Raw genomic sequence first — 56,467 nt, 5'->3', positions numbered from 1 at the left:
AAGGTGTCCTGCATCGAACGCGCAGGATGGTTCGGCGGGTTGTTGAGCGAGGTGAAGCTGTGCCAGTCGCTCTCGATCTCGGGGCCGTCGGCCACGTCGAAGCCCATGCTCGAGAAGATCTCCTCGATGCGTTCCAAGGTGCGGCTCACGGGGTGCAAGCCACCGGAGACGTGGCGGCGACCGGGCAGGCTCACGTCGAGGGCTTCAGCGCGCAGTTGCAGCGAAAGCTCTTCGTCGGCCAGCTGCTGGCGGCGCTCGGTGAGTGCGGACTCGATGGCCTGCTTGGCCACGTTGATCGCAGCGCCGCGGGACTTCTTCTCTTCGACACTCAGCGCGGCCATGCCCTTCATCAGCTCCGTGATGCGGCCCGACTTGCCGAGGAACTGGGCCTTGGCGTTTTCAAGCTCGGCGGGCGTTTTCGCCTCAGCGAAGGCGGCGCGTGCGGTGTCGACAAGGGAGTCCAACTCGTTCATAGCAACAAAAATCTTCGAGGGGGAAATAAAAAAGAGCTGGAGCCTTTTCAAGCGCCAGCCCTTGAGCCGTGGGCGCAGGAAGCTGCCCGAAGGCAGCACCCCTGCTGTGCAAAATCAAGCAGCCAGCTTGGCCTTGACCTGCTCCACGATGCCGGCAAAAGCTGCCTTGTCGTGCACGGCGATGTCCGCAAGCATCTTGCGGTCGATCTCGATACCGGCCTTGCGGATACCGTTGGCGAACTGGCTGTAGGTCAGGCCCAGTTCACGCGAGGCGGCGTTGATACGCGCGATCCACAACTGACGGAACACGCGCTTCTTGGTACGGCGGTCACGGTAGGCGTATTGGCCTGCCTTCATCACCGCCTGTTTGGCGACGCGGAAGACATTGCCGCGGCGACCGCGGAAACCCTTGGCGAGTGCGAGAACTTTCTTGTGGCGGGCGCGAGCCGTTACACCACGTTTGACGCGAGGCATGTGTGTACTCCTTGTTCGTCTGAGTTAAATGCCACGGCCGGGCAGCATGGCGGCGACAGAAACCATGTTGGTTTCATGCACTGCGACTGCACCACGGAGGTGACGCTTGTTCTTGGTGGTCTTCTTCGTCAAGATGTGACGCTTGAAGGCTTGACCGCGCTTGACGGTGCCACCGGGACGAACGCGGAAACGTTTTTTCGCGCTGCTCTTGGTCTTCATTTTGGGCATGTAAATGCTCCTATCGTTTGTGCTCGTGAGGCGCCGCGAATACTTCACGGACTTGTTGGCCCCGAGACACTTCTTTATCTCGCCCCTGCCTGCGCTTCTTTCAAAGCGCCGGCAACGGCGAAATCCCTTCAAAACCTCGTCTACTGCAAACGCCTCAGGCGGTTGCCGCGGGTGCCGTTGCCGGCGCAGCTTCTGCTGCCGGCTTTGGAGCACCACCACCGACCTTCTTGCGGCCTGGCGCGATCATCATGATCATTTGCCGACCTTCCAGCTTCGGGAACTGCTCGACCATGATCAGGTCGCCCAGTTCGTCGCGGATGCGCTGCAAGAGTGCCAAGCCGAGTTCCTGGTGCGTGATCTCGCGGCCGCGGAAGCGCAGCGTGATCTTGCATTTATCACCCTCTTCAAGAAAGCGCTTGATATTGCGCATCTTGATGTTGTAGTCGCCATCGTCGGTACCAGGCCGGAACTTGATTTCCTTGACCTCGATGACCTTCTGCTTCGACTTCGCCTCGGCTGCCTTCTTCTGCTCGTGGTACTTGAACTTGCCGTACTCGATCAGGCGGCATACCGGCGGGTTGGCCGCCGCGACGACCTCCACCAGATCCACATCGGCCTCGCCAGCAAGGCGCAAGGCCTCCGAGAGACTCATAACACCCATTGGCTCGTTTTCCGGGCCTACAAGGCGGACTTCCGGGGCCATGATTTCCCGGTTCAGGCGGTGTTGGCGTTCCTCGCGGTGGCGGCGGTCGCGAAATGCAGTAGCGATGGTCAGAATCCTTCAAAATTTGCTACAAAATCTGTAGCGAACGCCGGTCAGTCCTCGCGGACAAGCAGCACGATTTGGCAGGGAAACATATGGGGGTGTTTCAGAGACAAATCAACGCTTGTCAGCAATATCCTGGACGAGCCGTTGCACGAACGATTCGAGGGACATTGCACCGAGGTCTTGATTGCCTCGGGCGCGCACTGCGACGGCACCTGCTTCCTTCTCTTTGTCACCTACGACAAGGATGTAAGGGAGCTTTTGCAACGAATGCTTCCGTATTTTATACGTAATCTTTTCGTTGTGCAGGTCAAGCTGAACCCTAAGCCCTTGATTTTGCAGCGTTTTCGCAACTTGCGCAGCGTAATCGGCCTGTCCTTCGCTGATGTTGAGCACCGCAACCTGCACCGGAGCGAGCCACGCGGGCATGGCGCCGGAGTGGTGTTCGATCAGCATTCCGATGAAGCGCTCCAGGCTGCCGACGATGGCGCGATGCAGCATGACGGGGTGGGCCCGGCCGCTCGATTCCGTGACGTACTCGCCGCCCAGGCGCTCTGCCGTGTTGAAGTCGACCTGCATCGTGCCGCACTGCCACTGGCGTCCGATGGCGTCGCGCAGCGTGTACTCGATCTTGGGGCCGTAGAAGGCGCCGTCGCCGGGCGAGATGATGAAGTCGACGCCCGAGCGGCGCAGCGACTCCATCACCGCGTGCTCAGCCTTGTCCCACAGCTCGTCGGAGCCCACGCGGTTCTCCGGCCGCGTGGCGACCTTGTAGAGGATGTCCGTGAAGCCGAAGTCGGCGTAGACCTTCTGCAGCTGCTCCGTGTAGGCGATGCATTCGTCGAGGATCTGGTCTTCCGTGCAGAAGATGTGCCCATCGTCCTGCGTGAAGCCGCGCACGCGCATGATCCCGTGCAGCGCACCGCTGGGCTCATTGCGATGGCACTGACCGAACTCGCCGTAGCGCAGTGGCAGGTCGCGGTAGCTGCGCAGGTCCGACTTGAAGATCAGCACATGACCCGGGCAGTTCATCGGTTTGAGCGCGTACTCGCGCTTTTCCGATTCCGTCGTGAACATGTTGTCGCGGTAGTTCTGCCAGTGGCCCGTTTTCTCCCAGAGGCTCTTGTCGAGAATCTGCGGACCCTTCACTTCCCAGTAGCCCGTGTCGCGGTAGATGCCGCGCATGTACTGCTCGACCTGCTGCCAGATCGCCCAGCCCTTCGGATGCCAGAACACCACGCCAGGCGCCACTTCATCGATGTGGAACAGGTCGAGTTCCTTGCCCAGCTTTCGGTGGTCGCGCTTCTCGGCTTCCTCGATGCGCTGGATGTACTGGTCGAGCTGCTTCTTGTCGGCCCAGGCCGTGCCGTAGATGCGCTGCAACTGCTCGTTCTTGGCGTCGCCGCGCCAGTAGGCGCCGGCCAGCTTCGTGAGCTTGAAGACCTTCAGGAAACGCGTGTTCGGCACGTGAGGGCCGCGGCACATATCGACGTATTCCTGGTGGTAGTACAGGCCCATGGCCTGCTCGTCGGGCATGTCCTCGACCAGGCGCAGCTTGTAGTCTTCGCCGCGCGACTTGAACACCTCGATCACCTCGGCACGCGGCGTCATCTTCTTGACGACGTCGTAGTCCTGCGCGATCAGCTCGCGCATGCGCGCTTCGATGGCGGCCATGTCCTCGGGCGTGAAGGGGCGTTCGTACGAGATGTCGTAGTAGAAGCCTTCATCGATCACCGGGCCGATCACCATCTTGGCCGTCGGATAGAGCTGCTTCACCGCATGACCGACCAAGTGGGCCGTCGAGTGGCGAATGATCTCCAGGCCCTCGTCGTCCTTGGGCGTGATGATCTGCAGCTTGGCGTCGTGGTCGATGACGTCGCTGGCATCGACGAGCCGGCCGTCGACCTTGCCGGCCACCGTCATCTTGGCGAGCCCGGGTCCGATGGACTGGGCAACCTGAGCCACTGAAACCGGGCCTGGGAACTCGCGGCGGGAGTTGTCGGGAAGCGTGATCTGGATCATGTGAAAACCTCGGGAGAAAAACAAAAAAGCGCGGTGATCGACCGCGCTTTGCTTGGTTTGAAGCTGGAAGAAACCAGCGTGCGCGGGCTACCGGCCTTTTCCTTCGAAGAAGAAAAAGCCGCTGAATCCTTGCGGTGTAGTTCGCGGTGTCATAACCAAGGTGCCTTTCTCGCTCTTGTTGAGTGCAGAGTCCGCAATTCTAGCCGCGGAACGATCAGGACGTGGGCGCGACATTCTTGAGCCCCAGCACCTCGATGGGCTCGATCGAGGGCGGACTGGCGAACTGGGCTGCGGCGTGCGTGAAGTGTGCCTCGAAGGCTGATCGGCTGCGCATTCATTCGCCCATAAAAAAGCCCGACACACGGCCGGGCTTGAAAGTGACAGCGAAAAGATCCGTGTCAGCAGATCAGTGGAACTGCTCTTCTTCGGTCGAACCGGTCAGCGCCGTGACGCTGGACTTGCCGCCCTGGATCACGGTGGTCACGTCGTCGAAGTAACCGGTGCCCACTTCCTGCTGGTGCGACACGAAGGTGTAGCCACGGTCGCGCGCTGCGAATTCGGGCTCCTGCACCTTCTCGACATAAGCCGACATGCCGCGGGCCACATAGTCTTGCGCCAGGTCGAACATGTTGAACCACATCGAGTGGATGCCGGCCAGCGTGATGAACTGGTACTTGTAGCCCATGGCGCCCAGCTCCTTCTGGAACTTGGCAATGGTCGCATCGTCGAGGTTCTTCTTCCAGTTGAACGACGGCGAGCAGTTGTAGGCCAGCATCTTGCCGGGGTGCACCTTGTGAACCGCGTCGGCGAACTTCTTGGCGAACTCCAGGTCGGGCGTGCCGGTTTCGCACCACACCAGATCGGCGTAGTGAGCATAGGCAATGGCGCGGCTGATGGCCTGGTCAATGCCCTTCTTCGTGCGATAGAAGCCTTCGGCGGTGCGTTCACCGGTGATGAAGGGCTTGTCGTTCTCGTCGTAGTCGCTGGTGATCAGGTCGGCCGCTTCCGCATCTGTGCGGGCAATCACGAGCGTCGGCGTGCCGCAGACGTCGGCTGCCATGCGCGCTGCAATCAGCTTTTGCACCGCCTCGGTGGTGGGCACAAGCACCTTGCCACCCATGTGACCGCACTTCTTGACCGAAGCGAGCTGGTCTTCAAAGTGCACGCCACCGGCGCCGGCCTTGATCATGGCCTTCATCAGCTCGAAACCGTTCAGCACGCCGCCGAAACCGGCTTCGGCATCGGCAACGATGGGCGCGAAGTAGTCGGTGTAGCCCTTGTCGCCAGGATTCACGTTCTTCGACCACTGAATCTCATCAGCGCGACGGAAGGTGTTGTTGATGCGCTCGACCACGGTCGGGACCGAGTCCACCGGGTACAGCGACTGGTCGGGGTACATCGAGGCGTAGCTGTTGTTGTCGGCGGCAACTTGCCAGCCCGACAGGTAGATCGCCTTCACGCCGGCCTTGACCTGTTGCATCGCCTGGCCGCCGGTGAGCGCGCCGAGGCAGTTGACGTAGGGCTCGTTGTTCACCAGGTCCCAGAGCTTTTCGGCACCGCGACGAGCCAGCGTGTGCTCGATCGGGAAGGAGCCGCGAAGGCGCACAACGTCGGCGGCGCTGTAGCCGCGCTTGATGCCCTTCCAGCGCGGATTGGTGGCCCAGTCTTTTTCGAGGGCTGCAATCTGCTGTTCGCGGCTCAGTTGTTCTGTGAGGGTCTGGGGCATGGTCACTCCGTGAGGTTGATTGAAGGTTGGGCGCTGCGGCCGTGGAGTTACTGTAATTCGATCGCACACTCTTATGTCTTATAGAAGACATATTTTTCAATCAACAAAATCAACAAGTTACAGAGATATTTCTCAATGCAAAATTATTTTTCTCATATTGAGAAAAAATATTGCGGCGCAGCAGCAGTGAATTTCGCAATGCGCAATCAATCTTTCGGTGGTGAAAACGGCGCCTCGACAGCAGCCGCATGCGCGATCCAGTCGCCGCTTTCGATCACACGGCTACCCGCGATCCGTGTCGGGTGTATCTCGTAGACGAGACAGTCGACCCATTGCGCGTCGAGCGCCACGCGCACCTGGCGTCTGATGTATTCCCCCGAGTCGTCCTCGGCCACTTCTTCGAGACGATCGAGTGCCGCCTCGACTTCGGGCTCGATGCGATAGATCTCCCCCATCACCCGCCCTGCCCCACCCAGCACGACACCCGGGTACGCACCGAGGTCGTACAGCGTGCCGGCGATGCGCCCCTGGCCGACGAACTCAGGCGTCGGCCTGAAGCGAGCGATGTCGTTGCGCCCCTGCCGACGCAGCGTGCCGTAAACAAAAACGTGGGGCATCATCGAATCCGCTCTGTGCAACAACAAAACTCCAGTCTATTGAACTCCGCTGCCCCCGCATCCGGTCGCCTCGTGGCCTATGGCTGCCTGGCCTTGAGCATGTCGCTCGTCGGCGGCTACGTCGCCCTCTCCAAGCCTCTCGTCGCCGCTTTTCCTGTGCTGCTCCTCGCGTGGCTGCGCTTCGGCATCGCGGCAATGGCCATGCCGCATTGGCTCAAGCGCGCACCCGACGAACCGCCGATGACGAGGCACACGCGCTGGCTGGTGTTCCTCGAGTCCTTCCTGGGCAACTTCCTGTTCTCGATCTGCATGCTGTTCGGCGTGAGCATGACGAGCGCGGTATCGGCGGGCGTGATCATGGCGTCGATCCCCGCCGCAGTGGCTGTGGCGAGCTGGCTCTTCCTGCGCGAACGCATCACCGTGCGTATCGGCATGGCCATCGGATGCGCCGCACTCGGCATCGGCCTGCTTGCGCTATCCCCCACACACGCACCCGCATCGCCCGACGCGACGAAGTCGTCGATGCCCTGGCTCGGCAACCTGCTGGTGTTCTGCGCGGTGCTCTGCGAGACCGCCTATGCGGTGATCGGCAAGTCGCTCACCGGGCGGCTCGGCCCCAAGCGCATCGCGTCGCTCATCAACCTCTGGGGCTTCGTGCTCTCCATGCCCTTCGGCATCTGGTTCGCCCTGCAGTTCGACTTCACTGCAGTGCGCTTCGGCACATGGACCCTGCTCGTGGCCTACGCACTGGCCGCAAGCATCTGGACGGTGTGGCTCTGGATGACCGGACTGCGCCATGTACCGGCTGCACAAGCGGGTGTTTTCGCTGTGCTGCTGCCCATCAGCGCGGCCCTTGTCGGCGTGCTGGTGCTGGGCGAAAGCCTCTCCTCGCCACAGCTGCTTGCGTTCGTCATCGCACTCGTGGGCGTGGTGCTCGCGACATGGCCCGGTCGCCGAACGTGAAAAACGGGGCTTCTCCCCTCTGAAAAAACAACAACTCCCAATGAAAAAAGCGCTTTTTCCCTTGGAAACGCGTTTTTTCTCCTTTAGCATCCGCATTGCCACTGGAGACGCAAGTTTTTCATTGGTGAGTGTTCAACCAAAAAAGGAAATCAACCATGGCAACTGCAAAGAAGGCTCCGGCCAAGAAAGCTCCGGCAAAGAAGGCTGCTGCTCCCGCAAAGAAGGCTGCTGCTCCTGCGAAGAAGGCTGCTGCTCCCGCGAAGAAGGCTGCTGCTCCTGCAAAGAAGGCTGCTGCTCCCGCGAAGAAGGCTGCTGCTCCTGCAAAGAAGGCCGCACCCGCAAAGAAGGCTGCTCCCGCCAAGAAGCGCACGCCCAACGCCGCGTTCATGAAGGCCCTGACCCCCAGCCCGGCCCTGGCCGCTGTGGTCGGCTCGACGCCGCTGCCGCGTACCGCTGTCGTGAGCAAGCTGTGGGACTACATCAAGAAGAACAACCTTCAAGACAAGGCCAACAAGCGCAACATCAACGCCGACGCCAAGCTGAAGGAAATCTTCGGCAAGGCCCAAGTCTCGATGTTCGAGCTGGCCGCGCTGATTGGCAAGCACGTCAAGTAAGCACTCAGGGGCCTCGCGCCCTTGAATCAAAAAGCCGGCTCACACCGGCTTTTTTTTCGCCTGCAGCAGGGCCACGCCCTCCTCGAAGAAGCGCGCTGGCGTGCAGCCGAAATGCTTGCGGAAGGTTTCAATGAAGGCACTTACCGAGCTGTAGCCCACCGTCAACGCAACGGTCGTCACCGACTCACCAAGGCTCAGCAACTCCACCGCCTTCAGCAAACGCGCCTGCTGGCGCCATTGCGCAAAGCTCAGCCCGGTCTCCGTTGCGAAGCGACGTGTCAGCGTCCTGCGCGCCATGCCGATGCGATCGGCCCACCGGTCGATGGTGTCGGCCGTGGCCGGATCGTTCGCCAGCGCCGAGGCCATCGTGGCAAGGCGCTTGTCCTGCGGCATCGGCAGGTGAAGCGATGGTCTCTCGCTCGCCGCAAGTTCGTCGATCAGCACCGCGACAAGGCGGGCACGGCGCGCTGCAAAGACGACCGATGACGCATCGAGCGATGTCATCCGGTCCACCAGCCCCTGCACCAGCGGCGTGACCGCAAACACATGAGGCCCGGCCGGCAAGGCGGCCGCCATGGCCGCATCGATGTGCAGGCTCCAGCCCGCAGTGGCACCGAAGCTGTGCGCTGCATGCGCACAGCGTGGCGCGATCCAGCCGATCCAGCCCGGCGGCTGCACCCAGCGTCCCGAAGGCGTCTCGATGACCTGCAGCCCCTCGCGCAAGGCGAACAACTGGCCGTCCTCATGGGCGTGGTAGCCGGTGACGCGCGGCGCCTCGTAGGCGTTGATCCAGAGCTTGACCGGCGTTTCAGCAGCCATGTGCCCCGCCCTTTGGCGACATGGCCCGCACGCGGTATCGATTGGCCCGGCCCCGCAAGACCTGGGCGGCTCTGCTGCCTAGCATCGAGTTCATCTTCACAACGCCTTCAAAGGAACGCTCATGCAAGCCCAGGATGTATTGCCCGACGGACAGGACTTCGTCGTCAGGAATGGCCTCACATTGCGCAAAGGGTCGGTCGGCGCCTTCCTCGTCAACGCGCAGTTGCTGCAAGACCCGAACGCCACGCCCGAAACGCGGCAGGCGGCCGAGCGCGACTTGATCTCGCTGCTGCCAGCCCTCGAAGCATTGGGCCTGTTCGACGTGTTCGATCTGCGCTCGCCGGCCTTGCGAGACGAGGTGGCCCGTCATCGCGCGGCGCTCAACCCTGCGCCTGCGACTGCTTCGCCGCGCGCGTGATCGACGCCAGCGTGCCGCGCGTGGTGATCACCTCGGGGTCGAGCGGAATCTCGATCAGCGTGCCGGTGTCGGCGGCCAGCGCACGCAGCAACGCAGCCTCGAACTGCGACGTCTCCGTCACCCGCTCGGCCGCATAGCCATAAGCACGCGCGAGCCCGCAGAAATCGGGGTTGCGCAGCGCGGTGCCGCTGGTGCGTTCGGGGTACTCGCGCTCCTGGTGCATGCGGATCGTGCCGAACATGCCGTTGTTCAGCAGCACGATGATGCTTTTGCCGCCGTGCTGCGAAGCTGTTGCCAGCTCCTGTCCGGTCATCAAAAAATCGCCGTCACCCGCAATGGTGAAGGCCACGCGCCCGGTTGCCAGGTTGGCCGCGATGCCCGCGGGCACGCCGTAGCCCATGGCGCCGCTGGTCGGCGCCAGTTGCGTCTTGCACCCCTTCGTCAGCCCGTGGCAACGGAAGTAGCGATGCACCCAGCTCGCGAAGTTGCCGGCGCCATTGGTGATCGCCGCGTCCGGCGGCAGGTGCTTTTGCAGCAGCGCGATCACGGCCGCCATGTCGACTGCGCCGCGCGGTGCTTCTGCCGGCATGCCGGCCAGCGCCTGCGGCACGCAGTTGGCCTCGTAGTCGGCATGTGCCTGCGCGGTCCACTCTTCCCACGGCAACGTGTTGGGCGCGCTCAGCACTTCGAGGCTGCGCGCGGCGGCGCTCATGCCGGCGTTGATCGCCAGGTCGGCCTGATAGACGCGGTTCAGCTCCTCGGCACTCGCATGAATGTGCACCAGCGTCTGCTTCGCCTTGGGCGCTTCGAGCAGCGTGTAGCCGCCGGTCGTCATCTCACCGAGGCGCGGGCCGATGGCAAGGATCAGGTCGGCATCCTTCACGCGTTGCGCGAGCTTCGGGTTGATGGCGATGCCGACGTCACCCGCGTACAGCGGATGATGGTTGTCGAAGGTGTCCTGATAGCGGAAGGCGTTGGTCACCGGCAGGCGCCAGTTCTCGGCAAAGCGCTGCAGCGCCTGCGCGGCCTGCGTCGTCCAGCCGCCACCGCCGGCAATCACCAGCGGGCGCTGCGACTTCAGCAGCAGTTCGCGCAAGGTGCGCAGCGCACCGGGGTCGCTCCATGGCTGCACCGCCTCCACGCGCGGCAAGGGCCTCGAGGCGGTCTCGGTGCGCAGCATGTCTTCGGGTAGCACCAGTACCACCGGCCCCGGCCGCCCATTCATCGCCGTGGCGAAAGCACGCGCCACGTACTCCGGAATGCGGTTCGCGTCGTCGATGCGCTCCACGCGCTTGGCAAAGCCCTTGGTGCTCGGGCCGAAGAAGCTGCCGTAGTCGACCTCCTGGAAAGCCTCGCGGTCGCGAAAGTCGCTGCCGACATCGCCCACGAGCAACACCATCGGCGTCGAATCCTGAAAAGCGTTGTGCACGCCGATCGACGCATTGGTCGCGCCCGGCCCGCGCGTCACGAAGCACACGCCCGGCCGCCCGGTGAGCTTGCCGTGCGCGTCGGCCATGAAGGCCGCGCCGCCCTCCTGCCGATTGACGATGAAGCGTGCGCGATCGCGGTACGCATGAAAGCCGTCGAGCACCGCCAGAAAGCTTTCGCCCGGCACGCCGAATGCGATCTCCATGCCCTGCGCGATCAGGCACTCGACGATCAGGTGGCCTGCGGGTTGTGATGTACTCATGAGAAGTCGAACCTCAGCTGCGAATGTCTCCGGCAATTATGTGCGCCCGCCCTTCACGTCTTGCGTTAATTCCCCAATTGGTTAAATTCGCGCCATGAAGGCCTCCAAGGATTCCACCGCCGAAACGATTGAGCCGCGCTCGCGCGACGCCGACCGTTCGCAACTCGCCATCCTCGCGTCAGCGCGCGACGAGTTCTCCGCCCGCGGGCTGGCCGGTGCGCGCATGGACAGCATCGCGGAACGCGCGGGCCTGAACAAGCGCCTCATCTACTACTACTTCGGCAGCAAGGACGACCTGTTCCTCGCAGTGCTGGAGCGCACCTACGCCGACATCCGCGAGGCCGAGCAGCGACTGCACCTCGACGAGATCGAGCCGGTCGAGGCGATCCGCCAGCTGGTCTCGTTCACCTGGCACTACTACCTGGAGCACCCCGAGTTCATCACGCTGCTCAACAGCGAGAACCTGCATTGCGCCGCGCACCTGAAGCGCTCCGACCGCATCCAGGAAATGAACTCGCCGCTGGTGCAACTGCTCGACACCGTGCTGGAGCGCGGCAAGAAGGACAACCTGTTCCGCGCAGGCGTCGATCCGGTGCAGCTGTACATCTCGATCGCGTCGCTCTGCTACTTCTACCTCTCGAACAACCACACGCTCTCGGCCATCTTCGGCCGCGACCTGCGTGCGCCCAAGGCGATGGCGCAACGCCTCTCGCACATGACCGACCTGGTCCTGGGCTACGTCCTTCACTGAGCCGGCAGGCTTCTCCGGCACCTCGGGTATCTACTAGGCAGCGGCGGTTGACGCTGTGAGGCGGGCCTTTCTAAAATCGTTAATTCACTTAATGGTGAATTGATCGACCCAAGAAAGCGGCCCGACCGCGCGGAGACAACCTTGAAGCAACTTGCACGCACCACCGCCGTGACCGCACTCGCGGCGCTGGCCAGTCTGGCCGCCCTGCTGCCGGGCGTGGCCTTCGCGCAGAACGGCTACCCCACGAAGCCGATCCGCGTGATCGTTCCCTTCGCGGCAGGCAGCACCACCGACATCATTGCCCGCGCCATCGCCGACAAGATGGGCACCAGCATGGGCCAGGTGCTGGTGATCGACAACCGCGGCGGCGCCAGCGGCACCATCGGCCAACAGGCGGTGGCCACGGCCGCGCCCGACGGCTACACGATCATGATTCACTCGTCCTCGCACACGGTGAGCCCGTCGACCTTCGCCAAGCTGCCCTTCGACACGGTGCACGACTTCGCGGGCATCACGCCGATCTCGTCGCTCCCCAACGCGCTGGTCATCTCGCCCTCGAAGAACATCAAGACGCTGCCGCAGTTGCTGGCCGCGGCCCGCGCCAAGCCGGGCAGCATGAACTTCGCTTCGGCCGGCCAGGGCAGCGCCACGCACCTGAACGCCGAGAAGTTCAAGATGGCCGCGAAGATCGACGCGACCAACATCCCCTTCAAGGGATCGGGCGAGGCCGTGACCGAAGTGCTGTCGGGCCGCGTCGACTACTACTTCTCGCCCATCGCCCCGGTGATCGGCCAGATCAAGGAAGGCCAGTTGCTGGCGCTGGCCGTCGGCTCGCCCAAGCGCGCCGCCGCCCTGCCCGACGTGCCCACCACCACCGAGGCTGGCGTGCCCGGCTCCGAGTTCAACTTCTGGATCGGAATGATGGCGCCCGCCAAGACGCCGCGCGACGTGGTCGATCGCCTGCACGCCGAGGTCACCAAGGCCCTGGCCACGCCCGAGGTGAAAGAGCGCTTTCTCAAGCTCGGCGCCGACGCCTGGACGCTCAAGCCCGCGCAGTTCGATGCCTACATCAAGGACGAGATCGCAAGCAACGCCGAACTCGTGAAGGCCGCCGGCCTTTCCGTTCAACAGTAACCCAGCACGCAAGAAAGCCCCGGCCGTCGCCATGCTCCGCAAGCTCCTGCGCTTCCCCGCCCTGCGCCCTTTCATCCTGATCCTGTTGCTGCTGGTGCTGTGGGACCTGGCGATTCGCCTGTTCAAGATTCCGGCCTACCTCGTGCCGCCGCCGTGGGAGGTCGTGAAACAGTTGATCGCCGAATGGCCGCGCCTGCTCAGCGAAAGCTGGAAGACCACGCTGGCCACGCTCGGCGGCTTCGGGCTGACCATCCTCATCGGTATTCCGATGGCGATGGTGATTGCCTACTCGCGCGTCGTCGAGTCGTACGTGTACCCGCTGCTGGTGTTCTCGCAGAGCATCCCGAAGGTGGCGATTGCGCCGCTGTTCGTGGTGTGGTTCGGCTTCGGCATCTTCCCGAAGGTGATCAGCGCCTTCCTGCTGGGCTTCTTCCCGGTGGTGGTGTCAACCGTGATGGGCTTCAAGTCGGTCGAGCCCGACATGCTCGACCTCTCGCGCTCGATGGGCGCAAGCCGCCTGCAGACCTTCTTCAAGATCAGCCTGCCGCAAGCCCTGCCCCAGATCTTCAGCGGCCTGAAGGTGTCCGTCACGCTGGCCGTGGTGGGTGCGGTGGTCGGTGAATTCGTCGGCTCCAACTCGGGCATCGGCTATGTGCTGCAGGTGGCCAACGGCAACTTCGACCTGCCTCTGATGTTTGCCGCGCTGGTGGTGCTGTCGAGCATCGGCGTGATCCTTTTCGTCGCGGTCGATCTGATCGAGCGCGTGATGATTCCGTGGCACGCCTCGCAGCGCCACGCCCACTGAGTTCCTTCGCCACACACCAACAAAGTCCGGAGACAAAGACCATGAAGAAACTGCTTCCCTCGCTGCTCGCCGTCGCGGCGCTCGCCACCTTCGCCATCGCCCCGGCACATGCCCAGGGCGACAAACCGAAGGACAAGGTCACGCTGATGCTCAACTGGTACCTGTACAGCGAGCACGCGCCCTTCTTCCTGGGCAAGGAAAAGGGCTTCTATGCCGACGAAGGCATCGACCTGGACATCCAGGAAGGCCGCGGCTCCGCCGTCACCGCGCAGGCGGTGGCCGCCAAGTCCGCCACCTTCGGCTACATCGACGTGACCACCATGATCAAGGCCGCCGCCAAGGGCGCGCCGCTGAAATCGACCGGCGTGCTGTTCCAGGTGAGCCCGATGTCGGTCATGGGCTTCACCGAGAAGAACATCAAGACCCCGAAGGACATCATCGGCAAGACCGTGGCCGTCACGCCCGGCGACTCGATGTCGCAGATGTGGCCGCTGTTCCTGAAGGTCAACAACATCAAGCCCGACCAGGTGAAGATCGTCTCGGGTGACGGCCAGACCAAGCTCAATGCCGTGACCAGCGGCCAGGCCGACCTGCTGCTGGGCTACGTGATGGACCAGGCCATCAAGCTGCAGGATGCCACCGGCAAGCCCGTGACGCCCATTCGCTTTGCCGATTCGGGCGTCAACCAGATCAGCTCCGGAATCATCACCAACAAGAACCTGTTGACCGAGAACCCCGACCTCGTGAAGCGCTTCATGCGCGCCTCGACCAAGGCGGCCGAAGCTGCCGAGAAGAGCCCGGAAGCGGCCGTCGACGCCATGCTCAAGGCCAACCCGAAAGCCGGTGTGCGCGACACGCTGATCGTTGGCATGAAGCAGAGCGTGGCGCTCTTCCACACGAAGGAAACAGCCAACCAGCGCCCCTACCGCGTGACGATGAAGAATGTCAGCGACTCGCTCGACCTGCTGGTGCAGTACGGCGGCATGGATGCATCGACGCGCGGCAAGCCCGAGGACTACGTGACCCTCGACTTCCTGCCCAACTGATCCCGTCTCGCCACTTTTCCGCGCGCTCGCTGCAGCTTCAACCTTCCACGCACCCATGTCCCAAGTCCCTCTGATCGAAGCGCGCGGCGTCTCGAAGACCTACCCCAGCAAGGACGGCCCGGTCGAGTCGCTCAAGCCGCTCGACTTCGCCATCCACGAAGGCGAGTTCGTCTCGGTCGTCGGCCCCTCAGGCTGCGGCAAGAGCACGCTGCTGAAGATGGTGGCGGGCTTGCTGCCGATCAGCGGCGGTGAACTCACGCTGGCCGGCAAGCCGATCAACGGGCCGCAGAAGGACGTGGGCATCGTGTTCCAGAGCGCAGTGCTGCTGCCCTGGCGCAGCGTGGAAGACAACATCCTGCTGCAGGCCGAGATGCGCCATCTGCCCAAGGCGGCGTCGCAAACCCGCGCACGCGCGCTGATGGAAATGGCTGGCCTCAAGGGCTTCGAGAGCAAGTACCCCTGGCAACTCTCGGGCGGCATGCAGCAACGCGCGTCGATCTGCCGCGCGCTGCTGCACGACCCGTCGGTGCTGCTGATGGACGAGCCCTTCGGCGCCCTCGACGCGATGACGCGCGAGAAGATGAACCTGGAACTGCAGCGCATCTGGATGGCCTCGAAGAAGACGGTGATGCTGATCACCCACAGCATCCCCGAAGCCATCTTCCTGTCGGACCGCGTGATCGTGATGAGCGAGCGGCCCGGCACCATCGCCGCCGTGTACGACATCGATCTGCCGCGCGCCCGCACGCTCGACATGATGGCCTCGGCCGAGTTCGGTGCGTACACGAAGCTGGTGCGCGCGCATTTCTTTTCCCAGGGCATCCTGGACCACTGAAAGCGCCCCCATGGATGCGATCCGCTTTCACGTCGAAGAGATCCGTTTCGCCGAACGCAACGTGGCGCTGCGGCTGCCGTTCCGCTTCGGCGCGGCCACCGTCACCGCCTGCCCGCAGGTCTACGTGAAGGCCCGCATCCGCCTGCCGGACGGCCGCACGGCCGAAGGCTGCGCCGCCGAGATGATGGTGCCCAAGTGGTTCGACAAGAACCCGGCCCTGACCAACGAACAGAACTTCGAGCAGTTGCGCTTTGCCCTGCGCGATGCGCGAGAGGCCTACACCGGCGAGGCCGATGCACAGACCGCGTGGACGCACTTCGCGTCGAACTACGCTACGTTGCAGGCACGCGCGAAAGCCCAGGGCCTGCAACCGCTGGTGGCGAGCTACGGCCCCGCGCTGATCGACCGCGCCCTGCTCGATGCGCTTTGCCTGCACAGCGGTGTGAGCTTTGCGGCCGCGATGAGCAGCAACCTCTGCGGCATCGACATCGCCGGCAGCGGGCTGGCCGACGATCTGGCCGGCTTCGACATGGCTGCCTTCCTTGCGCGACAGGCACCACGCAACCAAATCGCCGCACGCCACACGGTCGGTCTGGCCGATGCCATCGACGACGCCGAGCCCCAGCCCGACGCACCCGCCGACGGCATGCCGACCACGCTCGCAGCCGCCGTGCGCCGCTACGGCCTCACGCACTTCAAGCTCAAGCTGTGCGGCGAAACCGCGCAGGACATCGACCGGCTCCAACGGATCGCCCGCGTGATCGACGGCCCTGCGCAGCTCGTCACGCTGGACGGCAACGAACAGTACGCCGACGCGGACGCCTTCGGCGCCTTCCTCGACCGCATGCTCTCCACGCCTGCGCTGCAACAACTGGTGCACAAGACCGTGTTCGTCGAACAGCCCATTCGCCGGGATGCCGCGCTGCAGCGCGATGTGTCCGCGCTGGGTGCACGCATTCCGCTGCTGATCGATGAATCTGACGCCACGCTCGATGCCTTCGTGCAGGGCCGCGCGCTCGGTTACACCGGCGTGTCGAGCAAAAGCTGCAAGGGCTTCTACAAGTCGGTCGTCAACGCCGCGCGCTGTGCGCACTGGAATGCGGCCTCCGACAAGCCCCGCTACTTTCTCTCGGGCGAAGACCTGACCATGCAGGCCGGCATCGGCGTGCAGCAAGACCTGGCGCTGGTTGCGTGGCTCGGACTCTCGCACGTCGAGCGCAACGGCCACCACTACGTCAACGGACTCGCTGCCGCGCCCGAAGCCGAGCAGCAGGCCTTGCTGAAGCTGCACCCAGGCCTCTACGAACTGAGCGACGGCGCCGTGCGCCTCGCCATCCGCGACGGACAGCTCGACCTGTCGTCGCTCGGCACAGTGCCCGGTTTTTCCACCGGCAAGCCCGGCGCCGGCATCTCCTGGGACGCCATGCGTTCCGTCTACTGAAGCGCCCCTTCTCTCTCTATCTCTCTCTCGCATCTCAAGGAAGAAAACGATGGCCACCCAACGTCTAGGAATCATCATGCACGGCGTCACCGGCCGCATGGGCATGAACCAGCATCTGATCCGCTCGATCTGCGCCATTCGCGCGCAAGGCGGCGTCACGCTGTCGAACGGCGACAAGGTGATGCCCGACCCGATCCTCATCGGCCGCAACGCCGAGAAGATGGAAGCGCTTGCCAAGACCCACAACATCGCGCGCTGGGGCACCGATCTCGACAAGGCACTGGAGAACAAGGACGACACCATCTTCTTCGACGCCGGCACCACGCAGATGCGCCCCACGCTGCTGGCCAAGGCCATCCGCGCCGGCAAGCACGTGTACTGCGAGAAGCCGATCGCCACCAACCTCAATGAAGCCGTCGAAGTTGCGCGCCTGGCCGAAGGCTCCGGCCTGAAGCACGGCGCCGTGCAAGACAAGCTCTTCCTGCCCGGCCTGCGCAAGCTCGACATGCTGCGCCGCGCCGGCTTCTTCGGCCGCATGCTCAGCGTGCGCCTGGAGTTCGGCTATTGGGTGTTCGAGGGCGACCTGCAGCCCATCCAGCGCCCGAGCTGGAACTACCGCAAGGAAGACGGCGGCGGCATGATCCTGGACATGATGTGCCACTGGCGCTACGTGCTGGACAATCTGTTCGGCGAAGTGAAGTCGGTGTCGTGCATCGGCGCGACGCACATCCCCAAGCGCTGGGACGAAGCCGGCAAGCCCTACGAGGCCACCGCCGACGACGCGGCCTACGCCACCTGCGAGCTGACCGGCCACAACGGCGAACCGGTCATCGCACAGATCAACATGAGCTGGGTCACTCGCGTGCGCCGCGACGACCTCGTGACCTTCCACGTCGATGGCACCGATGGCTCCGCAGTGGCGGGCCTGTCGAGCTGCCGCGCCCAGTCGCGCGTGGCCACGCCGCGCCCGGTGTGGAACCCCGATGAAAAGCAGATGATGAATTTCTTCGACCAGTGGCAGGAGATTCCGGACTCGCAGGTCTACGACAACGGCTTCAAGATTCAGTGGGAGCACTTCATTCGCCATGTGGTGGAGAACGAGCCCTACAAGTGGACACTGCCCGAAGGCGCCAAGGGCGTGCAACTGGTCGAGGCCGCGCTCGAATCGTGGAAAGACCGCCGCTGGGTCGACGTGCCCGTGCTGAAGGTCTGAAGAAGAAGCCATGGCACTTTCGCTGACCCTCCCCACCGCGAGCGGATCGCTCGCGCCTTACGCGCTGCGCGGCACCACGCCAGCGAAGCCCGATGCGGGCGTGAAGTTCAACCGCATCGTCTACTCGGCCGCGCACGTCGTGGCCGATCCGCTCGCAGTCATCGACCCGTGGCTGCAATGCGCGGTCGACTGGGACACCACCATCGCCTACCGCCGCCACCTGTTCTCGCTGGGCCTGGGCGTGGCGGAAGCCATGGACACCGCACAGCGCGGCATGGGCCTCGATTGGCCCACCTCGCTCGAACTGATCCGCCGCTCGCTCGATGCCGCAAAGGACGTGCCCGGCGCGCTGGTGGCTTCGGGCTGCGGCACCGATCACTTGAACATCGACGACGTGAAGAGCGTCGACGACGTGATCCGCGGCTACGAAGAGCAGATGGCCGCCATCGAGGCACTGGGCGGCAAGCTGATCGTGATGGCCAGCCGCGCACTGGCTCGCGTCGCGAAAAGCCCCGCCGACTACGAGCGCGTATACGACCGCATCCTGAGCCAGGCGAAACAGCCGGTGGTGCTGCACTGGCTGGGCGACATGTTCGACCCCGCGCTGGCAGGCTACTGGGGCACGAAGGATGTCGACGCGGCCATGGACACGGCGCTCGGCATCATCGCCGCGCACCCCGACAAGGTCGATGGCATCAAGATCTCCCTGCTCGACAAGGACAAGGAAATCGCGATGCGCCGGCGGCTGCCAAGTGGCGTTCGCATGTACACCGGTGACGACTTCAACTATGCCGAGCTGATTGCCGGCGACGGCTTCGGCAGCGAACCGATGCACGGCAAGAGCGACGCCCTGCTGGGCATCTTCGACGCCATCGCGCCGGCAGCGAGCGCCGCATTGGGCGCACTGGCCCAGGGCAACACCGAGAAGTTCCACGCGATCCTCGGCCCCACGGTGCCGCTGTCGCGCCACATCTTCGCGTCGCCCACGCGCTTCTACAAGACCGGCGTGGTGTTCATGGCCTGGCTCAACGGCCACCAGAAGCACTTCACGATGGTGGGCGGCCAGCAGAGCACGCGCTCGCTGCAGCACTTCGCCGAACTGTTCCGGCTGGCCGATGCGGCCAACCTGTTGGAGCAGCCGGAGCTGGCGGTGCAGCGCATGAAGACGATGCTCGCGCTGCACGGCGTGGAAGGTTGATGGCCAGCATGCGCGACTTCTCGCAGAACCACGACTGGCTGTCGATCAACACCGCCACGGTGCGCAAGCAACTGGGCGCCGAGGTGCCGCTGGACCGCATCATCGACCAGTGCGCAGAGCGCGGCATCCGTGCGATCAGCCCCTGGCGCGATCAGGTGGCGGCCGTCGGGCTGGACGAAGTGGCCAGGCAGTTGAAGGCGTATGGCATGGGCCTCTCGGGCTACTGCCGTGGTGGTTTCTTCCCCGCTGCCGACGCAGCAGGCCTGAAGGCCGCGCTGGACGACAACCGCCGCGCCATCGACGAAGCGAAGACGCTCGACGCGCCCTGCCTCGTGCTGGTCGTCGGCGCCCTGCCCGGCGCACTCGAAGGCAAGGCCGCCTACAAGGACATCGCCCGCGCGCGCGGCGAGATACGCGACGGCATTGCCGCATCACTCGAATACGCACGCGAAGTGGGCATGCCGCTCGCCATCGAGCCCCTGCACCCGATGCAGGCGGCCGACCGCGCCTGCATCAACACGCTGGAACACGCGCTCGATATCTGCGACGAACTCGACGCGGGCAAGAGCGGCATGCTGGGAGTGGCGCTCGACATCTATCACGTCTGGTGGGACCCGAAGTTGCAGCAGCAGATTGCCCGCGCGGGGCGCGAGCGTTTGCTGGCGTACCACGTCTGCGACTGGCTCACGCCCACGCGCGACCTGCTGAGCGACCGCGGAATGATGGGCGACGGTGTGGTCGAGCTGAAGAAGATTCGCGGCTGGGTTGAAGAAGCGGGCTTCGCGGGGTTCAGCGAGGTCGAGATCTTTTCGAATCTCGACTGGTGGCAGAGAGCTGGCAGCGAAACGCTCGACGTGTGTATCGAGCGGCACAAACAGGCCGTCTAGTTCCGTTGTCGTTGCATGTGTTGGGGGTGGGTGCATTCAGGGTGCGTGCGAATGACACCGGGTGCTCCCCTCCGCGAATGTCCCCCGCTTCGCTCCTCCTTTATTTCGCTGCGGGGAGCACCCGGCGTCATTCGCACAGGGGCACGCTGCTGGTGATCGCCGATCAACAACCGCTCTGAGCGCTCACGTCGATACGGGGCTCTTTTTCGCTAAATAAAGGAGGAGCGAAGCGGGAGACATTCGCGAAAAAGAGCACCGTGTCGGCGTGAGCGACGCCCTGAACAGCAGCAGCGCCCCAAAACACACAGCGCGACGAACAGAACGACCGCGTCCTAATTAGCACCCGTCGCCAGCGCCTGCAGCCGCGCATAGTCACCCGGACGCGCACCCAATTGCTCCGGCGTCGAGCGCTTGACGATCCGCTCGAGAAAGAGCTGCCGGTTGACCGGCGAAACCGTCATGCCCTTGCCGCGCAGGAACTGCTCATCTTCCAGCTCGCCCGCAATCACGCCGACGTTGGTCCACTTCGCGGTTTCCACCAGCGTCTTTTCCACCATCGCCTGCTGCGGCGGCGTCAGCTTGGCCCACGCGGCCTTGCCGATCACGATGCCCAGCGTGTCGTACACGTGGGCCGTCAGTTGCACGTACTTCTGCACTTCGTAGAGCTTCTTCGCCTTGACCGTGCCCAACGGGTTTTCCTGCGCCTCGACCTCGCCTTTCTTCAGCGCGTTGTAGAGATTCATGAAGGGCAAAGTCACCGGCTTGGCATCCAGCGCGGTGGCGAACAACTGGTAGGCCGACGCATCGGGCACGTACAGGCGCAGGTCGCGAAAGTCCTCGGGGCGCAGCAGCGGCCTGGTCGACGTGACCTGCCGGGCGCCGTAGTACACGGAAGCCACCATCCGGTTGCCGCTCTTCGCGTTGTAGCCCTTCATCAAGTCCGCCAGCAGCGGACTCGCGAGGTACTTGCGCATGTGGTCGAGGTCCTTGAAGGCGAAGGGGTAGCTTCCCAGGCTCAACGGCGGATAGCCCTCGGCCAGCGTGGCCTGGCCGACGTAGGCGATCTGCATCGAGTCGTTCGCCAGCATCAGCGGATAGTCGGCCTCCTGCCCCAACTTGGAGGACGCCACCACCTCGATCTTGATCTTGCCGTCGGACTGCTCCGCGATCTTGCGAGCCGCCAGCTCCGCCTGCTGATGGAAGATGCTGGTCGGCTCGTAGACATGGCCCCACTTCAATTGCAGCACCTGCGCCTGGACGGCCATCGCACTGCCCGCCGCCAGCAACAACAGGATTCCGACTCGGCACCACGGCAAGATGTTTTTCATGGACTCTCCCTCGGGTTGAGAACAGCCCTGCCCCTTGCAAGATCAGCGCCATCGCCGGGGGCGGACACCGGGCGACGACCCCGGCGAGCGAATCGTAAGGATATGCAACAGAGGCTGGAAGCGGGTTTGCCCGACTCGGGTTTGCGCTGCCTGGCGCCTTCCGGACCGGGTTACCTGTGGGCGCGATGCCGGCGAAGGGCGCGAACTGCAATCACCAGCGCCACGAGCAGGAAGCCGCAAGCGGGAAACACCCAGACGAACCCGGCATCGGTGTAGACGACTTGGCTTTCGGCGTCGTAGTGACGACCCAGTTCGTTGAAGTCCCAGCGCAGGTAGCGCGCGTACCAGGCCCAGAAGAAAAAGGCCGATGCGCAAAGGGACAGGGCCAGACCGAGCAAGGGGGCTATGAGTTTTCTTGGCATGGTGACGCCGGATTGTCAGTGGGCTCGCAACGCCGTGGCACCCGACTTGCCCACACCGCGACGACTTCAGGAACAAGCTGGTGCGGCATCATCCTGAGCCATGAAAACCTCGCCTGATTTCTACGACGAGCTCGCACCGCTCTATCACCTGATCTACCCCGACTGGAACGCTAGCATCCGCCAACAAGGAGCCAGCCTCTCGCACCTCATCGAGACCGAATGGCCGGGCCACCGAAAGGTGCTCGATGTCTCGTGCGGCATCGGCACGCAGACCTTGGCGCTGGCGGGGCTCGGCTATCCGGTGACGGCCTCCGACCTGTCGGCCCGGGAAATCGAACGCGCCCGCCACGAGGCACGCCTTCGCGACCTCGATATCGACTTCGCCGTGTGCGACATGCGCCAGGCCCACGCGCAGCACGGCAGCGGCTTCGACATCGTCATGTCCTGCGACAACTCCATGCCGCACCTGCAGACCGACGAAGACCTGCTGCTCGCGTTCCGCCAGATGACCGCGTGCCTGCGCCCTGGCGGCGGCTGCCTGGTCAGCGTGCGCGACTATGCGAAGGAAGAGCGCGGCACCAACCTCGTCAAGCACTATGGCGCGCGGGTCGAGAACGGCATGCGTCATGTGCTGTTCCAGGTCTGGGATTTCGTGGGCGAGCACTATGACCTAGGCTTCTTCTTCATTTCGGAAGATCTCTCGACGCATGAGGTGAGCACGCGCGTGATGCGCTCCAGGTACTACGCGGTGTCGACGGCGCGGCTGTGCGAACTCATGCGCGAGGCGGGGCTGGAAAACGTCAGGCGCATCGATGGCGCGTTCTTCCAGCCTGTGCTGGTGGGCACCCGGCCCGGGCGCTGAGATCCAACACGGCTGCCACACAGGCAGCCCGCCGGTCACCGTGGCGTCACGGGCCAAACCTAGCATCCGCCGGCCTTTGGACCTCTTCAAACAATCGAAAACACCATGACAAAGACCGTTCGCGCGCCCGCGCTCCGACCGCTGCGCGCTGCCGTGCTGGCCCTGGGCGGCAGCCTCGCCATTGCTGCCTGCGGCGGTGGTGGCGGCGGTGCCTCGTTTCCGTTCATTCCGCCCGCCCCCACGCCAACGCCAACGCCCGCGCCTCCTGCGCAACCGGCGCCGCTGGCCACACTCGACGGCTCCATGCCACTGGTCATCGGCCATCGCGGCCTGCCGGGCCTGTTCCCTGAAGAAACCAGGGCCTCCTACGAAGGCGCGGCCGATGCCGGTGCGGATTCGCTCGAAACCGATCTGCACCTCACCAAGGACTGCGTGCTCGTCGCCCGCCACAACCCCTGGCTCAGCGACAACACCAACATCGCGGAGGTTGCCAAGACCAACAACGCTGTCGCAGCCCGCAAGCGCACTGTGCCGCCCGTGCTGGTCAACGTGAAGTACCCGGCGGTCCCCGAGAACGGCCCGGCGCAATACAAGAGCGACCTGACCGACCCCAACGATCCGAAGTCCGTGCTCAAGTCGCTGGTTGTCGATGGCGAGGACCACACCAACGACTGGTCGATCACCGACTTCACGATGGCCGAGCTCAAGCAGTGGATTGCCGGCACCACCTACGACGCCAGGGACCAGCGTCCCACCGACCTCAACGGCAAGCTGCCGATCCTGAGCTTCCAGGAAATCATCGACATCGCCAAGGCCAAGAGCGCCTCCACCGGCCGCACGCTCACCGTGTACCCGGAGACCAAGAACCCGATCTGGAACAACGCACAAGCCATTGCCAACGGCTGCGGCCCGGTGGGCAGTCATCCGCTGGAAGACGCGCTGCTCAAGATCATGAATTTCAACGACCTGAACCGCAAGGACGCGCCGATCTTCGTGCAGAGCTTCGAGCCCGAGAGCCTGAAGTACCTGCGCTCGGCCGGCATGAAGGCGCGCGCTGTGCAACTGGTCGACGGCAACGACGTCGACTACAAGACCGGCGCGATGATCTACGTCACCGCCGACGACTACACCTTTGTCGACGGCCGCCCCTATAGCTGGACGCTGGCCGGCAACCCGAAGTTCTTCGGCGAGATGCTGACGCCCGCCGGCCTGGCCGATGTCAAGACCTATGCCGACGGCATCGGCCCGTGGAAGCCGCAGGTGATGGCACACACCATCGAGCCCTTCGTCGCCGGCAACAAGGGCCTGGCCGACGTGAACACCGTCAAGCCCACGAGCCTGATCGCCGACGCCCACAAGGCCGGCCTGTTCGTGCACAGCTACACCTTCCGCAACGAAGCCAAGTACCTCGCGGGCCTGTACAAGGGCGACCCGACGGCCGAGTACCTCCTGTACTTCCGCGCGGGCATCGACGGCGTGTTCTCGGACTTCGCCAACACCGCCTTCGCGGCGCGCCAGTCCTACCTGAAGGAAACGGGCCGCTGACGCGAAACGCAGCGACGCAGCACACCCCATGTACCGAGGCGAACGACTCAACGGATACAGCCACCTGCTGGGCCTGCTGCTCGCGCTGGCCGCGACCGCGCTGCTGCTCGCGAAGACCGTGCCCACCGGTGACCCCGCGCGCATCGTTGGGGCGCTGGTGTTCTCACTCTCCGCCGTGGTGCTGTATGCGGCGTCCACCCTCTTCCACAGCACGCGCGGCCGTCTCAAGCGCGTGTGGGAGCGGGCCGACCATTGCGCGATCTACCTGCTGATCGCCGGAACCTACACGCCCTTTGCGCTGGTCACGCTGCAAGGCCTGTGGGGCGGGCTGTTGCTTGCCACGATCTGGGGCGCGGCGCTCTTCGGCATCTGGCGCGAGCTGGCGCCGGCGAGGGACAGCGCACCGAAGAAGCCCTCGCTGCCGCTGTACATCGGCATGGGGTGGCTCGGCGTTCTGGCCGCCGTGCCGCTGGCCGCGCGGCTCGAAGGCGCGGGGCTGGCGTGGCTGCTGATCGGCGGCGTGCTCTATACCGCCGGCACCGTCTTCTATCGCAACCGCCAGGGGTTCAGGCACGCGCATGGTGCGTGGCACCTGTTCGTGCTGGCGGGGACGGCGAGCCACTACGTGGCTGTGGGATTGTTCGTGCTGTAGCGCCTGCGCCTTGAAAGGCGTCGACCCCTCGTCGGCGCAGCCGCAGCGCTAGACGTGAAACGCCGCCAGCACGCCCACCGCCAGACCCGCAACCGCCACGCCGAACATGGCCCGCTCCAGCCACTTCTTCTTCGTCAGCAGGGCAATGGCGGCAAGCGCGATCGACACCTGAAGGACAGTGGTGGCCTGGGCCCAGCGATGGTGCTGGTGCATCTGTTCATCCGACTGCGAATCCCACCGGCTCGACTCGCCCTCCAGCTTTCTGGCTGCGGCCTGGATCTCGGTCTTCTCCTGTTCGTAGCGCGCCACCTTGTCCTGCCAGCCCTGCCTGCGCTCGTCGCTCGACGTGTCGCGCGCGAACTCGGCCAGCGCCTGCTTGGTGCTCTTCGACTGGAAGTAATTCCACTGGTTCGACGCTTCGGTCTTCTTGATCGCGGCGTTGTTCTTGTAGATCCCGGCATTCGCCTGCGTGGCGCCGCCCATGTACGAAAAGATCGCGCCGACGGTGGCGATCACCGCGGTGCACACCGCGATCTTGCTTGTCATGCTCATGCCGCCGGCATGTGTCTCCGTTTTGTCGCCGTGGCCGCCGGATGCGGCGTGTTCAAGTTCGTGGTCGTGCGGGCCGTGCACGTGAAAGCCGTGTCCTGACATGGAGTCCTTGTTGAAATCGCGGGGAAGAGCGCGCGCGAGTATGCCCGGTCCGGCAGTCGGCCCTGTGACTGCCGCCGCCAACTTGTCGACCACCGGCTCGCCCCGGCCGAAACGACCTCAGCCCGCCAGCGCCGCGACCACGATGCGCGTGGCTGACGCAACGACGTCGTTGCGCCCCTTCGCGTCCTTCTCCGGGAATGTCAGGTAGACCGCGACCACCAGCGGCGCGGCACCGGCAGGCTGCCACAGCACGCCGATGTCGTTCGTGGTGCCGTAGTCGCCAGACCCGGTCTTGTCGCCCACCTTCCAGCCCGCGGGCACGCCGGCCAGGAAGCGTTCCGTGCTGGTGGTGTTGCCCAACAGCCAGGTCTTGAGCTGCTCGCGCTGCGCTGCACCCAATGCATCGCCCAATGCCAGCCGCTGCACGCTGTCGGCCATGGCCGCCGGCGTGGTGGTGTCGCGCAGGTCACCGGGGATGGCGGTGTTGAGTTCGGTCTCCCAACGATCGAGCCTGAAGGTCAGGTCGCCGATGCTGCGCGCAAACGCCGTCAATGCAGGCGGACCGCCCAGAATCTTCAGCAGCAGATTGGCTGCGGCGTTGTCGCTGTACTGGACAGTGGCAGCACACAGCGCGGCCACCGTCATGCCGGTGGCGAGGTTCTTCTCGGTGATCGGCGAGTAGCTGATGAGGTCGCCCTTGCTGTAGTTCACGCGGCGCGTGAGCAGGCTGTCGTCCTTCGCACTGCGCTCGAGGATGGCGGCGGACAGCATCAACTTGAAGGTGCTGCAGAACGGAAAGCGCTCGTGCGACCGGTGCTGCACGCGCGCACCGCTGGCGGTGTTGAAGGCCACCACGCCGAGGCGACCGCCCGAGGCGCTTTCGAGCGCGGCAAGTTGCGCCTCGGCGGATGACTGCGGGCCGTTCTGCGACCACGCAGTGCAGGCACTCGCGAGGGGCAGCACGGAAGCGGCGAGCAACAGGGTGCGGCGCTGGACGAGGGAGTTCATTCGTTTTTCTTTCTTGGGTCGGATGGATGAAGCGAAGCGCATCGTAGAAGTGCGACCTTCGATGTTCCAGCAACCCGCGGGCGCTGTGCGTCCCGGGTGTATCCCCTGTAACGGCGCGGCTCGCGCCACTGGGCGACAGCACGCACGCAGCTTGTGCGAATGCACCACCCGGGCTCGGCCCGCTCCGTCAACGCATCGCAATCAGCTTGCAATGTCGACACACGCTTGTCAAAACGCTGTCACCTGAGGAACGCAAGATCTGAGGCATTAAAGGTATTTGTGCTTTTTTTTGCAAATAGCTTGCATATGCACAAACACAAATAGATACACAGAGTCTTTCGGCGCAGCCGCATGGGTGCGCATTTCAATTTCTTCGGGAGAAAACATGATCAGAGGAATGACCGCGCGCTGCGGTTTTGCGGGGGGAAGCGTGGCCGTCCTGCTGGCGCTTTCCGCCTGCGGAGGCGGTGGCGGCAACGGCCCTTACTTTCCGCCCGGAGGCGTACCGCCGACGGGTGGCACTGGCAATTCCGCACCCACCGTCAATCAGGGAAAGAGCGGCCCCAAGGCCCTCGTGGTGGAGGTCGATGGACTCACGCACGCAGCACTTCGCGATGCCATCGCGCAGAAGAAGGCGACGGCACTGCAAGCATTCCAGATCGCTCCCGCCTGGACCGGCGGAGCGAACGGCACGATCAGCGAACAGCGCACCAGCGACAACCCGGGATCGGCAACGCTGTTGACGGGCTCCTGGGTCCAGCGCCATGGGGTGCGATGGGACACCAGCGATCAGCGCATCGACGCCAAGGTCGCACCATCGATCTTCGCCATCGCCAAGCAGAACACGGCGGCGGGCTACAAGACAGCGGCCGTCACGGCCAATCCCCGCTATTCCAGCCTTCTGGGCAACGAACCCGGCACCGTCGATGCGGCCGTCGATTGCGCGGGATCGGACGCCTGTGTCACAGAGCGCACGTCGCAGCTCATTGACTCCGGCCAGGACCTGATCGTGGCGCAATACGGCGCGCCGGCCATCGCGGCGACAGCCAGCGGCCTCAAGAGCGACGCGTACCAACGCGCTGTCACCGACACGTCGGCCGCAGTCGGCCAGTTGCTGGCACGCATCGCCCAACGCACAGCCAACGATGCGAAGGAAGACTGGCTCGTGATCGTCACTACGGGGCACGGCCTCGATGCTTTCGGTGGCAGCACCGGCCTGCAGACCATCGACGGCAAGACCATCTTCATCGCGAGCAACAAGACTCTCGCGGGATTGCCGGGCGCAGGCTTGGCGGCGCCGGCCGACAACTCGCTGCTCCAGCTCGCCGCGGCCACGGACATCGCGCCGACCGTGCTGCGCCACCTGGGCGCGCTGCCCGCGGCCGCTGACTACCGTTTCAACGGCCAGGCCCTGCAGGCCGCCACGTCGCTGCGCGGTCTCTCGGCCAAGACGGGCGCGGACAAGGGCAGCATCGAGCTGTCGTGGACGCTCACGGGTGCCACGACCGCACCTGCGCTGGTGTTGCGCGACGGCAAGCTGGTGGCCACGCTGCCGGCCGGCACAGCCGCCCACACCGACCCCATCGTCGCCGCGAGCGACGGGATCTATACCTACCTGTACACGGTCGTCGCCGGCGAAACCAGCGTGGCGCTCACCGCGCAGATCGCCTATGTCAAGCCGCCGGCGCCAGAGTTGCCGGTGCCGCTCGCGGCCACGTTGAAGAACGGGCTGCTCAACTACTACCCACTCGACACACTGCCCGGCGTCGATGCGAAGAACGCATCCACGCTTGCACCGTGGGCGGCCGACGCCAATGGCGGCACGGTGGTCGACGATGGCTTCAAGCCCCCCTACAAGGTCAAGGCGCTGCGCGTCGACAGCACCGTGAAGAACGCCAGCGGCATGGCCGGCTACCGCCTGGTACAGAACAACGACGTCACCACCAACCCCGCCGTCACGACCTTCACCATCGGCTTCTGGATGCGCACCGACAACACCTGCAGCCAGGGCGTGAGCAACGGCGCAACGGTGATCGGCAACAAGAACTACACCTCCGGCGGCAACGCTGGCTTGGCCATCGGCCTGTTCGGCAGCTGCGAGATCCGCTTCAACGTGGGGACGGGCAGTGCGCGCGCCGACAGCAACGGCTACAGCCTGAGCGCGGGCCAGTGGGCCTACGTGGCGGTGGTGATCGACAAGACCGCGCTCACGATGAAGGGCTACGTGCTGGACCCCGTCAACGGCATCCAGGCCAACAGTACCGCCATCACGAGCGCGCTGGTCGACAAGCTCGGCGGCCTGGGCAACGGCCTGGGCCTGAACGAGGACGGCACCGGCCTCTACTACCAACGCGAAACCACCTCGCCGCGCGGTGCCATGGACTTCAACGACTTCGCGATCTGGAACCGCGCACTCACGAACGACGAGCTGACCAGCATCTTCAAGTCGGGCCAGCCGCTGTTGACGCTCCTGTTTCCCTGATCACCCCAGCCCCCAAGACAACGACGACTCCAGAGGATTCAAACCATGCAAATTCGCCCCCTTCTCTGCGTGCGCCTTGCGCCCGCGATCGTTCTGGCCTGCGCCCTGTCCGCCTGCGGCGGCGGAAGTAGTGGCAGTTTCGTCGGCGGCATACCGACGCCCCCTGCCACGCCAGCACCACCCGACACCGGCACGGCCCCCGTGAAGAGCTGCGCACCCTGAGCCCCGCACCATGCCCCACCAGAAGAACCAACCCATGACGAATTCACGTCGCAAGTTCCTCACCGGCACCGCCACGACAGGCGCTGCCGCCCTCGCCCTCTCGGCCTTTCCGCCGAGCATCCGCCGCGCACTCGCCATTCCCGCCAACAACAAGACCGGCACCATCCAGGACGTCGAGCACGTCGTGATCCTGATGCAGGAGAACCGCTCGTTCGACCACTACTTCGGCACGCTGATGGGCGTGCGCGGATTCGGTGACCGCTTCACCATTCCGCTGCCCAAGGGCCTGAACGTTTGGCAACAGAGCGATGTCAACGGCAAGCCGCTGCTGCCCTATCACCTGGACCAGACCAAAGGCAACGCGCAGCGCGTGAGCGGCACGCCGCACAGCTGGGGCGACGCGCAAAACGCCTGGGACGGCGGCCGAATGTACCAATGGCCGCGCTTCAAGAACACCGCGTCGATGGGTTATTTCCAGGAAGCCGAAGTCACCTTCCAATACGCACTGGCCAATGCCTTCACGGTATGCGACGGCTACCACTGCGGCATGCACACAGGCACCAACTCCAACCGCATGTTCCATTGGACCGGCACCAATGGCCCGTCGGGTGAGACGGCCAATGGCCCGGCGGGTGTGGCCTCGATCGACAACACGTGGGAAAGCCTGATCGGCTCATCGGCCGTCGGCCCCGACTGGAAGACCTATCCGGAACGCCTGCAGGAGGCGAATGTCAGCTGGATCGTCTACCAGAACATGCCCGACAACTTCACCGACAACCCGCTCTGCGGCTTTCGCCAGTACCGCGCGGCGAACGAAGCCGCGGGCATCAAGAAGGTGCTGTACGACGGCGACAACCCCGCGCCCAAGGACGTGACGGTGCCCGCCTACGATCCCGCCAGCGACGACGCGAAGAACCCGCTCTACAAGGGCATCGCCAACACCATGCCCGATGGCGGTCTGCTCGATGCATTCCGCAAGGACGTGAAGGGCGGCACGCTGCGGAAGGTATCGTGGATCGTTGCACCCTACGATTACTGCGAGCACCCCAGCGGTTCGAGCCCCGTACAAGGTGGCTGGTACACGCAGCAGGTGCTTGACGCGCTCACTGCATCACCCGACGTGTGGAGCAAGACCGTGCTGATCGTCAATTTCGACGAGAACGACGGCTACTTCGACCACATGCCCTCGCCCTCCGCGCCGTCGCTCAACCCGGACGGAACGCCCGCAGGCAAGACCACGCTGCCCGACAGCGCCATCGCCCTTGAACGGCACACCTATCCGCTGGTGGGTAGCACCACTGCACCCAATGACGGCCGCGTCTACGGCCCCGGCCCGCGCGTGCCGATGTATGTCATATCGCCATGGAGCCGTGGCGGCTGGGTCAACTCCCAGGTGTTCGACCACACCTCGGTGCTGCGTTTTCTTGAAGTCTGCTTCGGAGTCAAGGAGACGAACATCTCGCCATTTCGCCGGGCGGTGTGCGGCGACCTCATGAGCGCATTCAACTTCGCCACGCCCAACAACGATGCCTTGCCCGTTCTGCCGGGAAGGCGCACGCAGGACGATGCCAACGCACTGAAAAAGAGCCAGGAGTTCATGCCGGACGGCACGACGAAAAGACCCCAGATCGTGCCCCCGGCCAACGCCACATTACCTCAGCAGGCCGTCGGCACGCGCCCCTCCCGCGCACTGCCTTACGAGTTGCACGTGAGCTGTCGCAGTGATGCGATCAACGGCCAGATGCGCCTGATCTTCGCGAACACCGGCAAGGCTGCCGCCGTGTTCCATGTCTACGACAAGCTCAACCTCGACCGCCTGCCGCGCCGCTACATGGTCGAGCCGGGCAAGACGCTGGACGACACCTGGAGCGGCACCGCCGACAGCGCGGGCAACTCGTACGACCTGTGGGTGCTCGGGCCCAACGGATTTCACCGCCATTTCAAGGGCAACCTCGACACGCTGCGCGCAAGCAACGCCGCCAACCCCGAAGTGCGTGTGTGCTACGACATCGCCAACGGCAACGTCTACCTCGAAATGCTCAACAGCGGCACCAACGCCTGCACTTTCACGGTACGCGCCAAGGCCTACCGCAACGACGGCCCTTGGGGCGCCACGGTCAACGGCGGGGCGAAGGCCGAGCAGTTGTGGACGCTCGAGAACAGCGGCCACTGGTACGACTTCGAGGTCCGCAGCGACACCGACTCCAGTTTCCGCCGCCGCTTCGCCGGCCGCGTGGAAACCGGCAAGCACTCGGTGAGCGATCCGGCCATGGGCCTCGCTGATCTCTGAGCATCGGCAATCCGACACACCGCCGCGGCGGTGTGTCGGTCGGCACAATGGCGCAAGTCTTGCGCCTTTTTTCTCAAATCAATGCAGACCGGGGCGGCTGTCACACTGACGCCGCCCTGTTCTCTTTCACACGCCAGCATCCTCATGCTCCAAGAAGAACGATTCCTGCGCATCCGCAGCCTGCTCGCCACTTTCTCGCGCCTGAGCGTCGACCGCATCGTGCAAGACCTGGCGGTATCGCGCGAGACCGTGCGGCGCGACCTGCTCGAACTCGAAGGCCTGGGCGAACTGCGCCGTGTGCACGGCGGCGCCATCGCGACCAGCGCGGAGCCTGAACCCCCGCTGGCCGTGCGGCTGGTGGCGCGACAGCGGGAGAAGCGCGCCATCGCCAAGGCAGCCATTGCGCTGCTGCAGCCAGGGCAGACGGTATTCCTCGATGCAGGCAGCACCACGTCGATCCTCGCGGAAGAGATCGCCACGCTCAGTGGCATGACGGTCATCACCAATTCGCTGAGCATCGCGCTCAAGCTCGCGGGCGCCAGCGAGGGGCGCCTGACGGGTAACCGGACCATCCTGCTGGGTGGCGAGATCGACGTGAAGACACAAGCCACGCTCGGCGACATCACGGTCGAAAAAATCCGCCGCTACCGCGCCGACGTGGCCCTGCTGTCGCCGGTGGGCCTGCATGCCAAGTACGGCGCGATGAGCTTCGAGCACCCTGAGGCCGCGGTCGCGCGCGCCATGGCCGAGCAGGCGCAGCAGGTGGTCATCGTGGCCGACCACGCAAAGATCGGCCAGGCCAGCCGCGTGACCTACATGCGCACGGCCGACATCGACGTGGTGGTCACCGACGCCAAGTCGCGCGAGCTGCCCGGCCTGCCGGCGCTGCGCAAGGCGTGCAGCAAGTTGATCATTGCCTGAGGGGCCGGGGCGACACCACGCGCGAGGTCGCTGCCCCACCTGCGGCATGATCCCGGGCATGGACAACAAGTACCCACTTCCGCTCGTCATCGTCAAGCTCGGAGACACCTTCGCGGCCCTTCGCGCAGAACGCGGCGACTTCGAGAACTGGATCGCCGACGGCCTGGACTCGCAGACGCTGCCGATCCTGGTGGTCGATCCGCGCCGGGGCGACGCCCTGCCCGCGCCCGACGCCGTGTCCGGCGCGGTCATCACCGGTTCGCATGCAATGGTGTCGCACCGCGAACCCTGGAGCGAAACAACGGCCGCATGGCTCGCGCAACTCGTGGCGCATGGCACGCCGGTACTCGGTATCTGCTACGGGCATCAGTTGCTCGCGCATGCGCTCGGTGGCGAGGCGGCCAACCACCCGCAGGGTGCGGAGGTCGGCACGGTCACCGTCACGCTGAATGAAGCCGCCGCCACCGATCCGCTGCTGCGCGGCCTGCCGGCGCAGTTCCCGGCCAACGTGGTGCATTGGCAGAGCGCGCTGCGCCTGCCCGAAGGTGCAGTGCAGCTGGCTGGCAGCGACCACGAGCCGGTGCAAGCCTTTCGCATCGGCGAGCGCGCCTGGGGCGTGCAGTTCCATCCCGAGTTCGATGCCGATGCGATGCGCGGCTACATCGACATGCTGGCCACCGACCTGAAGGCCGAGGGCGCCGACCCCGTCGCGCTGCGCGAGCGCGTAGTCGCCACCGACAGCGCCGCGCAACTTCTCGGGCGCTTCGCCCGGATTGCCGAAGCGCGCCAGAGCGTCTGACACCCGCGCTTTCCCGGAATTTCGGTATAGGACCACGACTACAAAATATGCCCGGCGCCTGAGTTAAGGTGCTGGGCATTTCCCGGGCACCGACGCCCAGACGACCCAGATCCCTTCTTATGAACTCTCCCGATTCCGCACCGGTCCGCAAGCATTTCTCGATGATCCGGGGCTTCCACCTCGCCGACGCTTTCACGCTCGGCAACGCGGCCTGCGGCGTGGGTGCCGTGTTCCTCGCCATGGCTTTCATGGCGAGCCACTCGCTGGCGCAGTTCCTCTGGGCGGCCGCCCTGGCGCCGGCCGCCTTCATCTTCGATGTGTTCGACGGCCGCATCGCGCGCTGGCGCCAGACGCATTCGGCACTCGGGCGTGAGCTGGACTCGCTGGCCGACATCATTTCGTTCGGCGTGGCACCCGCCGCCCTGGCCTTCGCGGCCGGCCTCAATGGCGGCTGGGACTGCGTGCTGCTGATCTATTTCGTGGGCTGCGGCGTGAGCCGGCTCGCGCGCTACAACGTCACGGCCGAGGCGCTGTCCGAAGGCGCCGACAAGGTGAAGTATTTCGAAGGCACGCCCATTCCGACCAGCGTGGTGCTGGTGGGCGTGCTCGCGTATGCGGCATGGCAGGGTCGCATCGGCGAAACCGTGTGGGGCGGCGCCTGGGCCATCGGCCCGTGGCAGTTGCATCCGCTGGTGCTGCTGTTCGCGCTCTCGGGCACGCTGATGATCAGCAAGACCCTGCGCATTCCCAAGTTCTGATCCACGTCCACCCACGCTGACGAACAAGAAGGAGACAACGCCATGAAGCTGTATTTCGATCCGCAAAGCCGCTCGCAGGTCGCCAAATGGATGCTCGACGAAGCAGGCGCCGACTATGAGATCGTGCCCACGCTCCTGAAGGACAAGGCGCACAAGAGCCCCGAGTTCCTGAAGATCAACCCGGCCGGCAAGGTGCCGGCGCTGGTCGACGGCAACACGCGCGTCTTCGAGAACGCGGCCATCTGCATGTACGTTGCCGAGAAGTTTCCCCAGAAGCAGCTTGCGCCCTCCATCGGTTCGCCCCATCGCGGCCGCTATCTGTCGCTGATGGTCTATTCGACCTCGCAGCTCGAACCCGCAATGGGCGACAGCCTGCTGAAGATCCGCAGCAACAACAGCGCTCGCGGCTGGACCAACTTCGAGCAGGCCAAGGACGCGGTCGAGCGCGAACTGCGCTACGGCCCCTACCTGTTCGGCACGCAATTCACCGCGGCCGACGTGATGATCGGCTCGATGTTCATCTGGCACCGCGCCTTCGGCGGCCGCTCGAACCGCCCGAAGATCGATGCCTACATCAATCGCCTGCAGGCCCGGCCCAAGGGCATGAAGTTCGGCTGAAAACCGCGCGGCGTGCCGCGCTGGCGACACTGCGCGGTGGCGGGCACGCCTTTTAATCGGCTTCCTGTCTTTTCAACCCATGCCCGCACCATGACATCGAAGAACAACACCTCGCACGCCCGGTTTTCGTTGACGGCCCTGTCCCTGGGCCTGGTCGCCCTGCTCGCCGGCTGCGCCAGCACGCCGCCGCCCGGCACGCGCAGCGTGACCATCGAGCGCACCACCTTCGGCATCGCGCACATCACGGCGCCCGACTACGAAGGCCTGGCCTACGGCACCGCCTACGCGCAGGCGCAAGACAACATCTGCCAGACCGCCGAGCACCTGCTGACGCTGCGCGGCGAGCGTTCGCAGTTCCTCGGCGCACAGAACATGGGCGACCTGGGCCTGGGCCGCATGCCCAACGCGCAGATCGACCTGTTCATCCGCTATCACATGGACGATGCCGCGCTGGCGCGTGCCGGGGCCACCACCAGCCCCGACGTGCAGGCCGCGCTGCGCGGCTACGTGGCGGGCTACAACCGCTACTTGCAGGACGCCGGCCCCAACGGCCTGCCCGCCGAATGCCGCGGCAAACCGTGGGTGCGCCCGATGACCACGGCCGACCTGTCGCGTGCCACCGAGAACTCGATGATCCAGGGCGGCCTGGGTGCGCTGGCCGGCACCGTGCTGGCAGCCGTGCCGCCCGCACCGGGCACGAAGACCGGCGCGGCGCCGGTCGACCTGAAAGAAGCCGTGGCCGAGATCGGGCGCCACAGCTTCAATGCCAACCCCGAAGGCGGTGAACTGGGTTCGAACGGCTGGGCGTTCGGGCGCAACGCCACGCCCGACGGCAAGGGACTGCTGCTGGGCAACCCGCACTTTCCGTGGACCGGCACCAACCGCTTCTGGGAGATGCACCTCACCATTCCCGGCAAGCTCGACGTGATGGGTGCCACCGGCGGCCTGAGCCCGGTGGTGGCGATCGGCTTCAACAAGGACGTGGCCTGGACGCACACCGTGTCGACCGGCAAACGCTTCACGCTGTACGAGCTGAAGCTCGATCCGAACGACCCCACCGTGTACTGGGTCGACGGCCAGCCGAAGAAGATGGTGGCACGCACCGTCGTGCTGCCGGCCGCGGCCACGGGCGGTGGGGCACCGGTACAGCACACCTTCTATTCGACCGACTGGGGTCCCGTCATTTCCCTGCCGCGCGCCGGCCTCGGCTGGACCGCGCAGAAAGCCTACGCAATCCGCGATGCCAACACGCTCAACATGCGCTCGGCCGAAAGCTGGATGAAGATGGCGCTGGCCCGCAACGTGGGTGAACTGCGCACCGCCATGGGCAACCAGGGCATGCCGTGGATCAACACCATCGCGGCCGACCGCGACGGCAATGCGATGTACGCCGACCTGTCGGTGGTGCCGGATGTGTCGGCCGACATGCTCAAGGCCTGCGCGCCCTCGCCCGCCGCGGCGGCGCTGCTCAACGCGGCCGGCCTGCCGGTGCTCGACGGCTCGCGCAGCGCCTGCGCATGGAAGCGCGACAGCACGGCCACCGCGCCCGGCCTCATCGCGCCGGCCCGCATGCCGGTCGTCATCACGCCGGACTACGTGCAGAACAGCAACGACAGCTTCTGGCTCAGCAACCCCGAGACGGCGCCGATGGCGGGCATCTCTCCGCTGGTCGGCCCGGTCGGCGTGCCGCAGCGGCTGCGCACACGCAGCGCGATCATGGAAATCCGGGGGCGCCTGGCGGGCAGCGACGGCCTGCCCGGCAACCGCATGGGCGCGGCCGAGCTGCGCAGCGTGATCTTTCGCGACAAGAACCTCGCCGGCATGCTGGTGATGGACGACCTGCAGGCCGCCTGCAAGGCCGGTGGCAGTGCGCTGAATGCCGATCAGGCCCTGGGCTGCCGCGTGCTGTCGGCCTGGGACCGCACCAGCAATGCCGACTCGAAGGGCGCGGCCCTGTTCCGCGAGTTCTGGCGCAAGACGAAGGATGTGCCGAAGGTCTGGCGCGTGCCCTTCGATCCCGCACAACCTGTGGCAACGCCCGCTGGCCTCGACATGGCCACGCCAGCTACGCGCGACACGGTGTTCAAGGCACTTGGCGATGCGGTCGGCGTGGTCCGCACGGCCGGCTTTGCGGCCGATGTGCCGCTGGGCGTGCCGCAGTCGCGCATGGTGCGCGGCCAGAAGATCGCGCTGCATGGCGGCGACGAGTTCGAGGGCGTGCTCAACAAGCTCGAATCGCAAGGCCAGTCGCTCATCGACCCCAAGGGCTACAACGTCAACTACGGCAGCAGCTACATGCAGGTCGTGACCTTCGACGCGCGCGGCCCGGTGGCGCAAGGCCTGCTGACCTACGGCCAGAGCAGCGATCTTTCATCGCCCCGCGCCTACGACCAGTTGCCGCTGTTCGCAGCCAAGCAGTGGCATCCGCTGCCGTTCCATCCGGCCGATGTGCAGGCACAGCGCGAAGGCACGCCGCTGCAGCTTGCATACTGAAGCCATGTCACCACAGACCACGCCCTCTCACACCGCCGCCGGCGGTCTCGACCAGCTGGTGCAGATCGCGGCGGCGCAGCCGCTGTCGCCGGCCTGCGACCACTTCTACTTCCTGCGCCACGGCCAGACCGGCCGCAATGCACAGCGCATCTTCCAGGACGTGGACGAGCCGCTCAGCGAACTCGGCCTGCAGCAGGCCGCACGTGCCGCGGGCCTGCTGGCGGGCGAGCCGATCCGCACCATCGTCTGCAGCGATGCGCGGCGCGCCCGCGACACCGCGCACACGGTGGGCGCAACGCTCAAGCTCGTGCCGACCCCGCAGGCCGCGCTGCGCGAGCGCAACTTCGGCGCGTTGATCGGCACGTCGTCCGCCAACATCGACTGGGCCTGCGAACCCGAAGGCGGCGAGACGCTGACGCAGTTCGTCGCCCGCAAGCGGGCCGCGCTCGACGCAGCGCTGCAGCAACAGCCCGCACCGGTGCTGGTGGTGGCGCACGGCGGCACGCTCTATGCGCTGGCCGCGCTGCTGGGTGTGCCCATCGATTTCGAGCTGCTCGGCAACGCGCAGCCATTGCGTTTTGAACGCGACGGCTCCGCCTGGGGCGTCACGCCGCTGTTGCGGCATGCCGACGATGAGGGCTCAGCGCTGGCCTAGTCGCGCCGGGGGCGGCGCAGCGTGAAGCGCTCGAAGGGCGAAATCTGTCCGTCCAGCCCCACCACGTCGTAGTAGGTCACCTGGATAGTGGTGAAGTCGCCAGGGTGCTTGCCCGGATCGAGGTCGAAGGCGGCGAAACCATAGGAGCGTGCGGCATTGCGCACGGCCGACCAGGGCGCATCCTCCGTCACATAGATTGGCGCTCGCTTGCCGGTGACGGCACTGCGCTCACCGACGCCGGTAATCACCCGGCAGCACGGCGGATTGAAGAACAGCTGGTTGGAGGGCGCAGACGTGCCGCCGCCACCGATCACCATGTGCACCGTGCCCTGCGTGGTGTCGATGACCTCGGTGCCGGTGGCCATGGGAATGGGCGTCAACGTGGTGTTGGCCTGTCGCCCGCGGATGGGGTGTGAGCGCTCGTAGTGATGTTCGTGCCCGCACACCACCAGGTCGACGCCGTAGGTGTCGAACAGCGGCAGCCATTCCTCGCGAATGCCGAGGTCGGCACCATTGGCCTCGTCGGCGGTGGAAATGGCGACCTGGTGCATGCACACCACCAGCCAGTCGATCGACTTGTCGGCACGGGCCGCCGCCAGCTCCTTCTGCAGCCACGCCTTCTGGGCGCCGCTGGAATAGCCGCGCACGTAGGAGTCGCCGGCGTCCTGGTAGGTGACATCATCATTGGCGATGGCCACCACACGCATCGAACCGACGGTGAAGGAATACCACAGGCCGCGCGTCGCGTCAGTCTGGCCTTCGGCCGGAGGCAGCGAGAAGTACGTCTGATAGGCCTGGTAGCCGATCGGCCCGTTGCCCAACTCATTCTCGTGATTGCCAGGCGACGGCATCCACGGACGGTTGCGGGCGCTGCGCGTGTTGTTGTTCCAGAAGTCCCACCAGGTGCGCACCCGGTCCTGGGCGAGGTTGGCGTAGCACAGGTCGCCATTGAAGAGGTGAAACAGCGGGCGCAGCCGTTCCACGCCCAGCGTGGTGTCGCCGGCCGCGGGCGCGCCGAGGTTGTCGTTGACGTACACGGTGCGCGGCAACGTCACGCCGGCGGGCGGCGTGAAGATCTTGCCGAGGGTGGGCGTGCCCTGATCGCCGAAGCTGGTGAAGCTGAAGGGCCGGCGCCCGCGCGGCGCGGTGCGGAAGGTGCCGAATTGCGGCTCCGCGCCCTCATGCAGCGCGGCGTAGAGGTATGCCGTATCCGCCTTCAGGCCATCGACCTTGGCGTGATGGGCATGCACGGTCTGCCCCGACTTGCCATCGACATAGCTCGCAGGGCTGGCGGCCACCGTTTTCTCCAGCTTGCCGTCGGGCCGACCGATCAGCACGCGCGGCTGCCGCACCGGCTGCAGCGTGTGCCAGGACACCACCATCTGCGCCGAGGCATCGGCGCCGAACTGCAGATGCAGGCCCGTCACCGGCGGTGTGGTGACCGGGTCGGCCGCAGCGGTGCGGGTCGTGGCGGGCGCCCGGGTCTCTTCGGCGCCAGCGCGCAGGGTCGTCAGCAACGCCCCCGTGCCGATTCCCGCGGCGGCCAGGAGCCTGCGGCGGTTGAGGTCGAGGCCGTGTTCGTTGTCTGGTTCTGTCATGTGGGGGTGTTGTTGTGCACAGAAGCACGTCACGCTAGCCGCGCCGCGTGACAGTGGTGTTGCTCCGTGGGAGGTCTCGCGGATCGCTCAGGATGGGCACAAGCCCCTTCGCTCGAGTCAGGACGCGGCAGGCAGCGTCCTTGTATGCTGCCGCTGAGTCCCAAAATGGTCCTGAAACCCCAAGAAACACGGTAACCAACGCTGCACCATGGAATTCAAGGACTACTACAGCGCCCTCGGCATCGAGCGCACCGCGTCGGACGACGAGGTGCGCAAGGCCTACAGAAAACTCGCCCGCAAGTACCACCCCGACGTCAGCAAGGAGCCCGACGCCGAGAAGCGCATGCGTGACATCAACGAGGCCAAGGATGTGCTGGGCGACAAGGAAAAGCGCGCAGCCTACGACGCATTGGCCGACCGCGTCGCGCGCGGCGGTCACCCGGAAGGCGACTTCCAGCCGCCGCCCGGCTGGGACGCGGGTTACGAGTTTCATCGCGGTCCGCGCCAGGGGCCGGCCGACCACGCGGATTTCAGCGAGTTCTTTTCCTCGGTGTTCGGCGAGGCCGAGCGGCGCGGCGCCACGCGGCAGAACTACCGGGCACGCGGCGAAGACCACCATGCGGCCATCGAGATCACGCTCGAAGATGCGCTCAATGGCGCCGAGCGCGAGATCACGCTGCGCGCGCAAACGCTCGACGCGCAGGGTCGTCCGCAATTGGAGAACCGCACGCTCAGTGTGAAGATTCCGCCCGGCGTGCATCCGGGGCAGTTCATTCGCCTCGCGGGCCAGGGCATGCCCGGCCACGGCGGCGAAGCGGCCGGCGACCTGTACCTCGAAGTGCGCCTCACACCGCACAAGCTCTATCGCGTGGAAGAACGCGACCTCTACATGACGCTGCCCGTCACGCCGACCGAAGCCGCGCTGGGCGCGCAGGTGCAAGTGCCGACACCGACCGGCGGCGTGGTCGAGGTGACCGTGCCGCGCAACGCGCGCAATGGCCTGAAGCTGCGGCTCAAGGGCCGTGGCATCGCGGGCAAGACGCCCGGCGACCTGTACCTGCTGCTCGACATCGCGCTGCCGCCCGCCGACGGCGACGAAGCGCGCAAGGCCTACGAGCAACTGGCGCAGGCCACGGCATCGTTCAACCCACGCCAGCATCTGGGAGTCTGAGCATGGCGAATTTCACCGTCACAACCGCCACCGCCATCAGCGCCTCGCAACCGCTCGCACTGAGCGAGCTGGCCCATGCCGTCGGCGCCGACACCGCCTGGGTGGTGCAACTGGTCGAGGTCGGCATCGTGCAGGTCACGACCGCCGACGCACAACCCGAGCACTGGCAGTTCTCCAGCGCCGACCTTCAGCATGCGCTCGAAGCGCGCCGGCTGGAGCGCGACTTCGGCGTGGGCCTCGATGCGGCCGCGCTGATCCTCGATCTGCAGCACGAAGTGCGGCGGCTCAAGAGCATGCTGCAGGCGCGCGGCCTGCGCTAGGGCATGTTCACCCTACGCAAGGGGACGCTTGCGTAGGGTGAACAGGCCCTAGACCACAAGCGCCGCCGCTATTGCATCTGCCGCAGGTTGCCGATGCGCACCAGCATCTCGGTGAACATCTGCATGTCGGCGTCGAGGTCGGGGACTTCCTTGTATTCCTTGGCGTTGTGCGCCGTGTACTTCTTGCCCGGCATCGCGGGACCGAAGTTGATCGCATTGGGCATCAGCTTGGCCGTGGTGCTGCCGGCCGTGGGCACGGGCTTGGCTTCAAGGCCCGTGGTGTCGCCGTAGATGTCGAGCAGCGTCGAGAGCCATGCGCCCTTGGGGTCGCGTGCCATCCAGTTGCCCTGGTCGTGGTTCACCTCGAGCTTCACCTGGTTGGCCACGGCCCAGCCGTTGATCTTTTCAGCCACCTGGGCTTTCAGCTCGTCAGGCGTGCGGCCACGTGGCATGCGCACGTTGACTGTGACTTCGAGCTTGCCGTCGTTGCCCATGCGGATCAGATTGGGCGAGAAGGTCAGCGGGCCCATGAAGTCGTCCTTGTAGCCCAGGCCCATCTTCTCGCCAAGATAGCCGGTGCCGTAGAGCGCATCGATGTACCTCACGGCCTTCAGGTAGTGGTTGGCGGCCAGTGGCACGCCGGACTCCTGCAGGAACAAGGCAAGGCGCGGCAGCGGGTTCACGCCCTCTTCGGGCCGCGAGCCATGGGCCGAGACACCCGTGACCTTCAGCTCGATGCTGTCGGCGCCGCGCGCCATGTCGATGGAGAACTTGCCGCCCTGCCCTTCGTACTTCTGCAAGAAGGCCGGCTTGGCCGCGTCGAGCTTCGCGGCCACGGCCGCGAGGTCACCGCCCTTGAGTGTGGCGGTGGCGGTCTGCGAGATGGCATTGGCCGATGCGGCACCGCTCATCGCCGTGATGGCGGTCGAAGCAGCATCGAAGGTCTCCGCGGGGAACAGCACCTTCAGCGCGCCCGAACCCTTCTCGGCCACGACCGCCGGGTACTTGCTGTCGAGCACGATGTTGTAGGCCGGCAGTTGCGTCTTGGTGCGGTAGTACACCATCGCATCGCCGCCGGTTTCCTCGGTGGTCTCGATCATGAGGCGGACGCTGCGGTCGATGGGCAGGCCGCTGTCCTTCACCGCCTTCATGGCGTAGAGCACGGCGGCAATCGAGCCCTTGTCGTCGATGGTGCCTCGGCCGTAGAGGTAGTCGCCCACGCGGGTCATCTTGAAGGGGTCCAGGCGCGTGCCGTCGTCCAGCACCCATTCGGAGAGCACAGCGGGCACCACGTCGGCGTGCGTGAGGATGCCGAACTCCTCGCTGCCCTTGCCCTTCAGGCTGACCTCGAAGATGCGGTTGTCGACGTTGCGGAAGGCCAATCCGAAATCGCCCGCCATCTTCTCGACCAGCTTGCCGAACGCGATGATCGGCGGGCTTTCATGCGGCGGCACCTGCACGTTGCGCACCGTGGGAATCGCCACCATGGCGCCGATGCTGGCGATCACGGCCTGCTGGTTCTGCAGGCGGTTGTACAGGCCGAGCAGGCGCGCGATGTTGACGAGGTCGTCGCCGGCCAGCGGCGCCTTGCTGCGGTAGGCCGCCACGGCTGGCTGCAACTCGGGACTCGCCTTGGCGGCTTGCGCCAGGAACGCGTTGAAATCGGCAGGCGCCTTGCCGCCCTGCCATGCCGTGGCGAGCTGGTCGAGCGCGGGCTTCTTGAGCGTTTCGGCGAACGCGGGCGCACCAAGGCCGAGCGCGACGCCCAACGAAAGGGCCGACAATGAAAAACGAAATTGCTGCATCAGGGTGACTCCCTCATTCTGAAAACACGCCAACGATAGCCCAGCGAAGAACCGAACCATGAGCACCCAAAGCCCCATCAAGATCCGCTGCGCCTGGGCCCAGACCGACCCGCTGCTGGCCGACTACCACGACGCCGAATGGGGCGTGCCCGAACACGACAGCCGCGCACTCTGGGAAAAGCTGATGCTCGACGGCTTCCAGGCCGGCCTGTCGTGGCTCACCATCCTGCGCAAGCGCGATGCGTTCCGCAAGGCCTTCAAGGGCTTCGTGCCGGAGAAGATCGTCAAGTTCACTGCCGCCGATGTCGACCGGCTGATGCTGGACGCCGGCATCGTGCGCTCGCGCTCGAAGATCGAGGCCACCATCGGCAATGCGCGCGCCTACCTCGCCATGCAGGCGGCGGGCGAAGATTTTTCGGCGTTCGTCTGGGGCATGGCGGGAGGCAAGCCCATCGTCAACCGCACCGGGAGTGTGCCGACGAAGACGCCGCTGTCGGAAGAAATGTCGGCCGCGCTCAAGAAGCGCGGCTTCAAGTTCGTGGGGCCGGTCATCGTCTATGCGTGGATGCAGGCCACGGGCATCGTGGACGACCATGCGGCCGATTGCCATCGGCACGGCGTCAAACGCAAGTAAATACCGTCCCCCAAACGAAAAACCGGACCAAGCTTTCGCCGGGTCCGGTTTTTCTTTGGCTTGCGACCTGAGGCGGCTTGCGCCGCGACAAATTACAGACCGGCTTGACGCGTGAAGGTCAGGCCCTTGGCTTGCGAGGGGATCACGCTGCCAGCGAAGGTTTCAGGGCGCAGGTTCTGGCCCGGTGCGTGTGCAGCGGCAACAGCTTGGCTGCGGATGGTGGCGCGGTCAACCGAAGCGGCCAGCACGGGGGTTGCGGTCGACGCAGCGCCGCCGTTGTCGCCGTACACATTGCCGGCACGGGCGGCTGCCACAGCTTGGGGCGCCACGTCGGCGCGGCTGTAGCCGGAAGTCACGGAATGCACGCCTTCGTAGGTTTCTGCATGGGCGCCAGCGGCGGCGAGCAGGGACAGGGCGGCAGCGGCGAGGATGTTCGAGGTCTTCATTTCATTTCCTTCTTGATTGGGCTTTGAGGTGCCCTGAAGTTTGCACCACGATTCCTAGGGAAAACCCTATTTAATCGAATCGCAGTGTTCATGAAATTGAAACAATGACGGGGAACTTTCTGACGTGGCTAACTCAAGTGCCCTTCAATCGCCAGAAACGCTGCTAGTTTGCATACTTTTTCTCTAGATCGTCAAGCAGAGGCTTGCCGACCAGGCGCTGCCTTTGAGCCAAAGGTGCTATCAGCGCCGGGTCTTCGTCCAGCCGATGGGCATCGCGCGCAGCACAGTCAATGCACATTGCGTGCCAGCGACCGCGCCCTGCAATGCGGCATGGGCGCAGAGCACGAAGCCGTCGCTCGGCGCTTCTTGGGTGGTTCGTTGCTTGCGCTCATCGAGCGCTCAGTCTTCCTTCATGCCCGTGGCCTTGACCACGCCACCGAGCCGTGCCCGCTCTTCCTCGACGAACCTGGTGAAGCTCGCACGCGTACCGCCGATGGGCTCGATGCCCATGCCTTTCAAGCGTTCAACGGTGGCCGGCGCTTTCATTGCGGCGTCGATCGCCGCGGCCATCTTGTCCATGATCGCGTCGGGCGTGCCGCGCGGTGCGTGCACGCCGGCCCAGTGCGCGATGCGGATTTCAGGAAAGCCTTCTTCCGCCGCAGTCGGCAGATCGGGGTAGGCCGAAATGCGCTGCGTCCACGTGCCCGCTAGCGCCTTCAGCTTGCCGCTCTTGACGTACGGCAGCACCACAATGCTGGCTTCCGATGTGGCCTCGACCTGGCTGCCGAGCACCGCAGTGATCGACTCCGAGCCGCTCTTGTAGGGCACCACGTCGAGCTTGCTGCCGTACTTCGTCTCCAGGATGCCTTCGACGAAATGCGGCGTGCTGCCCGTGCCAGCCGTCGCCCAGTGGAAGCCGCTGCCGGCCTTCTTCGATGCGGCGACGAATTCCTTCAAATCTTTGTAGGGCGCGTTGGCCGGCACCACGATCACCGAGGGCGCGAGCGCGATCATGGCCACGGGCACCAGCGCATCGTCCTTGTACGGCATGCTCTTCTTGATCATGCTGTTCGACACCACGCCGGCCGCGCTCACCAGGAAGGTGTAGCCATCGGGCGCGCTCTTGGCGACCACATCGGCACCGAGGATCGCGCCGGCGCCGGGCTTGTTGTCGACGATGACCGGCTGGCCGAGTTGCTTGGACGCCCCCTCGGCTGCCGCGCGTGCCATCAGATCATTGGCGCCGCCTGCGGAAAAAGGAACGACGAGCCGGATCGGCTTGGTGGGCCACGCCTGGGCAGCGGCGCCCTGGGCAAGCATCGAAACTGCAAGCCCGACGGCGAGCGAGGCAAAGCGGATGGGAAACATCTTGTTCTCCTGTGTTTTAGTGGCTGTGAAGAAGCACGGCGAGCCGGCCTTTTCATGATGCCACGGCACTTGTCCAAGGGCGTTCGCAGCGCCAATGCGCGACATCGATCGCTGCGCTTTGCATCATTCGCAATTTCCGCAAGACCTTGCCCATAATGAAGTCCTGATCCAGCAAATGCTTGCGAAGCACTTCCCTCAGGTTTGCGAATTTTGCGAATCAAATTCGAACACAGGATCGAACGATGAAAAAGACCTTCATGGGCGTCCGCCTGCGAAGCCTGCGCGAAGAGCGCGGCCTGAGCCAGCTCGCGCTCGCGCAGCAGCTCGGCCTGTCGCCCAGCTACCTGAACCAGATCGAGCAGAACCAGCGACCGCTCACCGTGCCGGTGCTGCTGCGCCTGCATGCCACGCTGGGCGTCGACATCCAGGCCTTCTCGGAAGACGAAGAAGCGCGCCTCATCGCGAGCCTGCGCGAAGCACTGGCCGACAACCCCGGGGGCGACGCCGTCGCGCTCGCCGAGCTGCGCGAGGTCGCCACGCAGATGCCCGCCGTGGGCCGCGCGCTGGTGGCGCTGCACCAGCGCCATCGCGACGCCATGGAGCAACTCGAGGCCCTGGCCGGAGAACTCGGCGACGGCCGGGGCGACCTCGCCCGTCTGCCGCAGGCACGGCCCATGCCCTTCGAGGAAGTGCGCGACTTCTTCTTCGCACACCAGAACCACATCGCGCCACTCGACGAAGCAGCCGAAGCCTTCGCTGCGCAATGGAAGCTGCGTGAAGGCAACCCCGGCGACCGCCTCGCGCACCGGCTGCTGGAAGCGCACGGCGTGCACGTGGTGCCTGCGGAAGACGGCGACGCGGGCGCACAGCGACGCTTCGACCCCGCCTCGCGCGTGCTGCGCCTGTCCCCTCATCTGGAGCCCGGCCAGCATGCCTTCCAGCTCGCCACGCAGTTGGCCTTCTTCGAGGTCGCAGACATGCTCGACGAGCTGGTGGCGGCCGCGCCACTGTCGAGCGACACGGCCCGTTCGCTGGCTCGCATCGGGCTTGCCAACTACTTTGCCGCCGCGCTGCTGTTGCCTTACGGCGAATTCCTCGAAACCGCCGAGCACCTGCGCTACGACATCGACCAGCTGGCGCGCCGCTTCGGCGTGGGCTTCGAGACCATCTGCCACAGGCTCAGCTCGCTGCAGCGGCCCGAGGCGCGCGGCGTGCCCTTCTTTCTGATTCGCGTCGACCGCGCGGGCAACATCTCGAAACGGCAGTCGGCCACGCACTTCCACTTCTCGAAAACCGGCGGCACCTGCCCGCTGTGGAACGTGTACGAAGCCTTCGCGCAGCCGGGCCGCGTGCTCACGCAGCTCGCGCGCATGCCCGATGGCCGCGCCTACCTGTGGATCGCACGCACCGTATCGCACGGCTATCGCGGCTACGGCTCACCCAACAAGACCTTCTCGATCGGACTGGGCTGCGACATCAGCCACGCCACGCGGCTCGTCTACTCCAAGGGCATGGACCTGCGCGACCCGGAGGTGCCCACGCCCATCGGTGCGGGCTGCAAGGTGTGCGAGCGCGAGACCTGTCCGCAGCGCGCCTTTCCGTTCGTGGGGCGGCCGCTCGACGTGGACGAGAACCAGAGCCGCTTCATGCCCTATGCCGCGGCGCCTGACAAGCACAGCACCGCACGGGCAGCCAGCCTCAAGACCGCGGCCAGGCGCGCAGCATCGTCCGGATCGCCACCGCGCCGCTCGCCTTGACTTCGGCGCGGTAGGTGCCCAGCAGCGCTTCGCGTTCGGCGGCAGCCTGCGGGTCGTTGCGCCAGGCCAGCAGGGCCGCGACGTCTTCGTCGGGCAGCGCGGCGAGCAACACCAGCGTCACCTGTCGTTCGACCTCGCGCGCAACGATCAGCAGGTTGCGCGCATGTGTCGAGGTGATGCCGCGCGACCACAGCGTGTCGAGGGCCGAATCGAGGGTGCTGTTCGGCAACGAGGTGAACTGGCCGCCGTTGCCGCGCGCCAGTTGCTTCACGACCGCAGCCAGCAGCAGCTGATTCGAGAAGTCGACTTCGCGCATCTCGGCCACGGCCATGCGCCCGAGCAGCTCGACGCGCGCGGGATCGGTCAGCCGGACCAGCTGCTGGTTGATGAACTCGGATTTGCCGGCATCGTTCTTCGCGGCGTAGTCGGTGCGCAGTTGTGCAAGGCGGGCCACCGCGGCCAGCACTTGTGGGCTCGGCGCGGCGCCGCCCTTGCCGGCCGTCGCCACTTCCTGCCGGATCGCGCCCACCGATGCGTTGACGTCGAAGGCACGCGTCGCGGCCACATCCAGCGCCTTGAGCGCCTTGTCCGCGATGGCCAGGTCGTCCGGGTCCAACTGCTCGCGCGCACCGCGCACCACGGCACCTGGCCCGTAGAAAGCCTGGTAGCGCGCCGGCACGCCCTCGAATTGGAGCAGGGTTTGCGCGCGGTCCTGCGCCCACCCCATCAAGGGGGTCAGCAGCAACAGAAGCAACAGGGAGAAACGGAACGGAGACAGGCGGTTCGGGGAATGCATGGCGCCATTATTGGCCCGCCCCGCATTCCCCCGGCTTCACGTCAGGCCGACGCCAGTTCCTTGCGCAGCAGCTTCGCGGCCGTGACCATGTTCGACAGCGCGGCTTCGGTCTCGGGCCAGCCACGGGTCTTCAGGCCGCAGTCCGGGTTGATCCAGAGGTTCTCGTGCGGCACCACGCCGGCGGCCTTGCGCATCAGGCGAACAATTTCGTCGACCGATGGCACGCGCGGCGAATGGATGTCGTACACGCCCGGGCCGATCTCGTTCGGGTAGCGAAAGCCGCCCGAGTTGCTCTCGCCACCAAAGCCGCGCAGCAGCTCCATGTCGGAGCGGCTGGTCTCGATGGTGATCACGTCGGCATCCATCGCCGCGATCTCCGGCAGGATGTCGTTGAACTCCGAATAGCACATGTGCGTGTGGATCTGCGTCTCGTCGCGCACGCCCGAGGCGCTGATGCGGAAGGCGCGCGTGGCCGACGCCAGGTACGCGGGCCAGCCGGCGCGGCGCAGCGGCAAACCTTCGCGGATGGCAGGCTCGTCGATCTGGATGATGCCGATGCCGGCGCCTTCGAGGTCCACCACTTCATCGCGGATCGCCCAGGCGATCTGCTCGCAGGTGGTGGCGCGCGGCTGGTCGTCGCGCACAAAGGACCACTGCAGGATGGTGACCGGGCCGGTCAGCATGCCCTTCATCGGCAGCTTGGTCAGGCTCTGCGCGTAGGCCGTCCATTCGACCGTCATCGCCGTGGGGCGCGCGACGTCGCCGAAGATCACCGGCGGCTTGACGCAGCGCGAGCCGTAAGACTGCACCCAGCCGTTGGCGGTGAAAGCAAAGCCGTCGAGCTGTTCGCCGAAGTACTCGACCATGTCGTTGCGCTCGGCTTCGCCGTGCACCAGCACGTCGATGCCCAGTTCTTCCTGCTTGCGCACGGCGAGTGCGATCTCGGCACGCATCTTCTCGCGGTAGCCGGCGGCATCGAGCTCGCCGCGCTTGAAGGCGGCACGCGCGGCGCGGATGTCCGAGGTCTGCGGGAACGAACCGATGGTGGTGGTGGGCAGTGAAGGCAGCGCAAAGCGCGTGCGCTGCACCTGCTGGCGCAGCGGAAAGGCCGACCCGCGGGCGTCGTCACCGGCCACGCTGCGCGCCAGGCGCAGCGCCACTTCGGCACGGTGCACGCGCGGGCTGGCGCGGCGCGCAGCCACCGCCGCGCGGCTCACGGCCAACTCGCCGGCAACCGCGGCTTCATTGCCATCGACCACCGCCCGCAGCACGCGCAGTTCATCGAGCTTTTCGATCGCGAAGGCGAGCCACGACTTCAGCTCGGTGTCGAGCTTCGTTTCGGCCGCAAGGCTGAATGGCACGTGCAGCAGCGAGCACGACGGTGCGATCCAGAGTTCGCCCTTGTGCTTTTCCGCGACGGGCTTGAGCTTGGCCAACGCCGCATCGACGTCGGTGCGCCAGATGTTGCGGCCATCGACCACTCCCACCGACAGCACCTTGTGCGCCGGCAGCCAGTCCGCCACGCCAGTCAGTTCCTGCGGCGAGCGCACCGCGTCCACATGCAGGCCCGCCACCGGCAACTGGCAAGCCAGGCGCAGGTTGTCGGACAACGGCGAGAAGTACGTGGCCAGCAGCAGCTTGGGCGCACTGCGGGCGAGCTGCCAGTAGGCACGCTCGAAGGCATTGCGCCAGGCTTCAGGCAGGTCCAGGCCGAGGATGGGTTCGTCGATCTGCACCCATTCCACGCCTTGCTGCTTCAGCCGTGCGAGCACCTGTTCATAAACGGGCAGCAGCGCATCGAGCAGCGAGAAGCGGTCGAAGCCCGCTTCCTTTTCCTTGCCCAGGTACAGGAAGCTCAGCGGCCCGAGCAGCACGGCCTTGACCGCGTGCCCGGCCTGCTGCGCCTGCGCCACTTCGTCGAACAGACGCGACGACGCGAGCTTGAACTGCGTGTCGGCCTTGAACTCAGGCACGAGGTAGTGGTAATTGGTGTCGAACCACTTGGTCATTTCCAGCGCGAAGGTGCCTTCGGTCCCGTGGTTGCAACTGGCGTCGTGCACATGACCCACCTCGTCTTCCACGCCGCGCGCCATCTTGAAGTAACGCGAAAGTTCGGGTTCGTCACCCTTGAAGTCGAAGCGTGCCGGCTCGCAGCCGAGCAGCTGGATGTGATTGGCGACCTGGTCGTAGCAGGCGAAGTCGCCCACGGTCACGAAGTCGAGCCCCGCGTCGCGTTGGGCCTGCCAATGGCGCGCACGCAGCGTCTCGCCGACGGCTTCGAGTGCGGTGCGGTCGATCTCGCCGCGCCAGTGCTTTTCGAGGGCGAACTTGAGTTCCCGGTTGGCGCCCATGCGCGGAAAGCCGAGGGTGTGGGTACGGGTGGTCATTTGCAGGTAATCCGGTCGCTGATCTTGGGAATCTGCGATGGTCGGCGTTTGAGGCATATGATTCAAACGAAACCTTTTGCCCATTCGCTTGAATCATTTTCATGTTGCAGTCGATCCTTGAAATACGCCACCTGCGCACGCTCATCGCATTGCGCGACACCGGCAGCCTCGTACGCGCCGCGCAGTTGCTGAACCTCACGCAGTCGGCGCTGTCGCACCAGATCAAGCTGCTCGAAGACCGCTATGGCGCGCAGCTCTTCGAGCGCAAGTCGGTGCCGCCGCAGTTCAGCACCACTGGGCTGCGGCTGCTGCAATTGGCCGACACCGCCCTGCCGTTGATCGAGGAAGCCGAGCGCGACGTGGCGCGGCTTGCACTGGGCCGCAGCGGGCAACTGCGCATCGTGGTCGAGTGCCACACCTGTTTCGACTGGCTGATGCCGGCGATGGATGCCTTTCGCCAGCGCTGGCCCGAGATCGAACTCGACATCGTCTCGGGCTTCCACCCCGACCCGATTGCGCTGGTGATGCAGAACCGAGCCGAAGTGGCGATCGTGTCCGAGCAGGACCCCGACGAAACGGTCGACTACCACGCGCTGTTCCGCTTCGAGATCATGGCGCTGCTGGCCAACGACCATCCGCTGACGGCCAAGGCGCACCTCACGGCACGGCACTTCGCCGACCAGACGCTCATCACCTACCCCGTGCCCGACGACATGCTCGACATCGTGCGGCAGGTGCTGGCACCGGCTGGCGTGGAGCCCGCGCACCGGCGAACCACCGAACTCACCGTGGCGATGCTGCAACTGGTGGCCAGCGGGCGCGGCGTGGCGACGCTGCCGCTTTGGGCGGTGCAGAACTACCTGGACCGAGGCTATGTCACGGCGCGCCGCGTGGGAGCCAAGGGGCTGACGGGGCGGCTCTACATGGCCTGCACGCAGGCGACGTCAGGTCAGCCGTGGCTCGCGGACTTCGTGCACGTCACGCGCGAAAGCTGCTTCAAGAGCCTGCCGGGCATCGAGCTGCTGTAGGGCTTCGATTTCGGCTTTGCTCCTTCCCCTTCCGGGGAAGGTTGGGATGGGGGCAGGCCTTGAATGAAGCGCCGCGCTTTTGGAGCGGCCGTCGAGCCCCCACCCTACCCTCCCCCAGTGGGGGGGGGAAACACTAGAACCGCGTGCCGACCGACAGCCGCACCATGTTCTGCGGCGTGAAATTCACCTTCGGGTCGTAGGCCGCGCGAACGAACCAGCGCGGCCAGTCGTAGGTGACGGTCAGGCCGGTGCGGCGGATGAACTGGCCATCCACCGTGCCCTGCTTGGCCAGCAGGTCGACGGTCAGGCGCTGGCGATCGGGCAAGGGCACGCGGTAGACAAGGTGCACGTCCTGCTGGTCGGGGTTCATGCGGTTGTCGCGGATCAGCGAGAGCGACAGCGCCGTACCGTCCGGCCACTTGTAGCCACCATAGACCGTGTACGAGTCGTTGGGGTCGAAGTTGAGGTTGGCGTAGTTGCGAAGGTTCGTGCGCCCCAGCCCCGTGCCGACGAACCAGCTGTCGCCCGTCTCCACCGCCAGGCTGCCTCCCACGAAGCCGCCCGAAGCGGCCTGCAGCGACGGCAGCAGCCGCACCGGCCCCAGCGTGAAGGTGTGGTCCCACCCCACGCGGGGCTGGGCGAAGTCGAGCACCGGCGAGCGGAACCAGCCGACCCAGACATTGCCATCGCCGTACGTGTAGCGCAGGTTCATGTCGAGCCCCGGCCCCGAGGGCAGGCCGCCACCGGACACCCGGTAGGCGCCGATGGTGAGCTTGAACGGCAGCTCGGGCACGTCATCGTCGGCCCAGGCGGCCGGCGCAAGACACGGCACGACGGCGGCGGCGAAGAGGCAGGCGAATCGACGGCAGGGCATGGCGTTCAAAACATGCTCGCGCCGATGTTGATGAGCAAGGCCAGCACCGTCGTGTTGAAGAGATACGCCAGGATGCAGTGGACCGAGCCGATGCGCCGCATTGGCCGGGAAACGAAGGACACATCCGCCGTCTGCCCCGACGTGCCGATCACCGCCGAGAAGTAGAAGAAGTCGCCATACAGCGGCGGCTCGTCGTCCGGAAACTGGATGCCGGGCTTCTGCCCGTGGCACTTCGCAGCGTAGTAGTCGTGCGCATAGTGCAGCGTGAACATGACCTGCGTGAAGGCCCACGACGACATCACCGTCAAGCCCGCGAGCGTGATGTGCGCGATCTTCTCCAGGCCGTGCATGTCTTTCACCACCGCGAGTTCGGCCGCGATGGCCGCCAGGCTCGCGATGGCGGACACCACCACCAGCACGAGGATGACGAGTTGCCCTTCGTCCTGCAGTTGGGCGCGGTGGCGCATGTGCTGCGGCGAGGACCGGATCATCATGGTTGCCGCGAGCAGCACATACAGGCATGCGCCCGTGTTCCAGGCGATCAGCAGGCGCGTGACGAGGTGTGTGTCGAGGGCCGACGGCAGGAGCACGCCGACCACGATGGCAATGGCCGCGGCAATGAAGAGCCGCGGCCGCACGGCCATTTGGCGAAGAAATCGGTGTCGTGGGAGTTTCATGGAATGTTCGGCAAAGCTGCATCGTCAGGACGACGGCGCGGAGGCTTTGCCCTTGAATGTCGGCGAACTTCTCTTGCGGCTACCTGACGAAGCGCGCTTTGCGCGCACGGCAGCGGGCGCATTGCGCGAAACTTCGAGCAGCCAGTCACGAAAGGCCACCACTTTCGGCCGCGCCTCGCTGCTTTCCGGATAGACGAGGTAATAGGCGAAGTCTTCGAGCCATGTCACCTCCGAAAGCTGCACGAGCCGGCCTTCCGCAATCTCGGAAGCCACCACGGCCAGGGGCAGCAGCGCCGCGCCCTGCCCTGCGAGCACCGACTTCAGCAGCAGGCCGGAATCATCGAAAGAAGGGCCGCGTGCGGGCCCTGCGTCCTCGATGCCCTGCGCCTGGAACCACAGCGCCCAGCCCTTGCGCTCGGCATCGTTCACGCGCGGCCAGCGCGTGAGATCGGTCGGCGTCGCGGGTATGCCAAGGCTCTTGACCAGCGCGGGCGCGGCGACGGGCACGATTTCCACCGTCAGCAGACGCCGGCTGCTCAGGCCCGGATAGCGGCCCAGGCCATGGCGGATCGCGACGTCGACGCCGTCGCGCGAAAAATCGGCGAGCGCGCTGCTGGTCAGCACCTGCAGGTCGATGTCGGGATGCGCGTCCTGGAATGACTTCAGGCGCGGCACGAGCCATGCGGAAGCAAAGAACGGCGTGGCGCTCACGGTGAGGATGCCCGTCTCCGGCGGCACGGCCACACGCCGCGTGGCGTCGCTGATCTGCCGGAATGCATTGCGCACCGGCGGCAGGTAGGCCTGCCCCGCATCGGTCAGGAAGATGCCCCGGTTCACGCGGCGAAAGAGATCGACGCCCAGATGCAACTCCAGTGTCTTGATCAGTTGGCTCACTGCGCCGGGCGTCACGCTCAGCTCGTCCGCCGCGTTCTTGACCGAGAGATGGCGCGCGCTCGCCTCGAAGGCGCGCAGCGCGTTGAGCGGCGGCAATTGGTGCTCAGTCATTTAGTTAATCTGATCTGAAACTTGCAGAAAATCTGGTTTGCGCGGGGCACGAAGAAAACGGAATATTGGCACAACCAAGCCAAAAGAGAAACCACCTTGCTGCGCTCAACCGATCCTCAAAGCCTTAGATATTCTGATTCTCTCGAGGCCACCGAAAGTGACCGACTCCACTACCTCGAAATCACCGAGCTGGCCGAGCGCATCCGCACGCGCCAGACCTCGCCCGTTGCGGCCACACGCGCACAGCTCGATCGCATCGCCACGCTCGATGGCACGCTCCACAGCTACGCACTGGTGATGGCCGACGCCGCGATGGCACAGGCCGAAGCGGCGCAAGCCGAGATCGCTGCCGGCCGGTATCGCGGCCCGCTGCACGGCGTGCCCATCGCGGTGAAAGACCTGTGCCACACCGCAGGCTTCGCCACGGCGGCCGGCATGGCGATCCACAAGAACCACATACCGACCGAAGACGCGACCGTCGTGCGGCGCCTGAAAGACGCGGGCGCGGTACTGCTGGGCAAGTTGCAGCTCACCGAAGGCGCGTACTCGGACCATCACCCGTCCATCGTGCCGCCGGTCAATCCGTGGAACGCGGACCACTGGTCCGGCATGTCGTCCAGTGGCTCAGGCGTGGCAACGGCCGCGGGGCTGTGCCATGGCTCGCTGGGCTCCGACACCGGCGGCTCGATCCGCTTTCCCTGCGCGGCCAACGGCCTCACCGGCATCAAGCCGAGCTGGGGCCGCGTGAGCCGACATGGCGTGTTCGAGCTGGCCGCGTCGCTGGACCATGTGGGCCCGATGGCCCGCAGCGCAGTCGATGCGGGCGTGCTGCTCGGCGTGATCGCGGGCAGCGATGCGGACGACCCCACCGCTGTGTTCTGCCCGGCGCCGGACTTCCTGGCCGCCGCAAGGCAGGACGCGCGAGGGCTGCGCATCGGCATCGATCCCGCGTGGAACAGCGAGGATGTGGATGCGGAAACGCAAGCGGTGCTGAAGCATGCCGCGCAAGCCTTCCGCACACTCGGCGCCCACCTCGTCGAACTGCCCCTGCCGGACGTGACGCAGGCCGTGGCCGACTGGTTTCCCCTCTGCGCAGTGGAAGCCGCCGTGGCGCACGAGGCCACCTACCCATCGCGCAAGGACGAATACGGCCCGGTGCTCGCATCGGTCATCGAAGCTGGCCTTGCAGTGCACGGCGCCGATCTCCAGAAAATCATGCTGCGCCGCATGAACCTGCGCGGCTGCGTCGCCGCCCTGTTCAACAGCGTCGACCTGCTGCTGGTGCCCGTACAGCCGTTCGCGTCGCCCACCGTTGCCATGATGCAGACGCTGGGCGAAACGCCGACACTGGTGTCGGCCCTGCTGCGCTACACCTGCCCTTTCGACATGACCGGTCATCCGACGATCACGCTGCCCGGTGGCGCGACCGGTGCGGGCATGCCGCTCGCCTTTCAGCTCGTTGCGGCGCACATGGACGAGGCGACGCTGGTTCGCGCCGGCGCCGCGTTCCAGCGCATCACCGCGTGGCACCGTCGCCATCCCTTGGACTGAATGAAGAAGCACATGAAGACCACACACCCGAACCTCTCAACCGCAGCGCCGGCCGCAGGCATTTTTCGCGGCTGGCTGGTGGTCGCCGGCGCCTTTGCCGTGACCTTTGTCGGCTTCGGCTGCGCCTACACCTTCAGCGCCTTTCTCGAATCGCTGCAGAAAGACTTCGGCGCCTCGCGCGGCTCGGTCTCGCTGGTGTTCTCGCTCGCGGGCTTTCTCTACTTCGGGCTGGGTGTGCTGAGCGGGCCGCTGGCCGACCGCTGGGGCTCGCGCCGGCTGGCCGTGGCCGGCATGGTGCTGGTCGGGCTGGGGCTGGCTGTTGCCAGCCAGGCGCAGAGCCTGACGCAGATCTACCTGGCCTACGGGCTGGGCGTCGGGCTCGGCGTCGGCGCTTCGTATGTGCCGGTGCTGGGTGCGGTGCAGCGCTGGTTCGTCAAGCGGCGCGGCTTCGCGTCGGGGCTGGCGGTGAGCGGCATCGGCGTCGGCACACTGGTGATGCCGCCGCTGGCGTCCTTCCTCATCGAGCAGCTGGGGTGGCGGCATGCCTACCTGGCACTCGGCGTTCTTGCGGCGGTGGTGGGCGTGGGCATGGCGCTGCTGATCGAGAACGACCCGCGCGATCGCGGACTCGGGCCGGATGGCGATCCGCCGCAGCCGCAAGCCACATCGGCCAGGCCGGAGGGCTTCACGGTGCACGACGCCGTGCGGTCCAGGCGCTTCGCCGGCCTCTATGCCGCGTGCCTGATCAGCTCGTTCGGACTGTTCGTGCCGTTCGTGCACCTGGTGCCGTATGCGCTCGACCATGGCGTGGCATCGACCTCCGCCGTGCTGCTGCTGGGCGCGATCGGCGTGGGCAGCACGGCCGGGCGCTTCTTCCTCGGCGGGCTGGCCGACCGCATGGGGCGACCGCACACCATGCTGCTGATGTCCACGGGCATGGCGCTGTCGCTGCTCGTGTGGGCGATGTCGGGCGGGTTCTGGGGGCTGGCCGTTTTCGCGTTCGCCTACGGCGTGTTCTACGGCGGCTTCGTTGCGCTGCTGCCGGCCCTGGTGATGGACTACTTCGGCGGGCGCAACATCAGCGCGATCATCGGCGTGCTCTACACCAGCGTGGCAGTCGGCACCCTGATCGGGCCGAGTGCCGCGGGCTTTGCCTTCGACATCAGCCACAGCTACATGCTGCCGATTCTCTTCAGCGTGGGTGCGAACCTTGTGGCGGCA

The 56,467-nt window shown here is 65.5% G+C and carries 53 protein-coding genes and 1 pseudogene (2 of these 54 only partly in view); 31 read left to right on the top strand and 23 right to left on the bottom strand.

Features of this window, described 5'->3' with window-relative positions; all coding sequences use genetic code 11:
- From pheS to H7F35_RS25310, 7 genes are all read right to left on the bottom strand, one after another.
- Window positions 1–473, bottom strand: partial view of a phenylalanine--tRNA ligase subunit alpha gene (gene pheS, locus H7F35_RS25340; RefSeq protein WP_187109312.1) — the start only. It extends 604 nt beyond the left edge of the window; 473 of the gene's 1,077 nt are visible here — the first part of the coding sequence; the start codon lies at window positions 471–473; the stop codon falls past the left edge of the window.
- A gap of 114 nt (window positions 474–587) precedes the next feature.
- Window positions 588–947, bottom strand: a complete 360-nt coding sequence (rplT, locus tag H7F35_RS25335) for a 50S ribosomal protein L20 (RefSeq protein WP_007832499.1) — start codon at window positions 945–947, stop codon at window positions 588–590.
- A gap of 24 nt (window positions 948–971) precedes the next feature.
- Window positions 972–1,175, bottom strand: coding sequence for a 50S ribosomal protein L35 (rpmI, locus tag H7F35_RS25330; RefSeq protein ID WP_007832497.1), 204 nt, complete (start codon window positions 1,173–1,175; stop codon window positions 972–974).
- A 154-nt stretch (window positions 1,176–1,329) separates the two neighbouring features.
- Window positions 1,330–1,878 carry a translation initiation factor IF-3 gene (infC, locus tag H7F35_RS25325; protein WP_261803340.1) on the bottom strand — a complete coding sequence of 183 codons (549 nt, stop codon included), beginning with the start codon at window positions 1,876–1,878 and terminating at the stop codon, window positions 1,330–1,332.
- A 177-nt stretch (window positions 1,879–2,055) separates the two neighbouring features.
- Window positions 2,056–3,963, bottom strand: coding sequence for a threonine--tRNA ligase (gene thrS, locus H7F35_RS25320; RefSeq protein WP_187109311.1), 1,908 nt, complete (start codon window positions 3,961–3,963; stop codon window positions 2,056–2,058).
- A 406-nt stretch (window positions 3,964–4,369) separates the two neighbouring features.
- The gene (gene aceA, locus H7F35_RS25315) at window positions 4,370–5,689 is read right to left on the bottom strand and encodes an isocitrate lyase (protein WP_187109310.1); all 1,320 of its coding nucleotides are present in this window, start codon (window positions 5,687–5,689) and stop codon (window positions 4,370–4,372) included.
- A 206-nt stretch (window positions 5,690–5,895) separates the two neighbouring features.
- The gene (locus H7F35_RS25310) at window positions 5,896–6,309 is read right to left on the bottom strand and encodes a gamma-glutamylcyclotransferase (RefSeq protein ID WP_187109309.1); all 414 of its coding nucleotides are present in this window, start codon (window positions 6,307–6,309) and stop codon (window positions 5,896–5,898) included.
- Window positions 6,310–6,345: 36 nt separating this feature from the next.
- Between H7F35_RS25310 and H7F35_RS25305 the strand changes: the two genes are divergently transcribed.
- Window positions 6,346–7,269 (top strand): DMT family transporter, encoded by a 924-nt coding sequence (locus H7F35_RS25305; RefSeq protein ID WP_187109308.1) that lies wholly within the window; start codon window positions 6,346–6,348, stop codon window positions 7,267–7,269.
- Between the two features lie 155 nt (window positions 7,270–7,424).
- The gene (locus H7F35_RS25300; RefSeq protein WP_187109307.1) at window positions 7,425–7,883 is read left to right on the top strand and encodes an SWIB/MDM2 domain-containing protein; all 459 of its coding nucleotides are present in this window, start codon (window positions 7,425–7,427) and stop codon (window positions 7,881–7,883) included.
- 39 nt (window positions 7,884–7,922) lie between these two features.
- Here the strand turns inward: H7F35_RS25300 and H7F35_RS25295 are convergent, their stop codons facing one another.
- Window positions 7,923–8,702: an AraC family transcriptional regulator gene (locus H7F35_RS25295; protein ID WP_187109306.1), complete on the bottom strand. Its 780-nt coding sequence runs from the start codon at window positions 8,700–8,702 to the stop codon at window positions 7,923–7,925.
- A 121-nt stretch (window positions 8,703–8,823) separates the two neighbouring features.
- On the opposite strand from H7F35_RS25295, the gene H7F35_RS25290 reads away from it, so the two are divergent.
- Window positions 8,824–9,120 carry a hypothetical protein gene (locus H7F35_RS25290; protein WP_187109305.1) on the top strand — a complete coding sequence of 99 codons (297 nt, stop codon included), beginning with the start codon at window positions 8,824–8,826 and terminating at the stop codon, window positions 9,118–9,120.
- Here the strand turns inward: H7F35_RS25290 and H7F35_RS25285 are convergent.
- Complete coding sequence (locus H7F35_RS25285; protein WP_187109304.1) at window positions 9,083–10,810, bottom strand: thiamine pyrophosphate-binding protein; 1,728 nt, start codon at window positions 10,808–10,810, stop codon at window positions 9,083–9,085. The genes H7F35_RS25290 and H7F35_RS25285 overlap by 38 nt on opposite strands.
- Before the next feature lie 94 nt (window positions 10,811–10,904).
- Here H7F35_RS25285 and H7F35_RS25280 point away from each other — a divergent pair, with 94 nt between their 5' ends.
- The 9 genes from H7F35_RS25280 (at window position 10,905) to H7F35_RS25240 (ending at window position 20,120) form a co-directional block, all read left to right on the top strand.
- Window positions 10,905–11,561, top strand: coding sequence for a TetR/AcrR family transcriptional regulator (locus H7F35_RS25280; protein WP_187109303.1), 657 nt, complete (start codon window positions 10,905–10,907; stop codon window positions 11,559–11,561).
- 141 nt (window positions 11,562–11,702) lie between these two features.
- Window positions 11,703–12,695, top strand: coding sequence for a tripartite tricarboxylate transporter substrate binding protein (locus tag H7F35_RS25275; RefSeq protein ID WP_187109302.1), 993 nt, complete (start codon window positions 11,703–11,705; stop codon window positions 12,693–12,695).
- Window positions 12,696–12,726: 31 nt separating this feature from the next.
- Window positions 12,727–13,500, top strand: coding sequence for an ABC transporter permease (locus H7F35_RS25270; RefSeq protein WP_187109301.1), 774 nt, complete (start codon window positions 12,727–12,729; stop codon window positions 13,498–13,500).
- A 41-nt stretch (window positions 13,501–13,541) separates the two neighbouring features.
- Window positions 13,542–14,546: an ABC transporter substrate-binding protein gene (locus H7F35_RS25265; protein WP_187109300.1), complete on the top strand. Its 1,005-nt coding sequence runs from the start codon at window positions 13,542–13,544 to the stop codon at window positions 14,544–14,546.
- A gap of 55 nt (window positions 14,547–14,601) precedes the next feature.
- A complete protein-coding gene (locus H7F35_RS25260) occupies window positions 14,602–15,381 on the top strand; it encodes an ABC transporter ATP-binding protein (RefSeq protein ID WP_187109299.1) in 780 nt (259 codons plus the stop codon).
- 10 nt (window positions 15,382–15,391) lie between these two features.
- Window positions 15,392–16,822: an enolase C-terminal domain-like protein gene (locus H7F35_RS25255; RefSeq protein ID WP_187109298.1), complete on the top strand. Its 1,431-nt coding sequence runs from the start codon at window positions 15,392–15,394 to the stop codon at window positions 16,820–16,822.
- Window positions 16,823–16,871: 49 nt separating this feature from the next.
- Window positions 16,872–18,035, top strand: a complete 1,164-nt coding sequence (locus H7F35_RS25250; RefSeq protein WP_187109297.1) for a Gfo/Idh/MocA family protein — start codon at window positions 16,872–16,874, stop codon at window positions 18,033–18,035.
- A 10-nt stretch (window positions 18,036–18,045) separates the two neighbouring features.
- Window positions 18,046–19,233, top strand: a complete 1,188-nt coding sequence (locus H7F35_RS25245; protein WP_187109296.1) for a dihydrodipicolinate synthase family protein — start codon at window positions 18,046–18,048, stop codon at window positions 19,231–19,233.
- An 8-nt stretch (window positions 19,234–19,241) separates the two neighbouring features.
- Window positions 19,242–20,120, top strand: a complete 879-nt coding sequence (locus tag H7F35_RS25240) for a sugar phosphate isomerase/epimerase family protein (protein ID WP_187114404.1) — start codon at window positions 19,242–19,244, stop codon at window positions 20,118–20,120.
- Between the two features lie 332 nt (window positions 20,121–20,452).
- On the opposite strand, the gene H7F35_RS25235 is transcribed toward H7F35_RS25240, so the two are convergent.
- On the bottom strand, window positions 20,453–21,448 hold the full coding sequence (locus H7F35_RS25235) for a sialic acid TRAP transporter substrate-binding protein SiaP (RefSeq protein ID WP_187109295.1): 996 nt from the start codon (window positions 21,446–21,448) through the stop codon (window positions 20,453–20,455).
- Between the two features lie 170 nt (window positions 21,449–21,618).
- Window positions 21,619–21,870, bottom strand: a complete 252-nt coding sequence (locus H7F35_RS25230) for a hypothetical protein (protein WP_187109294.1) — start codon at window positions 21,868–21,870, stop codon at window positions 21,619–21,621.
- Window positions 21,871–21,970: 100 nt separating this feature from the next.
- Here H7F35_RS25230 and H7F35_RS25225 point away from each other — a divergent pair, with 100 nt between their 5' ends.
- From H7F35_RS25225 to trhA, 3 genes are all read left to right on the top strand, one after another.
- Window positions 21,971–22,732, top strand: coding sequence for a class I SAM-dependent methyltransferase (locus tag H7F35_RS25225; RefSeq protein WP_187109293.1), 762 nt, complete (start codon window positions 21,971–21,973; stop codon window positions 22,730–22,732).
- 105 nt (window positions 22,733–22,837) lie between these two features.
- A complete protein-coding gene (locus H7F35_RS25220; protein WP_187109292.1) occupies window positions 22,838–24,277 on the top strand; it encodes a glycerophosphodiester phosphodiesterase family protein in 1,440 nt (479 codons plus the stop codon).
- A 28-nt stretch (window positions 24,278–24,305) separates the two neighbouring features.
- Window positions 24,306–24,929 carry a PAQR family membrane homeostasis protein TrhA gene (gene trhA, locus H7F35_RS25215; protein WP_187109291.1) on the top strand — a complete coding sequence of 208 codons (624 nt, stop codon included), beginning with the start codon at window positions 24,306–24,308 and terminating at the stop codon, window positions 24,927–24,929.
- Window positions 24,930–24,977: 48 nt separating this feature from the next.
- On the opposite strand, the gene H7F35_RS25210 is transcribed toward trhA, so the two are convergent.
- Window positions 24,978–25,475 carry a DUF4337 domain-containing protein gene (locus H7F35_RS25210; RefSeq protein ID WP_261803339.1) on the bottom strand — a complete coding sequence of 166 codons (498 nt, stop codon included), beginning with the start codon at window positions 25,473–25,475 and terminating at the stop codon, window positions 24,978–24,980.
- A 225-nt stretch (window positions 25,476–25,700) separates the two neighbouring features.
- Complete coding sequence (gene bla / locus H7F35_RS25205; protein WP_187109289.1) at window positions 25,701–26,591, bottom strand: class A beta-lactamase; 891 nt, start codon at window positions 26,589–26,591, stop codon at window positions 25,701–25,703.
- Window positions 26,592–26,976: 385 nt separating this feature from the next.
- Between bla and H7F35_RS25200 the strand changes: the two genes are divergently transcribed.
- The 9 genes from H7F35_RS25200 (at window position 26,977) to H7F35_RS25160 (ending at window position 37,829) form a co-directional block, all read left to right on the top strand.
- On the top strand, window positions 26,977–29,073 hold the full coding sequence (locus tag H7F35_RS25200; RefSeq protein ID WP_261803338.1) for a LamG-like jellyroll fold domain-containing protein: 2,097 nt from the start codon (window positions 26,977–26,979) through the stop codon (window positions 29,071–29,073).
- 45 nt (window positions 29,074–29,118) lie between these two features.
- Entirely contained in the window at window positions 29,119–29,295 is a 177-nt protein-coding gene (locus tag H7F35_RS25195) for a hypothetical protein (protein WP_187109288.1), read from the top strand.
- Window positions 29,296–29,329: 34 nt separating this feature from the next.
- Complete coding sequence (locus H7F35_RS25190; protein ID WP_187109287.1) at window positions 29,330–31,585, top strand: phosphocholine-specific phospholipase C; 2,256 nt, start codon at window positions 29,330–29,332, stop codon at window positions 31,583–31,585.
- 144 nt (window positions 31,586–31,729) lie between these two features.
- Window positions 31,730–32,506 (top strand): DeoR/GlpR family DNA-binding transcription regulator, encoded by a 777-nt coding sequence (locus H7F35_RS25185; RefSeq protein ID WP_187109286.1) that lies wholly within the window; start codon window positions 31,730–31,732, stop codon window positions 32,504–32,506.
- Window positions 32,507–32,564: 58 nt separating this feature from the next.
- A complete protein-coding gene (locus tag H7F35_RS25180) occupies window positions 32,565–33,305 on the top strand; it encodes a glutamine amidotransferase (protein ID WP_187109285.1) in 741 nt (246 codons plus the stop codon).
- Window positions 33,306–33,424: 119 nt separating this feature from the next.
- A complete protein-coding gene (locus tag H7F35_RS25175; protein WP_187109284.1) occupies window positions 33,425–34,063 on the top strand; it encodes a CDP-alcohol phosphatidyltransferase family protein in 639 nt (212 codons plus the stop codon).
- A 42-nt stretch (window positions 34,064–34,105) separates the two neighbouring features.
- The gene (locus H7F35_RS25170) at window positions 34,106–34,681 is read left to right on the top strand and encodes a glutathione S-transferase family protein (protein WP_187109283.1); all 576 of its coding nucleotides are present in this window, start codon (window positions 34,106–34,108) and stop codon (window positions 34,679–34,681) included.
- 90 nt (window positions 34,682–34,771) lie between these two features.
- On the top strand, window positions 34,772–37,174 hold the full coding sequence (locus tag H7F35_RS25165; RefSeq protein ID WP_187109282.1) for an acylase: 2,403 nt from the start codon (window positions 34,772–34,774) through the stop codon (window positions 37,172–37,174).
- Window positions 37,175–37,178: 4 nt separating this feature from the next.
- On the top strand, window positions 37,179–37,829 hold the full coding sequence (locus H7F35_RS25160) for a histidine phosphatase family protein (protein WP_187109281.1): 651 nt from the start codon (window positions 37,179–37,181) through the stop codon (window positions 37,827–37,829).
- Here H7F35_RS25160 and H7F35_RS25155 read toward each other — a convergent pair.
- The gene (locus tag H7F35_RS25155; protein WP_187109280.1) at window positions 37,826–39,427 is read right to left on the bottom strand and encodes a purple acid phosphatase family protein; all 1,602 of its coding nucleotides are present in this window, start codon (window positions 39,425–39,427) and stop codon (window positions 37,826–37,828) included. The two genes, H7F35_RS25160 and H7F35_RS25155, sit on opposite strands and share 4 nt — an antisense overlap.
- 208 nt (window positions 39,428–39,635) lie before the next feature.
- Between H7F35_RS25155 and H7F35_RS25150 the strand changes: the two genes are divergently transcribed.
- Window positions 39,636–40,598: a DnaJ C-terminal domain-containing protein gene (locus H7F35_RS25150; RefSeq protein WP_187109279.1), complete on the top strand. Its 963-nt coding sequence runs from the start codon at window positions 39,636–39,638 to the stop codon at window positions 40,596–40,598.
- Window positions 40,599–40,600: 2 nt separating this feature from the next.
- On the top strand, window positions 40,601–40,918 hold the full coding sequence (locus H7F35_RS25145) for a chaperone modulator CbpM (RefSeq protein WP_187109278.1): 318 nt from the start codon (window positions 40,601–40,603) through the stop codon (window positions 40,916–40,918).
- A 68-nt stretch (window positions 40,919–40,986) separates the two neighbouring features.
- Here the strand turns inward: H7F35_RS25145 and H7F35_RS25140 are convergent, their stop codons facing one another.
- Window positions 40,987–42,723 carry a dipeptidase gene (locus tag H7F35_RS25140; RefSeq protein WP_187109277.1) on the bottom strand — a complete coding sequence of 579 codons (1,737 nt, stop codon included), beginning with the start codon at window positions 42,721–42,723 and terminating at the stop codon, window positions 40,987–40,989.
- 58 nt (window positions 42,724–42,781) lie between these two features.
- Between H7F35_RS25140 and H7F35_RS25135 the strand changes: the two genes are divergently transcribed.
- Complete coding sequence (locus H7F35_RS25135; protein WP_187109276.1) at window positions 42,782–43,357, top strand: DNA-3-methyladenine glycosylase I; 576 nt, start codon at window positions 42,782–42,784, stop codon at window positions 43,355–43,357.
- A 92-nt stretch (window positions 43,358–43,449) separates the two neighbouring features.
- Here the strand turns inward: H7F35_RS25135 and H7F35_RS25130 are convergent, their stop codons facing one another.
- The 3 genes and pseudogenes from H7F35_RS25130 to H7F35_RS25125 form a co-directional block, all read right to left on the bottom strand.
- Window positions 43,450–43,803, bottom strand: a complete 354-nt coding sequence (locus H7F35_RS25130; RefSeq protein WP_187109275.1) for an alpha/beta hydrolase — start codon at window positions 43,801–43,803, stop codon at window positions 43,450–43,452.
- A gap of 163 nt (window positions 43,804–43,966) precedes the next feature.
- Window positions 43,967–44,154, bottom strand: a pseudogene (locus H7F35_RS34865) (carboxyvinyl-carboxyphosphonate phosphorylmutase); the annotation flags it as partial.
- Window positions 44,155–44,202: 48 nt separating this feature from the next.
- Window positions 44,203–45,123 carry a Bug family tripartite tricarboxylate transporter substrate binding protein gene (locus H7F35_RS25125; RefSeq protein WP_261803709.1) on the bottom strand — a complete coding sequence of 307 codons (921 nt, stop codon included), beginning with the start codon at window positions 45,121–45,123 and terminating at the stop codon, window positions 44,203–44,205.
- A gap of 290 nt (window positions 45,124–45,413) precedes the next feature.
- On the opposite strand from H7F35_RS25125, the gene H7F35_RS25120 reads away from it, so the two are divergent.
- Entirely contained in the window at window positions 45,414–46,928 is a 1,515-nt protein-coding gene (locus H7F35_RS25120; protein ID WP_187109273.1) for a short-chain fatty acyl-CoA regulator family protein, read from the top strand.
- Here H7F35_RS25120 and H7F35_RS25115 read toward each other — a convergent pair.
- Both H7F35_RS25115 and metE read right to left on the bottom strand, forming a co-directional pair.
- Window positions 46,870–47,724, bottom strand: coding sequence for a hypothetical protein (locus tag H7F35_RS25115; protein ID WP_187109272.1), 855 nt, complete (start codon window positions 47,722–47,724; stop codon window positions 46,870–46,872). The genes H7F35_RS25120 and H7F35_RS25115 overlap by 59 nt on opposite strands.
- Window positions 47,725–47,765: 41 nt before the next feature.
- Window positions 47,766–50,111 carry a 5-methyltetrahydropteroyltriglutamate--homocysteine S-methyltransferase gene (metE, locus tag H7F35_RS25110; RefSeq protein ID WP_187109271.1) on the bottom strand — a complete coding sequence of 782 codons (2,346 nt, stop codon included), beginning with the start codon at window positions 50,109–50,111 and terminating at the stop codon, window positions 47,766–47,768.
- 101 nt (window positions 50,112–50,212) lie between these two features.
- Between metE and H7F35_RS25105 the strand changes: the two genes are divergently transcribed.
- Window positions 50,213–51,139, top strand: coding sequence for a LysR family transcriptional regulator (locus H7F35_RS25105; RefSeq protein WP_187109270.1), 927 nt, complete (start codon window positions 50,213–50,215; stop codon window positions 51,137–51,139).
- Window positions 51,140–51,272: 133 nt separating this feature from the next.
- Here H7F35_RS25105 and H7F35_RS25100 read toward each other — a convergent pair whose 3' ends face one another.
- From H7F35_RS25100 to gcvA, 3 genes are read right to left on the bottom strand one after another with little or no spacing between them, the layout of a single operon-like run.
- Window positions 51,273–52,013, bottom strand: coding sequence for a hypothetical protein (locus H7F35_RS25100; RefSeq protein WP_261803337.1), 741 nt, complete (start codon window positions 52,011–52,013; stop codon window positions 51,273–51,275).
- 5 nt (window positions 52,014–52,018) lie between these two features.
- Window positions 52,019–52,657 (bottom strand): DUF1345 domain-containing protein, encoded by a 639-nt coding sequence (locus H7F35_RS25095; protein ID WP_187109269.1) that lies wholly within the window; start codon window positions 52,655–52,657, stop codon window positions 52,019–52,021.
- Window positions 52,658–52,714: 57 nt separating this feature from the next.
- Entirely contained in the window at window positions 52,715–53,695 is a 981-nt protein-coding gene (gene gcvA / locus H7F35_RS25090; RefSeq protein WP_187109268.1) for a transcriptional regulator GcvA, read from the bottom strand.
- A gap of 180 nt (window positions 53,696–53,875) precedes the next feature.
- On the opposite strand from gcvA, the gene H7F35_RS25085 reads away from it, so the two are divergent.
- Entirely contained in the window at window positions 53,876–55,246 is a 1,371-nt protein-coding gene (locus tag H7F35_RS25085; protein ID WP_410010801.1) for an amidase, read from the top strand.
- 12 nt (window positions 55,247–55,258) lie between these two features.
- Window positions 55,259–56,467, top strand: the 5' portion of a protein-coding gene (locus H7F35_RS25080) for an MCT family MFS transporter (protein WP_187109266.1). Its footprint extends 111 nt past the window's final position; 1,209 of the gene's 1,320 nt are visible here — the first part of the coding sequence; it begins with the start codon at window positions 55,259–55,261; the stop codon falls past the right edge of the window.

Source organism: Variovorax sp. PAMC26660 (assembly GCF_014302995.1).
Lineage (GTDB): Bacteria > Pseudomonadota > Gammaproteobacteria > Burkholderiales > Burkholderiaceae_C > Variovorax.
The sequence above is the reverse complement of the archived record's forward strand: the minus strand, read 5'-3'. Positions and strand labels throughout refer to the sequence as shown.

Coding starts and splice junctions, on each gene's coding strand:
- rplT (WP_007832499.1), bottom strand. CDS start 947: ATGCCTCGCGTCAAACGTGGTGTAACGGCTCGCGCCCGCCACAAGAAA.
- rpmI (WP_007832497.1), bottom strand. CDS start 1,175: ATGCCCAAAATGAAGACCAAGAGCAGCGCGAAAAAACGTTTCCGCGTT.
- infC (WP_261803340.1), bottom strand. CDS start 1,878: ATGGCCCCGGAAGTCCGCCTTGTAGGCCCGGAAAACGAGCCAATGGGT.
- thrS (WP_187109311.1), bottom strand. CDS start 3,963: ATGATCCAGATCACGCTTCCCGACAACTCCCGCCGCGAGTTCCCAGGC.
- aceA (WP_187109310.1), bottom strand. CDS start 5,689: ATGCCCCAGACCCTCACAGAACAACTGAGCCGCGAACAGCAGATTGCA.
- H7F35_RS25310 (WP_187109309.1), bottom strand. CDS start 6,309: ATGATGCCCCACGTTTTTGTTTACGGCACGCTGCGTCGGCAGGGGCGC.
- H7F35_RS25300 (WP_187109307.1), top strand. CDS start 7,425: ATGGCAACTGCAAAGAAGGCTCCGGCCAAGAAAGCTCCGGCAAAGAAG.
- H7F35_RS25295 (WP_187109306.1), bottom strand. CDS start 8,702: ATGGCTGCTGAAACGCCGGTCAAGCTCTGGATCAACGCCTACGAGGCG.
- H7F35_RS25290 (WP_187109305.1), top strand. CDS start 8,824: ATGCAAGCCCAGGATGTATTGCCCGACGGACAGGACTTCGTCGTCAGG.
- H7F35_RS25285 (WP_187109304.1), bottom strand. CDS start 10,810: ATGAGTACATCACAACCCGCAGGCCACCTGATCGTCGAGTGCCTGATC.
- H7F35_RS25280 (WP_187109303.1), top strand. CDS start 10,905: ATGAAGGCCTCCAAGGATTCCACCGCCGAAACGATTGAGCCGCGCTCG.
- H7F35_RS25270 (WP_187109301.1), top strand. CDS start 12,727: ATGCTCCGCAAGCTCCTGCGCTTCCCCGCCCTGCGCCCTTTCATCCTG.
- H7F35_RS25265 (WP_187109300.1), top strand. CDS start 13,542: ATGAAGAAACTGCTTCCCTCGCTGCTCGCCGTCGCGGCGCTCGCCACC.
- H7F35_RS25260 (WP_187109299.1), top strand. CDS start 14,602: ATGTCCCAAGTCCCTCTGATCGAAGCGCGCGGCGTCTCGAAGACCTAC.
- H7F35_RS25255 (WP_187109298.1), top strand. CDS start 15,392: ATGGATGCGATCCGCTTTCACGTCGAAGAGATCCGTTTCGCCGAACGC.
- H7F35_RS25250 (WP_187109297.1), top strand. CDS start 16,872: ATGGCCACCCAACGTCTAGGAATCATCATGCACGGCGTCACCGGCCGC.
- H7F35_RS25245 (WP_187109296.1), top strand. CDS start 18,046: ATGGCACTTTCGCTGACCCTCCCCACCGCGAGCGGATCGCTCGCGCCT.
- H7F35_RS25240 (WP_187114404.1), top strand. CDS start 19,242: ATGCGCGACTTCTCGCAGAACCACGACTGGCTGTCGATCAACACCGCC.
- H7F35_RS25235 (WP_187109295.1), bottom strand. CDS start 21,448: ATGAAAAACATCTTGCCGTGGTGCCGAGTCGGAATCCTGTTGTTGCTG.
- H7F35_RS25230 (WP_187109294.1), bottom strand. CDS start 21,870: ATGCCAAGAAAACTCATAGCCCCCTTGCTCGGTCTGGCCCTGTCCCTT.
- H7F35_RS25225 (WP_187109293.1), top strand. CDS start 21,971: ATGAAAACCTCGCCTGATTTCTACGACGAGCTCGCACCGCTCTATCAC.
- H7F35_RS25220 (WP_187109292.1), top strand. CDS start 22,838: ATGACAAAGACCGTTCGCGCGCCCGCGCTCCGACCGCTGCGCGCTGCC.
- trhA (WP_187109291.1), top strand. CDS start 24,306: ATGTACCGAGGCGAACGACTCAACGGATACAGCCACCTGCTGGGCCTG.
- H7F35_RS25210 (WP_261803339.1), bottom strand. CDS start 25,475: ATGACAAGCAAGATCGCGGTGTGCACCGCGGTGATCGCCACCGTCGGC.
- bla (WP_187109289.1), bottom strand. CDS start 26,591: ATGAACTCCCTCGTCCAGCGCCGCACCCTGTTGCTCGCCGCTTCCGTG.
- H7F35_RS25200 (WP_261803338.1), top strand. CDS start 26,977: ATGATCAGAGGAATGACCGCGCGCTGCGGTTTTGCGGGGGGAAGCGTG.
- H7F35_RS25195 (WP_187109288.1), top strand. CDS start 29,119: ATGCAAATTCGCCCCCTTCTCTGCGTGCGCCTTGCGCCCGCGATCGTT.
- H7F35_RS25190 (WP_187109287.1), top strand. CDS start 29,330: ATGACGAATTCACGTCGCAAGTTCCTCACCGGCACCGCCACGACAGGC.
- H7F35_RS25185 (WP_187109286.1), top strand. CDS start 31,730: ATGCTCCAAGAAGAACGATTCCTGCGCATCCGCAGCCTGCTCGCCACT.
- H7F35_RS25180 (WP_187109285.1), top strand. CDS start 32,565: ATGGACAACAAGTACCCACTTCCGCTCGTCATCGTCAAGCTCGGAGAC.
- H7F35_RS25175 (WP_187109284.1), top strand. CDS start 33,425: ATGAACTCTCCCGATTCCGCACCGGTCCGCAAGCATTTCTCGATGATC.
- H7F35_RS25170 (WP_187109283.1), top strand. CDS start 34,106: ATGAAGCTGTATTTCGATCCGCAAAGCCGCTCGCAGGTCGCCAAATGG.
- H7F35_RS25165 (WP_187109282.1), top strand. CDS start 34,772: ATGACATCGAAGAACAACACCTCGCACGCCCGGTTTTCGTTGACGGCC.
- H7F35_RS25160 (WP_187109281.1), top strand. CDS start 37,179: ATGTCACCACAGACCACGCCCTCTCACACCGCCGCCGGCGGTCTCGAC.
- H7F35_RS25155 (WP_187109280.1), bottom strand. CDS start 39,427: ATGACAGAACCAGACAACGAACACGGCCTCGACCTCAACCGCCGCAGG.
- H7F35_RS25150 (WP_187109279.1), top strand. CDS start 39,636: ATGGAATTCAAGGACTACTACAGCGCCCTCGGCATCGAGCGCACCGCG.
- H7F35_RS25145 (WP_187109278.1), top strand. CDS start 40,601: ATGGCGAATTTCACCGTCACAACCGCCACCGCCATCAGCGCCTCGCAA.
- H7F35_RS25140 (WP_187109277.1), bottom strand. CDS start 42,723: ATGCAGCAATTTCGTTTTTCATTGTCGGCCCTTTCGTTGGGCGTCGCG.
- H7F35_RS25135 (WP_187109276.1), top strand. CDS start 42,782: ATGAGCACCCAAAGCCCCATCAAGATCCGCTGCGCCTGGGCCCAGACC.
- H7F35_RS25130 (WP_187109275.1), bottom strand. CDS start 43,803: ATGAAGACCTCGAACATCCTCGCCGCTGCCGCCCTGTCCCTGCTCGCC.
- H7F35_RS25125 (WP_261803709.1), bottom strand. CDS start 45,123: ATGCTTGCCCAGGGCGCCGCTGCCCAGGCGTGGCCCACCAAGCCGATC.
- H7F35_RS25120 (WP_187109273.1), top strand. CDS start 45,414: ATGAAAAAGACCTTCATGGGCGTCCGCCTGCGAAGCCTGCGCGAAGAG.
- H7F35_RS25115 (WP_187109272.1), bottom strand. CDS start 47,724: ATGCATTCCCCGAACCGCCTGTCTCCGTTCCGTTTCTCCCTGTTGCTT.
- metE (WP_187109271.1), bottom strand. CDS start 50,111: ATGACCACCCGTACCCACACCCTCGGCTTTCCGCGCATGGGCGCCAAC.
- H7F35_RS25105 (WP_187109270.1), top strand. CDS start 50,213: ATGTTGCAGTCGATCCTTGAAATACGCCACCTGCGCACGCTCATCGCA.
- H7F35_RS25100 (WP_261803337.1), bottom strand. CDS start 52,013: ATGCCCTGCCGTCGATTCGCCTGCCTCTTCGCCGCCGCCGTCGTGCCG.
- H7F35_RS25095 (WP_187109269.1), bottom strand. CDS start 52,657: ATGGCCGTGCGGCCGCGGCTCTTCATTGCCGCGGCCATTGCCATCGTG.
- gcvA (WP_187109268.1), bottom strand. CDS start 53,695: ATGACTGAGCACCAATTGCCGCCGCTCAACGCGCTGCGCGCCTTCGAG.